Source organism: Blastopirellula marina, from assembly GCF_002967715.1.
Lineage (GTDB): Bacteria > Planctomycetota > Planctomycetia > Pirellulales > Pirellulaceae > Bremerella > Bremerella marina_B.
In genome coordinates this window covers 576,714-634,384 of record NZ_PUIA01000016.1, presented here as the reverse complement: position 1 = coordinate 634,384, position 57,671 = coordinate 576,714, and the positions used below count along the sequence as shown (strand labels likewise).

Here is a 57,671-nt window from a genome sequence, read left to right as displayed (position 1 = left end):
TTCACGGTATTTGCACATCCAAGTATCGATTCGAATGAGCATCTTGGCAACCGAAGTGCATGCGAGTTTGGGGGAGAAATTGGATTGGCCCCAATTTTGGGTGCCATGTCCGGGTCATGATCGATTCGTGGATGGTCGATTCTTAAACAAGGGTGACTGAGGAATAAGTCTCGCAACGGGTTACGTCTCGAACGACAATAGCACCATGGGACCTGAAATCTTACAAGCCGTTGGCGGCCTTGGACTCTTTTTGCTCGGCATGTCGCTCATGACCGAGGGGCTCAAGTCGTTGGCCGATGATCGCCTGCGGCAGATCTTGGCGCGTTCGACCAACAGCCCCATCTCAGGCGTTTTCACCGGGGCGATCACGACGGCGATTATTCAATCGTCCAGCGCCACGACCGTCGCTGCGGTTGGCCTGGTGCATGTGGGCCTACTGACCTTTGCCCAGGCCCTGGGAGTGATCTTCGGGGCGAACATTGGCACGACGATCACCGGCTGGATGGTGGCCCTGATCGGGTTCAAATGGAAGATTGGCGAGATCATGCTGCCGCTGGTGCTGCTGGGAGCCTTGATCCGGCTGCTGGCGCAGGGAAAACTTCGCTGGATGGGGACGTCGCTGGCAGGTTTCGGGCTGATCTTCGTGGGCATTTCGGCCCTGCAAGATGGCATGAGCGCGTTTCAGGGGGTTGTCACGCCAGACAGTTTTCCCAGTGACACGCTATGGGGACGGGTGTTGTTGGTTCTGCTGGGAGTCATCATCACGGTCATCACGCAGTCTTCCAGCGCCGGTGTGGCGACGGCGCTGGCGGCCGTGCATGCCGATGCAATGACGCTGCATCAGGCCGCCGCCATGGTGATTGGAATGAATATCGGTACCACGGCAACGGCCATCGTGGCCACGATCGGAGGGAACGTTCAGGCACGCCGAACGGGGTTCGCCCATGTGATTTTCAACGTGATCACCGGCCTGGTCGCCTTCTTCCTGTTGACGCCTTACTTCTGGGCCATGCGAGAGCTTGTGCCAGAGTTCGAGACTGCCGAGCCGGAACTGGCCCTGACTAGCTTTCACACGTTCTTCAACGTGTTAGGAGTGATCCTGTTCCTGCCATTGACCGGGAAGTTCGTGCAGTTGCTGGAGTGGATGTTCCCAGAACGTGGTAACCCATTGGCAAAACGCCTCGATCTTAGCTTGCTCGTCACGCCGGATCTTGCGTTGCAAGCCGTTCAGGCAACGAATTACGACGTATTGCAAACCTTGCTGGGGGAACTGAGCCAGGTAATCGACCAGCCAGACGCATCCCCGAGTGCCAGCGAGCTTGCGGATGTGGACGATGCCCTGGCGAAGACGCGAGAATTTTTGGACCGGCTACGCATCCAGCCTGAGCAAGCCCCTTCGCTGGGGCATTTGGCACAAACGATTCACGTGATCGATCATCTCTATCGTATCCGTCACCGCCTGGACGAGGCACCGCGGATTTCGCGAATTCGGGATGACCAGTCGCTGGAAACGATGGCCGATCTGCTGGCAACCCTGATCGATCAGGTTTTACAGGCAGAGCTGCCTTATTCCGCTGAAGTCACCTCCGCCGCGCAGCAGTTAAATCAAGATCTGAAAGCGGATATGCGCGGGTATCGTATCGAGATCCTGCAGCATACAGCCGCTGGTGAACTCTCGTCCCAAACGGCACTGCAGCGAACCGACTCGGCACGCTGGATCCGCCGTCAGGGTTATCATCTATGGCGCATCGTCGATCACCTGTCGGAAAGCCCGATTGAACGGGGCGAGTGACCGCCAGCGTTGGTCAAGGACTTTCAAGAGGCTGCGATGCGGCTGACCTCAGGGTCTTTAGTAGTTGTACGGCATCCTGACGAGAAGGGTCGATACGCACTGCTTCCTCCAGATTCTTGACCGCCTGGTCATTTCGGCGCAGAGCAATCAAGGATCGCGCCAACTGCACATGGGTACCAGCCGAATCGGGAGCGATGACCAGAGACTTCGATAGAGCATCGACCGCCTCGAGGTGGTTTGCCTGAGCGGCACAGATGATTCCCAGATTGTATTGTGCCCTGGCGTTCTGCGGATTGTATTTAACCGCCTGATCCAGGTGCATCTTGGCGATTTTCAAATTCCCTTGTCGTGCTTTCAGTTCACCAAGTGCGGTATGGATTTGATCGAGTTGATTGGAATCGGCAAAGTAGTTCCTGACACTTTCCGTCTCTGCGTCAGCCAGCTGAAGAGCTCTCTCGTAGTTCTGTATGGCCGATTGTGTCTCGCCACGCGTCTGGGCAATCTGTGCCAGGCCAAAGTACGCCGACGAACATGACGGATTCTGTTCAATGACTCGATGATACTGGGTAGTCGCCTCATTCCATTGACCAGCATCGTTCAATAAGTTCGCCAGGCTGAGATACGATTCGTAGTTATCATTTGGCTTCAGGCGGATGGCTTCTCTCAGTTGGTGAATCGCTTCGTCTTGATTCCCCTTCTGATACAGTGAATTTGCCAGGCCAACCCTGGCGATGAAGGAACTGGGGTTCTTTGTCAATGTGTCGCGCCATAAGTGTTCCAGACTCTGATAGGCATAGGCCTGTCGGTGAGCTTGAATGGCGAGAACCAGAAGCAGCACAACGGCAATCGAATATCCAAAAGCGGGCCGATATTTTTCGGTAGTTCCCCTGCTCGTCATTGTTTGGATGGCAACGAAAAGGCCGGAACCTACCAGGACAATCAATCCGATGCTGGCCAGGTACATGAAGTGGTCTGCGACGAATGAATATCGCATGGGATACACGTTGATGAACCCCAAGGCCGGTAGCAACGTTCCGCCAAAGAACAGCACAGCGACCAGGGGACCTCTGCCCCAGTATTTTGCGGCCCAAACAAAGAAGAGAACAAAAAGGATCGCCGCCAAGGGAAACAGCCACGGCAACAGATGATCGACGTTGATGTCCCACTTAGCATAAAAGAAGGACAAGTTAACCGGCCACACAAGCGTTGCGCAATAGTGCCAAACGGCCCTGCCCGCTATCAGGCAACGTTCGGCAAGACTCCACTCGAATTCATTGCCGCTTGCTCCAACGTGTTTCTTTTCAACAGCAGCCGTCAGCAAGCCGAACCCAAGGCCTACGATAAACCATGGAATGAGTGGAACGACATGCTTCCACCGAAGAGTTCCTTGTTTCCACCAGATAACCAACAGGATGGCCGCTGGAAGCGAGCAAGCGATTGTTTTGCTAAGTAGTGCACATACAAAACAGAAACTACCAAGTACGTACCATTTCCAACGAGCGCGGTCCATTGGAATCGAGGCAGACTTATCTTCGAGTGAATCACCCAGAAAACGCAGGTAGCACAGTGCGGAAAGAAGATAGAACAGCCCCGACAAGACGTTCTTACGTTCTGTGATCCAAGCAACGGATTCAACGTGCGCTGGGTGAAAGGCAAAAATCAAGGCGCAAAACCACGCGCCGGGAATCTTCAGAAAAACAAGCAGTCGCCATAAGAGAAAAGCATTCAAGCCGTGCAGCACCACATTCACAACGTGAAAGCCAATCGGTCGTATGCCCCAAAGTTGAAACTCCGCCCAGAACATCGAATGCACGAGTGGATAATATTGTGGGGTCGCTCCCGGTGTTGCCCAAATCCGGAACAGACCTGGCCAGTCTCGCAGGTTTCCATTGTTGACGACGTAATCGTCATCGTCCCAGATAAAATCGCCATTGACGGCCGGCAGATATACGAGAAAAAGGACGGTTACTGCCAAAACAATCACGTAGATTGCGATGTTTTTCTGATGAAGACGCTTTTCCACGACCGGCAGCTAGCCCTGATTAAATGTACCCACATAGATCGATTTCCGTCGATCATTTAACACGGGCGCGGGGTACAAGCAAAGTCAGTGGCTATTTAGATACACAAATGTGAACATAACGTTAACCTCTTGCTCATACAGACGCAGGCTATCCCCGAAGTTTGCTGGGCCAGACGGGCAATCGAAACCTCTGGCGCATCGTGGATCACCTGTCGGAAAGCCCCCGCGAACGAGAAGAGGAGGCAGAGATTTCCTAAGATGCGATACGCCTTACTTACTTCACACGCAGTCGCTTCAGTTGAATGGCGTTGAACATCGATAGCGTGCTGCCGTCGTGTTTGCTGGTGATGACGACCGGCGAGCCGTTTTTTACCTCGATCGTATACTTCACATACTGGTTTCCTGCTTCGTACTCGCGGTCACGGTAGCGATGGGTGCCGTCGTTCAAAGTCTTCTGACCGGTGTAGGTGGTTCCGCCGGATTGGATCTCGATGGCTGCATTCTGATCAGGGGCATCCCCATGGGCGAAGATGTATGCTTCGTAGATACCAGCCGGCAAGTAGCTCAGCGTGACCGACAAGTCGACGCAGCGGCAGTTGTGATATAGATACGCGTGGTAGACATCCGCCGGGCCAGGTATTCCCCATTCGCCGTCATTCTCAGAGAGTTTCAGCACGACGTCGGTCGGCCTACCATTGGCCATCGGCAGGGCCAGTTTGTCGGTCTCGCGGACATCGACCAGCGTCCACACATCGCCAGGGCCACCAATCACGCCGCGCGGCGGAGAGTTGACTGGGGCACTGCCGAAGTTGATGTTCAGAATGCGATCGGCATGCTTGGATGGCTTTGCTGTCCGCTTGTTAGCCGCTAGATTCTCTGGCACAGGGCCGGCCTTGAGTTCTCCTTGAGCAGGCACACTGGCCGCTTGCTGGAAGATCGCTTCAGGAGCCAAGAGGGGCATCAGGCAGAAGGCAATCGCTACGCCATTCATAGGTTTTACTCCGAGCCGAAGAGGAATGAAGAAGGCTTGCCAGCGAGACGAAATACGCTGCGGATTGGTTTTGTACTTTCCGAAATAAGTGCTGTGGCGAACTAGGCTTCTAAGTCTTCGAATCCCTTCTTGCGCGTGTTGGATCGCGGCAGACGCGTGTCGAGCCATGCGTCGTCGACGAAATCTCCCAGCAGCTTTCTCAGGCAGGTAATCAGAGCCTCGCGGACCCCATCGCGGAAGTCGGCATGTGAGCCGACGATTTCGACCTGGTGAAAACCATTCCAGCTCAGCCACAGTCCCCACTCGTACCGCGCGGCTGAGTCATTCACACGGAGCATCACACGAACGGCCCAGAACGCGCCGAAGCTGTCGCGGAAATCGATCCAGGCGCGGTCCTCGGGTCGGAGGTTCTCGGGGCACCCCAAACCACCTTGGATGGCCGACCCAATTCCGATCAGTCCCAGGGCCATCGCCAACAGGGCTCCGTTGACGGTGACTTCGGTGGTGGCCATCGGCAGATAGGTGTAGGTCATGTTGATCTGGGCGATCACCAGGCATAACGCCGTCGGGCTGAATCGGGTCGGGAAGTTGTTCAGGAAGCCAGCGAGGATGAGCGCGGCGAGAAATATTCCGCCCATCCAGCCAGGGGCAACATGCCCGATGCTGCTGAACGCCCAGACCTGAAAGACCGGCAACCACAGCACCAGCAGAAAGATCGCGACGACCAGTTGCCAAGTGATCCACTGGGGGCGTTTCGAGCCGACCTGCGAAAGCTGCGGACAGAAGAGTGTCATCGCGGCCAGGTAGCGGATTTGGTCTTCGCCTCCGGAAACTTCCTGGGCGTGCATCACGCCGATCACGCACTCGCTGCCGCAAAGCACGACCCAGGCCAACAGCGACCAGGCCCACGGCAGGACGAGTGTCGTCCCGCGGAGTGCCGTGCGTCCACGCCACAACAGCACGACCCCTGCGATGCCCATCAACAGGGACGCAGCGGCCGAGAGCCAGCCAGGATCCAGTATCAGCTGTGCCAAGAGAAACAAAGCGAGTCGTCCAACGGTACGGTCCAACGGAAACGTGAATGTCGCTTCATTCTAGCGGATCGCTCCGCCGGTTTGACCTTCGCCGGGAAAGAGTTCCGCCTGTGACGGTTATTCCGGCCAGGGGCAGTCGTTGGGCCAGGCAGACCCAAACAGTGAGGCAAAATATTTCGATGATGCGTTTGCACAACGCGAAATGCGTGGCATGTTTCGGCAGTGCAACAATTACTCCCTCACTAAACTCCCCCAACCGTTAAGGAACCAAGACATGATCCGAATCGCTACCCTTTCCTGCTTTGTCGTTCTTTCGGCCGTTCAAGTCGCTTCGGCAGGCCTCTGGGATGCCATGACGGTCAGCTACCCAAGTGCTCATGCTCATTTGAGCAGCGAATACGTGGCTGCCTGTGGTGCTGCCGGCTGCAATAGCTGTGGCCACGGCGGATACGTTTGCCAACACCCTTCGATGGGCTGCTGTGCTGACCTGTGGTCAGGTTACTGTGCCGATCGCGGCCAGGGTTGCCGCACCAAGATGCACACCCGCTACCACTGGTTCGCCAAGCCATCGTGCGGCTGCGAAGTCGAAACCACGATGCCATGCTGCGGCGACTACCCCATGTGCGGTTGCAACCACGGCATGCCAGTTAAAGCCTGTGGAAGTGCCTGCACCAGCTGCCTGGGAATGCACGTGCGTGGCTTCTGGGACAAATGCCGTAGCTACGGCCAATGCGGTTGCGGCTCGCCTAGCTGCGATTCGTGCGGCGGTGCCACCGAGATCATCAACCTCGAACAACAGATGCACAGCGTACCGGAAGTCGCTCCAGCGATCGAACCAACCCCAGCCAAGGCAGAAGCAAAAGAAGCACGGCTGATGCCTTCGCTGCAAGCTCTGCTGCCGCTGAACTAACACCAAACCAACGCGACCGGCTCGACCAAGCTACCTGGGGAGTGTGGTTTGCCGCTGAGCCAAAGCGTCTCGCGGGCAGGATCCTGGATGGGATCCTGCCCGTATTTTTTTGCTAGCCGCGATAACCCGACGAAGAAGGCGTGACTGCTAGCACGAAAATACTGGATTTTCCATCCAGAACCAGGAAACATCAGGACGATACTTAATACTGATCGAACACCGGGAGGACGGGACGCAGGACGCGGCCCCGTGAGATCAAAAGGCCAAAGTAGACGACGGAACGACTACTTCTGGCCTTTTTTTATGCGCCCTCAGTAGGCCCCCAAAGAAATTTACTTGATACCCCCCTGACGGCAAACTAAAATCAGCTCGTTCAGGTGACGGAGCACCCCCAATACCTGCTAGGACGGCTTTCAATAGCTACCGCAAAAGGGGTTTCCTCCGTGAATCTAAAATCGACTTTGCTCTCGTCGCTTGGCATCCTGACGCTTTTGATTGCGATTCCTGTTTTCTCAACGCTCTCGGCTCAGGAAGCCGCACCGTCTGCTCCTAAGTCAGAAGTTCGCGGCCGGTTACCAGCTCACTGGAACGATATCGTTACCGAAGATCAGAAGAAGGAAATCTACAAGATCCAGAAGGGCTACCTGGGAAAGATCCAGGAATTGGAAATTGAAATTGCCAAGCTCGAGTCGGCCATGGAAGACGAAGTGAAAGCAGTCCTCACCGATGTTCAACTATCGCGACTCAAAGAACTGATTACCGAAGAAGAGCAGCGCCGCAAAAAGAACGAAGCTGCCAAAGCCGCTGCCGAGAAGGTACTGTCAGGCAGCTAATCACGATTTAGGGGATGGGGGAAGCAAGGAGCACCTTTCGCCAGGGATGGCGAGCTTCCTGCTACATCGGCAAGCGATGCCGCTGAAAGAATTCCCAGATCGCCTGATTCGCATCGAGATTGTGCGTTGTCGGTCCCAACAGCTCTAGGCGGCTCTCTTTCCCAGGCCACGTATGGCCGCCGCCGTGAACTTTCAGTAGAACCACCTCCGCCGAATTTTCTCCGTTGGCGGCATAGGTAAACCGCTCGATCGACGTTCCGTCGTTCACTTCACCAGGAAGGGACTCGACCGAGGGAGTCGTTTGGGCGTGATTCGCGGCGATCCAGTTTTGCATCGCATGGTCGACTGAGTGAAAGTTCAGCTTCGACTTGCTTCTTGAGCCAACCCCACCTTCCCAGCGGACGAACTGGTCGTCCGTTCCGTGGATATGCATCAGGGGGACAGGCCTGCTGGGGTGGCACGTTGGATTGCCCATCGTGCCTCCCACCGGAGCGATCGCCGCGAAACGATCCGAAAGCTTGTCTCCCAGCAGGTACGACATCATCCCGCCGTTCGACATGCCGGTCGCATAGGTCCGCGAGGGATCGATGGCGACGCGCTGCGGGATGTCATTGAGTAATTGCTGCACGAAGTGGACATCGTTGACGTCTTCGCGCTGGGCGTACCCGCAGCACATGCCGGCATTCCAGGTCTTCATCGTGGGGAGGCGACCGGTGCCGTTAGGGAAGACCGTTACAAACCCTTCGCTATCGGCGTAGTCGTTCATCTCGCAGAAGCGAACCATCGTTGGGGCATTCGATAGCCCGCCGTGAAAGACGAAGACCAGCGGCCAGCCCTCTTCTGGCTGACTAGCCTGGGTGGGAATGTACACCCAGAATTCCCGTTCGCGATCGTCCACATCGATCGTTAGTCGGTGACGCCCTGAAGCCAGTTCCTTGATAGGTGTCGTCGTCATGATCTCTTTCGGGAAAAACTAGGCAGGCTGTTTCTTGGCGTCGAGAATGGCTCGCTGCAGCTCTTGCATGGTGACAATACCAATCGGCACGCCGCTGCGGCTGACCACCTTGGCCATCAATTCGCCGGAGCTATGCAACTGCGTAATGGCCGAGATACAACTTTCGCTTGCTTTAACTTCCGGCAGCGGATGATAGTTCTCGATCTCTTCCCCTTCCCCCATGTACAGGTCGCAGATGCGAACGTATCCGATGGGAATGGTACGCTTGCCTTGCGTTTCGACAATCGGAATGACCGAAATCTGCTTGCGTTTGGCAACGCGGATGAGGCTGTTCACCTTGGAACCGACCCTGGCAGTCCATACGCGGGAGAGAGGTGTGGCAATGGAGGTAACGCGGCGATTTGCCACCCCGAAAACCCCTTGGGCCACACGCCGCTGAGCCTTGTTCAAAATGCCGAACTCGCCACCTTCTTCCAGGAAGTCTTCCAGTTCGGTCCGAGCCAGCGCCAAGCGAACCGTTTCCGGAGATTCACCCAGCAGCGTTTGCAGCGCTCGTCCCAAGACCCACAACAGAGCCGAACAAGGAGCAAACAGAATCGTAAACACCACAAATATCCAACCTGTGCGGCGAAGCAGGAAGTTGGGTGCTCGGTAGAAGAAGTATTTGGGTAGCAGTTCGCCATAGACGAACAAGAATGGTGCCATTACCAGCGGCAACGCCATTTCGGCAGTCGAGTTTCCCGGGAAGGTAGCCTGGGTAAAAAGGACAATCGAAAGCGAGACCATGTAGTTGGCGACATTATTGCCAATGAGTGTGGTTGCGACGAACAACGCCGGGTGATTTGTCAAAAATAACAGGAAACGAGACAGCCAGTCTCCGCCCAGACCATCCAGCACCAGGCGAACGCGAGTCACGCGATAGAAACCCGTTTCCGAGCCGCTGAAGAACGCGCTGAGAAACACACCGAGGATAAACAGGAATGCGATCATACCCATGGCGTCACTCTTCCTCCTGACGCATGGTCAAGCGAACCAGAATGTGCCCTTCAGAGTGCTGCTCGATCACCTCGAATTGAAACGGCCCCCATTCGACGACATCTTCCACTTCAGGAATGTGCTCCAGTTCTTCCTGCAGTATTCCGTTGATCGTCGCGTGCCGTGTTTCAGGAAGTTCTACGTCGAAGTGCTTCGCCAGGCGGCGTACGCTGGTCATGCCTGAGACCAGGTACGAACCATCTTCCTGCTCTTCGAATGTCTTCCGCTGCAGGATGCGTTCGCTGCGTCCATGGGCATACGAGAAGATCGTTTCCATCATGTCTCGCAGGGTGATCACGCCGATCGTTTCCCCCAGTTCGTTGACCACCGCGGCGACTTCGTTTTCGGTGGACAACATCTGCTGAAACACTTCCGAGGCCTTGGCACACCAGGGAAAGACCAATACTTCCTGGGCGTGGTCTTCCAGGTTGCTGGAAGGAAGTTCCGTGGCATCGACCAGGTTGATCGCGCTGACAACGTCGTCTCCTTGTTCGTCGGAGATCAGCAGGTACCCGCTGGGGGTCATTTCCGCATCGAGGTCTTTCAGCGCCACCGGCGGATGAAACATCTTGAAACGCATCCGCGGCCGCATCATTTCCTGGGCCAGCGAGTCAGACAAGCTCACGATGCCGCGCAGGGCCATTTCTTCCTGCTCGAGCACGGTGCTGCTTTGCATCGACATCTGAATCGCACGTTCCAGGTCGGAAACCTGCATGTACGGTTCGGCCTCGAAGCGTGGCCAGATCAAACGTTGCGAAAGGGTGCTCACGCCCCGCATGACTGGGCGAATCGGATCGATCACGCGTACGGCAAATGCAACGGGAACCGCCAGAAATGCGGCCAAGGCCGGAGCACGCAGCACGGCCAGGCTCTTGGGGAGCATTTCACTGAAGAAGATAATCACCAACAACGAAACGGTTGAGAAGATGGTGGCGTAGGTCGATCCTACCGTGTTTTGCAGCCGCAGACCGACGATCGAAGCGACGGCAAAGTAGGCCACGTTGACCATCAGGTTCCAAAACAAGATGGCCGACAGCAGCCGGTCCGGGTCGCTTAGCAGAGAAGCCGCGGCACGCTGAGCCGTTGTTCCCTTGCGAAAGCGTTTGCGATCTTCCAGCTTTAGATAAAAGAACGCCGCTTCCGATGCGGAGAACATCCCAGAGCAGGCGACCAACAGCAGCATTGCCACCAACCAGGGTGCAATGGCCACAATGACGTCCAACCCGCCGCTCCTTTCCGATGAATCGTTGTTGCGAATCTACGCTTTGACTACCCGTCGCACCTAGTCTTCGTCGTTCCCTGAACGACGGCCGACCTCGATGTCGAATTGGCTGATGGCCGGGATCAACATCGTGATGGTCGTAAAACCATACGCGAGTACCGTCGCTAAAGCCACCTCGAAACCTTTCCCCAGCAGGAAGCTGACGATCGCAAAGAACGAGATGCCTGGCAACAGCAACGTCGACATGAGGATCGCATTGGATGGGTTTCGATAACCGATGGCCACGTACAAGCCCAAACCACCGCCAGCCACAAAGCCCAGAAACGGGAAGAGCTGAAAGTGGAAGGACTCGGTAAAACTGATCATCAGCAAGATACACGTTATCACGCCGAGAAACAAAAAGAAGACCGTCCCCAGGCTCACGCCGATCGCCGTGCGGCTGTTGGCGTAGGTCATACCGCAGTGCAGACCCAACATGGTGACGAAGAAATACATCGTCACCAGGCCGGCCGATACGAATAGGAAGCTATCCAACTGCATCGCCCCGGCAATCCAGAGATACGCCGTCACAGCCAGCGGTGCCAGAATCATCTCGCGCGTGACCCACATCACTCCCCATAACTTACCGAAAGTAAACTCTTTGGGGGTCAGGTCGGTCACCAGCAGCAGGTCGAGAGCCTGGCCGTCTCGTTCGTTCGTCACGGAAGTCACGGCCAATGCGTTCACAATCACCAGGCTGATCAGGTACAGCGGCACGATACCCCAGGCAATCGGTGGAATCGTCGTACCGAGTTGATCACCACGGTAAACGGCCGTGCCAGCGGCAACCATACCGTAAAGCATATAGGTCGCGGCGACTGCCAGGGCCAGGTAAACGAACTTGATGATCAACACCTTGCGGCCATAGGCCCAGGTCTGCGTTTCTCGCCAGAGGATCGGGTTATCCCAGACCTGGCGGTGATCGATTTTGACCTCGGTGGTGCGGGCATCGACGTGCCCGGAGCGGCGCTGTTCGTTAGCGGCGTTCTGGTCGGCAGCCGCGTCCATCTTGGCCATATCGTGCTCAGCACCCCAGATACTCTCTTCGAGCTGCTTCGCTTCCATTTCCTTGCCGCGGCGGGCTTCTCGCGAAGGGTTCCAGACACGAACCAAGCCAATCGCAATGCCGTTCATGATCACGATTCCCAGCGACATGATCAAAACATGCAGGCCGATCACCCCGCCGATCATGGCCAGGTTGCCTTCGGCGGTGGGAAAGGGATTGGCGGCTTCCATGACGGCCCAGATTGGATTGATAGCAGTGGCCCAGTCGGCAGCGGAGATCCCCAGCAGTCGATCAAACAGAACGCGCTGCGAAACGACGACGCTGAAACCAAGCAGCACCGTGATCAACATGGCGGTCAGGGCGAGTGTCTGGAAGGTTTTTTCCCGCCACAAGGCGATCGTGCTGCCGATACTGCCGGCGGCGAGTGCCGTGATGAAGGTCACCAGCAGCACACGGAAGACCTGCCCTGCCGAGACCCCACCAAACAGGAACAGGGCACAGAAGACCGGGGCCGCTGCCATGATCAGGGCAAACACGTTGATCAGGCTGGCCAGCATCTTGCCCAGAACCAGCTCGGAATTGTTGAGCCGGGTCATCAGCAGCAGGATCAGTGTCTTGCGGTCCTTCTCTTGAGCGACCGCTCCGGCAGCACTGAAGGCCGCAAAGAAAATCACCAGGCAGAGCTGAATGGGAGCCAAAATATGGAAGATGCTCGCCCCAAAGCGTGCCATATCTCCAACGCTGGCAATCACTTGCGTTCCTGCGAGTACCAGCCAGGCGGTGCACATCAACAGGAATAAAGCCGCCACGTAGACCGCACGGTAGACGTAAAACTTACTGCGACGCGGCGTTACAGCCGCTTCACGGGTAAAAACCGGACCGATGAACAAGTCCAGACTCCCAAACAGGTTACGTGATATTGGGGAAACCAGTCATTATAACACGGGCAGGTAAAACGAAACCCTTCGCTTGATCGGCTGGTTCAATTTAAGCGAATCTTCGTAATTTGGAGGAATCGACCCAAGAGCCTGCCGGGCATTCGACCGAAGGGATTCGAGGAATTAATTTTCGGAAATGAGACAATAATCGTCTCTGCTTATCTCTCTTACTTCTAGATGCCACCTGGCGACCGTGGCGTGATTGGACATCAAGGCGTTGACTTCACCTGCACCCCAACGGCTCAGCGAAGCCGAGATAGCCGATTTGCATGCATTGTATGCGGAAGAGCTGCGCAGGTTCCTGTGGGGTGTTGTGGGGGAAGCCAGCCTGGTCCAAGACATCATCCAGATAACCTTTCGGAAACTGGTTGAAGTCGGCCACGAAACCCAAGCCGAGAGTCGCAAGGCTTGGCTGTTTCAGGTTGCCTACCGCGAAGCCCTCGCTCAACGCCGGCGAAGTGCGACGCAAAAGAAGGTGCTGGAAACCCTCCACGAAGATCCTCGCCGAAATGAAGATGGCCTGCCGGTCGATCCCCTGGTCGCCCAGGAAACGGCTGATTCGGTTCGCCAAGCCATCGGAGAGCTTTCGCCGGAACTGCAACAGGTTCTGCGAATGCGGATTTACGAAGACAAGACGTTCGCTCAAATCGCTGAAGAGCTCGACATTCCGTTGGGCACCGCACTCGGGCGAATGCGAAACGCAATGATCAAGCTGCGCGGCAAGTTAGCTTGGATCGAGCGTGAACGCTAACCTTAACTCACGAAGCAGACATGATTCGTAGCACCCAGCAGAACGAACACCCCGCCGATGACGATCGCTTCCTGGAAGCGATGCGGTATCTCCTGGATGAAATGTCGGGAGAAGAAGCCGAGCGATTCGAAGCGGACTTGGCCACCGACCAATCGCTCCGCGAACTGCTGGCCGAAGCCGTTCTGCTCACGCAAGCAAGTTACCAGGCGTATGTGCCTCAGACCGTTTCCCAGGAGCCTGTCGAGGTTGCCTCACCCGGCAATGTGGCTCCTGGAAACGGGTTTCGGCTGCGTGTGCTGCTGTCGTTGGCTGCCTGCTTGATTGTCTTTGTGCTTAGTGGCCTTGTATTTGTCTCGAACGCATACCGAACCAGCTATCCGGCAGCCGCCAACGTGGACAGAGAAGGCATTCAACTAGCGGCTGCCTGGGTGGAAAACATCGAGGATGACACCGACGTCCTGGCCGAACCGTGGGCCGACTTGCCTGAAGAGGAAGACAACTTCTTCGAGCAACTGCTGGTAAGCACGCCGGAGAATCCTCCGAGCTGGATGCTCAAAGCACTCGCTGCTCAGCAGGAAACCGAATCCGAGACACCGGCTCTGTAATGACCTTTCCCAAGAAGACCACGATCCCGTTTCGATCCGTTATGAATATTGCCTCGCGAACTCACTGCCTTCTCCTTGCTACTTGCCTGGCAGCGCTTTGCGCGCTGAGCTGGTCGGGGGCGGCAGTTGCACAGGATCGCACCGTGCCGGTTTCGGCCGTGAAGCCAGACGCAACGCGTCGCCAGATCGCCCAGGCCCCCATGGCGGATCAGCGCATTTCGGTCGTGGAACGTCAACGCCGCGAGGAAGTCGCACTCGCGTTCGCCAAGAAACATCACCCAGAACTCGAGAAACTTCTGCGACAGTTGCGGGGTATGGACCAGAAGGAATATGGCAAAGCCATACGCGAACTTTATCGAGTAAGCGAACGGCTCAGCCTCCTCGAAGAACGGGCACCGCACTTCTACCAGGTGCAACTCGATTTGTGGAAAGCAAACAGCAGCGCCACGCTGCTGGCCGCACGATTGCAACTGAATCCCGGTAACGAAGACCTCCGTCAGGAGTTTCGTGCCGCACTTCAGCGGAAATTTGAAACACAAATCCGCGTCAACGAAGAAGAGCTGGCACGCGCTCGCGAACGAGTCCAACGACTCGAACAAAACCTCGAACGTCTGGAACGGGACGGCCCGCAGATGATCGAGCGGCAAATGCGTCAACTGACGCCCAAGACCAAACCTAGTTCTTAGTAAACCACCAGGTGCTTTTCGCACCACCAAGCCAATACACCTTACAACCGACCATGACCCCCCATCTCCACGCGAAGGATAGCAACTCCATGAAAGCCACTTTCGCTCGCTTCTGTCTCTCGTTATTCGCCCCGGCGATTGCCTTGGCGACCGTGGCCCCGCTTTCCGCGGAGTCGCTCGGAGACGAACGACCTTCCGGCAAAGTCATGCCCACGATCATCGAGCGTTTCACGCCTGAAGACGTTGCCGAGACGCCTGACTTTCAGAAGCACGTCTCGCCATTGATGGGCCGCTTGGGCTGCAATGGCCGCAGCTGCCATGGTTCGTTCCAGGGACGTGGCGGGTTCATGCTCTCGCTGTTTGGTTACGACTTCAAAGCGGATCATGCCGCGATCACCGAGGGGGACGACCCACGTGTCGACACCGACTCGCCTGATGAAAGCATGCTCATCTACAAGCCAACCGATGAAGACATGCACGAAGGGGGCAAGCGTTACGAACTGAACAGCTGGGAACACCGCGTTCTGCATAATTGGATCAAGGATGGGGCGAAGTTCGACGCGTCGCACGTGGCTGTCCTTGAGAAGCTGCAAGTTACGCCGGAAGAAATCGTCTTCCGCAATCAAGACCAATCGGAACCCCTGCGTGTTATCGCCCACTGGGCCGACGGCACCAAAGAAGACGTCACCCCACTGTGCCGTTTCACAACGAACGACGACCAGGTTGCTGCGATCAACGGCGACGGCATCGTCACCAGCGGCGAAGCAGGCGACACGCACGTTGTCGTCGCTTATGACAAGGCAGTCGTGGCCATTCCCGTTCTGCACCCGGTCAGCAAGTTGATCGGCGAGAACTATCCCGCCGTTCCAACGCCAACCAAGATCGATGAACTCGTCGTTCAGAAGCTGAAGAAAATGGGCATCGTCCCTTCTGATCTGGCATCGGACGAACAGTTCCTTCGCCGAGTGAGCCTCGACATTGCCGGGACTTTGCCTTCGCCGAGTGAGATCCGCGCGTTCGTGGCCGATAAGGACCCTGCCAAGCGTGAGAAGAAGATCGACCAGCTTCTTGATACTCCGGCCTACGTTGCCAAGATGACCACTTTGCTGTGCGACATCACCGGCAACAACGACCAGCAACTGGTCAACGTGTCGCCGATGCGAGTCGGACCAGCGCAGGAATGGTACGACTGGATCTACGATCGTGTTGAGAAGAACACTCCGTACGACGAAATCGCCGCCGGAATCGTGCTGGCTCGCAGCCGCCTGGAAGGGGAGAGCTACCGCGAATTCTGTGAAGAGATGAGCGACATGTACCGCGACGGAGGCTCTTTCGCCGATCGCGACTATATGACGCACTACTGGGCTCGCCGCGAATTCCGCGAACCAGAAGAACGGGCCATTGCTTTCGCTTACGCGTTCATGGGCGTGCGGATTCAGTGTGCCCAGTGCCATAAACACCCGTTCGATGTCTGGTCGAAGAATGACTTCGACGAGTTCAAGACCTTCTTCACCGGTGCTCGGTTCGCTACTCAGCCGCCACGCTTCGACCAGGATGGCTTTGCTCAGTACGAAGAAATCCTCGAAAAGCTTGATATCGACAAGAGTCTGAAAGGGAATCAGCAGCGTCGCGAGTTCGCGAAGGAACTGCAAAAGGGAAAGACCGTTCCCTTCCCGGAACTTGTCGTGATGCCGGTCAGCAACATCAGCCGCAATGCGAAGAACAACAAGAACCGCAAAGGGCTCCCTTCGCGTTCGCCTGAGGCCCGTGTTTTGGGTGAAGACGCGATCGACCTTCGCGATTACGAAGACGTCCGCCAGCCGGTCATGGAATGGCTTCGCGGGAAGGACAACCCTTACTTCGCTCGCGCCATCGTCAATCGTATCTGGGCAACCTACTTCAGCGTGGGTATCGTTCATCCGACCGACGACTTGAGCCTGGGCAATCCTCCAAGCAACGAACCTCTGCTGGATTACCTGGCCAAGGGCTTCATCGAGCACAACTACGACCTGAAGTGGGTTCATCGCGAAATCGCCCTGAGCCGTACCTATCAGCTCTCGTGGGTCCCGAACGAAACCAATCGTCTCGACACCCGTAATTTCAGCCGCTCGGTACCACGTCGTCTGCCGGCGGAAGTCGCCTACGACATCATTCAGCAGGCTACTGCGGGGGACGATTCGATGGGAACGTACCTGACCAACATTGAAGACCGTGCCATTTCGATTCCCGGCACGCGGATTCAAGGGAACGCTTCCTATCCGCTGCAGATCTTCGGACGTAGCGAGCGGGCCAGCAACTGTGACTGCGATCGCAGCATGGAAGCGACCCTCCTGCAAACCGTCTTCCTGCAGAACGACTTCAGCCTGCACGCTTCGATGGCCAGCAGCGACAGTTGGATCGGCCAGGTCGAGAAGTCAATGAAGCCGCCGATCGACAAGAAATCGACCGAAGTCGGCAAGATCCAAGCCCAAATCAAACGCTTGTACGAGCAAATGGGTAACGGTCGAGCCGTGGCCGAACGCATGGCAGCCAATGGCAACCCAGAAAAGGCGAAAGAGATTCGCCAGAAGCTGGCAGCCGGCAAGAAGCGTTTAGAGGTTTTGCGAGCTGAATTGGAACGGGCCCAGCGCAAGCAAGAGAAGGAAAAGGCCGCCCCAGCTGCATTCGATTCTCCGGCTGAAATGGTAACTGAGGCCTACCTCCGCACACTCAGCCGCGAGCCAAGCGAAAAGGAGATGACCATTTCGTTGGCTCACCTGCGAAGCGCCGACGAGCCCGTCGACGGTCTGCACGACCTGATGTGGGCCCTGCTGAACACCAAGGAGTTCATCGTTAATCATTAGTGACTTGTTCCCTCTCCCCCGCAGACGGTGGAGAGGGGACTAAATTGAGCCATGCCAACGAAGACGCCAGCATGGCTCCCTAACATCCCACTGAAAACTTCAAACTCATACATCTAGGATCACCCGTATGCCCATCAATCAAACATGTGACGGAGTACGCCGCCGCGACTTTCTGAAAGTTGGCGTCATGGGCGGCATTGGTCTGAATTTGGCTTCTTATCTTTCCTTGGCTGAAGCCGGAGAAGTCTCTGGCGGCGGACAAGCGAAGGCCGGTATTTTCATCAATCTGAACGGTGGACCGACCCATATCGACACGTTCGATCCTAAGCCGGAAGCACCAAGCGAATACCGTGGCGAGTTCAAGCCGATCAAGACCAACGTCCCCGGCATTGAACTGAGCGAACACCTACCCAAGCTGGCCCAGCAAGCCGACAAGTATGTCGTCATGCGGGGTGTCTCGCATACGCTGGCCGCCCACCAACTGGGTACCGAATACGTCAACACCGGCACGCGTCCGATTGCTTCGCTGCAGTACCCCGCTTACGGTTCGATCGTGAGCAAGGAACTGGAAACGCCGGAAGACCTTCCTCCATTTGTCGCCATTCCTCGTAGCGCCCAATCGGCAGGCTACCTGGGCGTGAAGTACGCTCCGCTGGCGACCAACAGTACGCCTCGCGCAGGTCAGGCTTATTCGGTGCGCGGAATAAGCCTGGCCGGCGGGCTGACAATCGACACGGTTGAACGTCGCCACAAGCTGCTGGCCGAGCTGGACCAAACCTTCGCTGGGTTTGAATCGGACGATCAACTGCTGGATGGTTTGGATCGTTTCAGCCACCAGGCCCATGCGATCATCACCTCCAAGCGAGCTCGCGACGCGTTCGATATCTCGAAGGAAAGCCCGGCGTTCGCCAAGAACTTCGAGCAAGACGACTTCAGCATGAGCTGCTTGTTGGCCATTCGTCTGATCGAAAGTGGTGTCCGTTTCGTTACCATCACCAACGGTGGATGGGACACCCATCAAGACAACTTTGCTCGTTTGAAGGATAGTCTGCTTCCGAAGCTGGACAACGGCCTGGCAGCGCTCTTCAATGGACTTCACAGCAAGGGCATGTTGGATTCGACCGGCGTGTTTGTGACCGGCGAGTTCGGTCGTACGCCGAAGATCAACGGCCGCGGCGGTCGCGATCACTATCCTCGCTGCATGACCATGTTGATGGCTGGCGGCGGTGTTCGCGGCGGTCAAGTCGTTGGCGAAAGCGACGACAAGGCCACGTTGCCGAAGGACGGTGTTGGGATCAAGCCGGACGATGCGGCTGCCTCGTTCTTCTATAACCTCGGCATCGATCACACCAAGGAATACCACACGACTACCGGCCGACCGATCACCATCGTGCGTGACGGGCAGGTTATCCGCCAACTCTTCTCGTAAGAGGAGCCGAGGCATTTTCGCGTTTCACACTTCGTATCTTTTCCCCCTTACCATTTCGGAGTCCCTGTAGTATGTCTCGTTGTCACACCCTGTTGATGTTCGCCCTGGTGGCGGTCCTGTCTGTCGGTACCGCTTTGGGCGCAGACGATGCCAAGCCGAAGAAGAAGCAAGCCAAGGCTCCGCAGCGCGGAATCTTCGCTGAAGTTCTGAAGCTCGACTTGAGCGAAGAACAAAAAGAAAAGGTCACTGCAATCCAGAAGGAACTCGGTCCTAAGCTGGCCGAACTGACCAAAGCCGTTGGTCTGACCAAGGAAGATCGTGAAGCTCGCATGGCTGCAATGAAGGAAGCCAAAGAAAAAGGTCTCAAGGGCAAAGAAGCGCAAGAATACATCAGCGCCAAGGCTCCTCTGACCGACGAACAAAAGGCCGCCCAGAAGGCTGTCACCGAGTTGAACGGCAAGATCCGTGAAAAGCTGGCCAGTGTTCTGACCGATGAACAAAAAGAGAAACTCGGCCTCAATAAGAAGAAGCCGGGTGCGAATAAGAAAAAGAAGAACGCCGAATAGGCTTCTCGCCTTAGCATGTCGGCGATGGCCAAGTGTCGTCGTCGGTCAGCACCTTCGCGAAGCGGACCGGACGTGTTTCGGTCCGCTTTTCTGTTTCTTGAACGTAAAATTTCCCTACAACCGGCAAAATCGGCACGAAACCGAGCTTGTCGGATGATCCCCCGGTTGGCGATGATTCTCTCTGCCGCGTAACCTAAACTATCCCATGAGTTTCTTTCGCTATTTATTAAGTCGATCCCCCATGCCCCAGCCGTGGAAAAATCAAGGCCTTGGCCTGATCGTGCTGCTCGTCCTGCTAGGACTGGCCATGATCTACGTCCCTGGCTGGGTTGCCGACATCATTCGCGAAGGGAACGACCTGGGCACCGTCGGCAAATGGGTCTACTTCTCCATCGTCGGCACGGGCGCAGCCCTGCTTCTGGGGCTGGCTGGGTGGGGCATCTGGACTCTAGTCATTGCCAAGATTCAAAAAGACCGACGCCGCGAAATGCGGAATCGCAACCCCAACGAACTAACGCCAGACCAACGGCGAGCCGAGTTGAAAGAGAACCTGGAAAGCATCTCGGACCTGCGCGACGAGATGGCCGACGGCGACTTCCGCGACACGGTCGACCCGATGATCGATCGCATCGAAGAGAAGCTGGTTGGGGGCAACCTCGAGATCATTGCCTTCGGCACGATCAGCAGCGGGAAGTCGTCGCTGCTCAATGCGCTGGCCGGACGTGATGCATTCAGCACCGACATCGTGGGGGGCACGACCGTTCGCCGTAACCAGGTCGACTGGCCCGGTAACAACAAAGTGCAGCTGATCGATACGCCAGGGCTCGGGGAAGTCGACGGAAGCATCCATCAGGAAATTGCCACCCATTCTGCTCAAGACGCCGACATTGTCCTTCTGGTGGTCGATGGTCCACTGCGGCATAGCGAGTTCCAACTGCTGGAACTGCTCGCCAAGATGGAGAAGCGAGTGCTCGTCTGCCTGAACAAGGAAGACTGGTTCACCGATACCGACAAAGCCAAGCTCCTGCAGCAGATCACTCAGCAAACCAAAGATATCGTTCAGGCCGACGACATCCTTTCGGTCCGCAGCCGTTCGACCAAGCGAAAGCGCGTTCGCGTCCTGCCCGATGGCACGGAGACCGAAGAAGAAGTAGACGTCCCGCTGAGTATCGAACCCCTTGCGCGGCGCATGATGCAAGTCATCAAGAAGGACGGCACCGACCTTTTGCTGGCCAATCTACTGACGCAGTCTCGCGGACTGGTCGAGAAGGCCCGCAAAGAGGTGGAAGACTCGATCGATCGCCAGGCCGATCAGCTGATCAACCGATATATGTGGGCCTCAGGCGGAGCTGGTGCATTAACCAACCCATTGCCGGTACCAATGGTCGAACTGGCAGCCGGAGTTGCCATTTCCACCAAGATGGTAATGGACCTGGCCAAGATCTATCGCCAGCCGGTCGACCTGGACCTGGGTGTCAGCCTGCTGGGCCAGATGAGCAAACAATTCATCGGCTATTGCGGCGTACAAGTAGCTGCCCCGTTCGTGGCCTTAGCGATTGGCTCGATGATCAAAACGGTTCCCGGCATCGGAACCGTATCGGGCATGCTGCTCAACAGCATTGTGATGGCCCTGGTCACCCGTTGGATTGGCAACGTCTTCATGGTCTACTTCAAACACGGAATGCAAGAGCCTGAGGGGGGGCTGGCTGGCCTGGCCCGTCGCGAGTGGGACAAGGTCACCGATTCCGCATACCTGCGTAAACTGGTTCAGGAAGCCCGACAACGTTATGTCGAACGAAAGTAACGACAACCTAACCCCTGATCTGCCGCCAAACGGCGATTTGCCCGTCGATTCAGGCGTTACTACTGCACAGCCTGAACCGATGTCGGCTGACGATCGCCGCTACGTTGACGCGCTGCAGTCGGTACGCCATACGCTCGACCGATTTCGCGGCTGTAGCGATCAGGAAAAAGAACTTTTGCGGCGAGATCTCAGTCAGCTCCAGAATATGGAAACGAAGCTGACCAGTGGCCGCGTCGAGATCGTCGTATTTGGCGAAATCAGCACCGGCAAATCGGCTTTGATCAATGCCTTGGTCGGCAAGGCCGTTACCCAGGTTGATATCCAAGGGGGCTGGACCAAGGAAATCTGGCATGTTGCCTGGGAAGGTGCCGGTTACCGCATACCTGGTCTCGCAGATAGCGAAGTCGTGCTGATCGATACGCCTGGCATCAATGAAGTAGGGGGTGCCGATCGTGGCGAAATGGCCCAAGACACCGCTCGTCAGGCCGATGTAATCTTGTTCGTTATCGACTCGGACATGAACGAGACCGAGTATTCGGCCCTGATGTCCTTGGCCAATGTCAACAAGCCAATCATCGTCGTGCTCAACAAGATCGATCAGTATTCCCCCCGCGAGCGAGAGCGGCTGGAAGAGATTCTCAACGAGCGTCTGGCCGGTATTATTCCGCCGGAGAGTATCGTCGAGACGGCGGCTCAGCCGAAGGAAGTTGAATATATCATTCAACAGGCCGACGGTACCGAACGCAGCGAGTGGCGTACGCCGCCGCCCAAGGTCGAAGACCTGAAGCTACGTCTGCTGGAAGTGCTGGAAGAAGACGGCCTAGGACTGCTGGCCTTGAACGCGGCGATGTATGCCGCCGATAAGTCGGACCGAGTCGCTTCGTTAAAAGTGAAGATCCGCGAGCACCGCGCGAACCAAACGATCTGGAGTTTCGCCGTGGTGAAAGCGACCGCGGTGGCTGTGAACCCCGCCCCGGTATTCGACGTGCTGGGTGGCAGCGCGGTCGATATCGCCATGCTCCGAGCCTTGGCGCACATCTATGGCATCGAGATGACCTGGTCGAACATTGAAAAGCTGGCCACCAGCATTCTTCAAGCAGCCGGCTGGACCATCACTGCGGAACTAGGAACGCACGCACTGAGTTCCGTCGTGAAAACACTCACTCTCGGCTGGGGCACCGTTCTGACCGCTGTTCCTCAAGGTGGTGCCGCCGGATATGGTAGCTACATCGTTGGCAAAGCAGCCAAGTATTACTTCGAGCACGGTGCCAGTTGGGGCGACGAAGGCCCCAAGACGGTCGTGAAGCGGATCCTGGAAGAGACCGATAAGAAGTCGGTAGTGCAGGACCTGAAGGAAGAGATTCAGAAGAAACTGCATCTGAACCGGCATTCCGGCAGCGGGAGTTAGCTGCTACGTCGCCGAATGCTTCTGTTCGATCTGCTCAATCCCTAGCTCGATCATCTGCTTGAGTATGTCCGTGTCGATGTCGGCTAAGTGTTTGATGTAGAGACATCCCTTGCCGGTCTTGTGCTTCCCCAGTTTTTCCAGCAACGGAGCCATTTGCTGGATGTCGCACGTCAGGTACAAGCTGATTTGATTTTTGCGTGGGGCGAAGCCGACGATCATGATGTCCCCTTCATGCCCCGAGGCGTACTTGTAGTGGTACGTGCCGAAGCCAACGATACTGGGGCCCCACATCACGGCCCGTTCGCCGGTGGCTGCGCGCATCATCTTGGATAGCTGCTTACAGTCTTTCCTCTGCTGCGGGTCTTCCAGTGTGTCAATGAACTTTGCAGCACTCTCTTTGGTTGGTTTGGTTTTGTTTTCCGCCATCGCTCACCACACTCCGTCTGCACCCAGCAAACCATCCAACACAAAACAGGCTCCAACAATGCAAATCGCGATTGGGAAGAAATAGATGTAACCTGCTGCAAGCCCGGCGACCAACCATCCTCCTCCACCCAAAAGACAAAGCATCCCAATCGCAACGTTATGCCACTTGAAGCCCCAGCCAGGCTCTTCATCAAAATCGTCCACGATTGAATCCCTATTGCCGTTGGCCAATCAATAAGTTGAAATCGATGTCTCAAGATACAGAAAGCGGTGGCCTGTTTCCAATGTTTTTCTCCGAAACATACCCCCGCTAGAAGCCACTTGGCCCTTCGACATCTTGTCATGCTTAATGGCAAAGAATTACGTCCCCCAGGAAACCCCAACATGCAACCTACCTACGAAGAACTCGCCAAGATGATCGATCACTCGCTGCTGCACCCGACCATGACGGACGAGCAGCTGGAAGCTGGTTGTCAGGCCGCGGTTCAATACGGCGTTGCATCGGTTTGTATCAAGCCCTACTACGTCCGCCGAGCGGCCGAACTGCTTGAGGGTAGCGGAGTGCTGGTGGGAACGGTCATCGGCTTCCCTCACGGCAGTAATCTCACCGAAATCAAGCGTCACGAAACCGAGCTGGCCTGCCAGGACGGTGCGGTCGAGATCGATATGGTAATCAACATCGGCAAAGCCCTCAGTGGCGACTGGGAGTACGTTCAAACAGACATCCAGGCCGTCTGCAACGAAGCCCACAAGCATGGGGCGAAGGTCAAGGTGATCATCGAAAACGATTATCTCAACAGCGGCGGCGGTGGCCTGGATGCGGACGCACTCAAACAGAAGCTATGTCAGATGTGCGAAACCGCCGGTGCCGATTGGGTGAAAACCTCCACCGGCTTCGGCTTCGTCAAACAGGCCGATGGCGGATACAACTACCAAGGGGCAACGGAACACGACCTGAAACTGATGCGTGAAGCTGTTTCCGAAACCGTGCAGGTCAAAGCGGCCGGCGGGGTTCGCGACTTGAAGGGGCTTATCCGTGTCTGGGAACTCGGCGCATCACGCTGCGGCACGAGTGCGACGTCGCAAATCCTTGATGCCTACGGCAAAGGGGACACCAGTGGCAGTGCCAAGCTGGGTGGAGGGGGCTACTAATACTCGCCGTACCCGAGTACCGCTTGGTAGAATGAACTAGATACGTTCTGCTTCATTCGATTTCCTGCCACGATCATGCTTCGACTTGCCCTGCTCTCGATCTTACTGCTCACCTTGGAAGTGACGGGATCGCTCTGCGCGCAAGAGACCTACTTCAGCGACGTCCCGCTGGGGATCGACTGGATTATCGTGCCGGAAGATAACCCCATGTCGGCCGCGAAGATCGAGCTAGGCAAGCAGTTGTTCTTCGATACGCGGCTATCTGGCAACGGCACCGTTAGCTGTGCCAGTTGCCACGACCCCAACAAAGGTTGGGCCGACGATCGGAAGTTTACGCCGGGAGCCCACGGCCAGCTCACCTCGCGTAATGTCCCCAGCATTGTGAACGTGGGGCTGCATCGCACGTTTTTCTGGGATGGGCGGGCCCCTTCCCTGGAAGTGCAAGCCCTGGCTCCGATGACCAATCCGGCCGAAATGGATATCAGCCTGACCGAACTCGAAAATCGACTTCGCAATATCGATGGCTATCGATCGCAGTTTCAAACAGTATTTGCGGACGGGGTTACGGCGCAGAATGTCGCCAAGAGCCTGGCCGCGTTTCAGCGGACGATTGTCGCTGGAGAAACGACTTACGATCGCTTTCGAGGAGGGCATGCCGATGCACTCGAAGGAGAAATCGGCCGCGGCAGTGGAATCTTCTTTGGCAAAGCGAACTGCGGCAATTGCCACATCGCCAAGGTTTACACGGACCATAAGTTTCACAACATCGGTACCGGCCTCAGCGACACGCAGCAAGATCAAGGCCGGGCCGGGCACACCGGCAAACCTGAGGACATCGGCAAGTTTCGCACTCCCCTGCTCCGCGATCTCGCGTTGACGGCCCCATACTTTCACGATGGCAGCAAAGCAACGCTGGAAGAGGTGGTCGACTTCTACAACGAAGGGGGCGGTAAGAATCCTCGACTCGATCCGCATATCGTGCCCCTGAACCTCACGCCGGAAGAAAAGAAGGCACTGGTGACTTTCCTGCGCGAAGGACTACGCAGCAACGCCTATCCGCAGATCGAGAAGCCGACGCTGCCCAAGTAATCGCTACTTATCGGCGTCAAGACACTCAAGCTCGGTGTAGAACATGGCAGCCGGATTGATGCGGTTCGCTTCCAGAAATGCTTCTCGCTCACGGACGACCTCGGTCTGGGCCAGTGCCGGTAAGACAATGCCCCAGATCGCCGTGATACAGAGTCCGGTCACGGCGAGAGCGATCCAACCGCGGTAGTTTGGATCCGACTTCATTACGAACCCCACGGAATGACTTTGAACGCCAGGTAGGCCATTGCCAGAGTTAAAATTAGATTCAGCGTCTGACCACAAATATACAGGATCAACGGTTTACCACCGTGAAACTGTGACGAAAGCTGGCGGAAATTCAGATCGATGCCAATGCAGATAAAAGCCAGGCAGAACAGCCAGCCGCGGAGCTCTTTGGTAACGGATGTCGTCGCCGTGACCAGCATCTCCCCTTCGCTCGAAGAGGCGTAGATGAGCGAGGCGATGATCGATGCTCCGATGAAGCCGAGTACGAATTTCGGAAAGCGTTTCCAGATTTCGCCCGCTCCGATTTTAGGAGCCTCTCCCTCTTCGCCATCCGAGCGAGTCGTCCAGTAAACGGCGACACCAAACGCAATCACGCCGATGAGAATGTTCTGAATCATCTTCACGGTAGCGGCGACTTCCAGTGCAGTATCCCCCAGAAGACCACCTGCGACAGCCACAGCCCCGGTCGCGTCGATCGTTCCGCCGATCCATGCTCCGCCCAGTTCCTGATCGAGCCCCATCGAGGTAATCAGCATGGGCATGACAGCCATCATCACCGCCGTAAAGCACAGCGAGAGACCAATCGCCACGGACAGTTCTTCCTTTTTCGCTTTGCACGCGGCCGCCGTCGCGATGGCCGCCGACACGCCGCACACCGACATATCGGCCGAGATCGTCATATTGAGCGAGGCGGACTTCATCTTCAGGATTTTCTGACCGAACCAGAACGTGGTGATCAGCACAATCGGCGTCACCACCCAGGCCACCATGATGCCTGGCATACCCATGGCCAGCAGACGACTGAAAAGGACTTCAGCCCCCAGCAAGACCAAGCCCGTCTTAATGTACAACTCGGTCCGCATGGCGGCCTCGCCCAGTTCGCCGAAGGCCTTTTTGCCAATCGTATTGCCGATGATCAAACCGACGACCAGCGCCCACAGGGCATACTCCAGGTTGTAGTTCTTGATTACGGACTGACCTGCCAGGACATAGGCGATCAAAGCCAGCGCGAACAGGATCAGAAAGCCATAAATGAAAGCCGCCGGGGTAGCCTGGGGACGCATGAAGAGGGACAGCGATGCCATGACCACGCACAGGATCACTAGCGCACCGATGGTGCCGGGCCAAGTGACTTTGGGTTTGTCGGCTGTTCCGGTGAACGCGACAATCGGATTCGATTCCCAACCACCCGGCTTGCTGACGAAGGGCTTCAAGGGGTTGGCGATCGCGGTGACCGTCCCATCTTCGACGGTTCTTTTCCCAAGCGTCAGCGTCGCCGCGAAACATAGAATCAGCAGTAACATGCCGACCACGATGGCGATGACATCTTCCGAAAGACCCGAGCGTTTTTCAGGCGAAGGAGCAGGTGCGCTGTCGGTTTCGTTCATGGTGTGATAGAGAGAGGGAGGCTGTTGGCGGGCGATTCATGCACTGAAAATATAACCAAATCGTTAAGACTTCCCAAGGCGAAAGGGCGCAAGATTGGCTGCTTCGCGGCGAATCCCCCCCTAGAATGCGTTGTAAGTGAAGGAAAAGGAAAATCAACCACCCCTTGTGACAACTTTCTCCCTAGCATCGCTGCAAGGAACGCCGCTGGTACAGTAGAATGCGAAATGGCAAATCCCCCTCGCAGGACGGACAACGCATTGATAGAGGGGATGATGCTATTATCGTTTCTTGAATCGGAGGCCCATCGTAGGCAGCGCATGTTTCCCGATGAAACTGCCCTCAGCAATTTGAAGGACAACGAGCGCGTCGTGCTCTATCCTTCCTATGCCTATCCGGCTCCTGATCAAAGCGGGTGGATTTTGCAGGTCCATGGAAGTGTTTTCGAGGCCGTGCCTGAGAACCTTCCCCGCAAGATCATGATCCGAGTTTTGGCGCGCTTGATGGGGGCCACGCAAGAACAACTCGATACCAACGTCTTCAAGCAGCGGATCTTAGGGTTCACCGTTTACCAGCACGGTGGCAAGGAGATCGCTGTGAAGATCGGCGATAAGATCTACCAGCTGCGCGGAAAGACCAAAAAGAATGGCCAGTTCCGCGGTACGGTGCTTATCCCTAACGAAGACGTCGATACCATCGCCATGACGGTGGGGGCGACCCGGCACGTTCGTTATGCGATCCATTCCAAGTTCGAGGTAGCCACCCCCTTGGAAGGCCTGGTGAAGCTGATCGATCGCGACGGCATCTCGGTCATCTCAGACATTGACGATACGGTCAAACACACCCAAGTCTCGACGCGCAAGGACATGCTGGCGAATACCTTCCTGCACGAGTTTGCCACCGTGCCAGGCATGGTTGATCTGTACCAGAAATGGCAACAGCAAGGAGCCTCGTTCCATTACGTCACCAGCAGCCCTTGGCAGTTGTTTGAACCGCTGTCGGAACTGTTTCGCGATCAAGGCTTGCCGGATGGTTCGTTCCACATGAAGAGCGTTCGCTTTCGCGACCCAACCGTGCTGCAGCTGTTCATTGCGCGGCGGTGGGGTAAAAGGAAAGCGATCAAGCAGCTTCTGCGGACCTTCCCCGATCGTAAATTCGTGATGGTGGGGGATTCCGGAGAGAAAGACCCGGAAACCTACGGCGTGATGGCCCGCAAGTATCCCGATCAGGTCGTAAAGATTTTTATTCGCGATCTGGGAGGCAAGAAGTCGACCGATCATCGCTACGCCAAGGCGTTCCGGCGAGTACCGGAAGAGAAGTGGCAGCGTTTCACGTGCGCTTCTCAGCTACAAGAATACGACCTGCCGGCCCCTACGCAAATCTCATCCGCAGAGGCCAACGGCGACGGGAATTGAACGCCATCTTCTTAGAGCCTGGTCGGCACTAGACCTGGGTATACCCCAAGCCGGTGATAATCTCGTACATCTCTTCGTACGTGATGAATCGACGACGATTGCGAAGTTTGTATTCGTCGATCGCCAGGGCCAATTCATGAGCACCGGGGGACAATCCCTCGTGACTATTGGTGAATTGGCGACGCTCGAAGACCGGCGTTTCGCCCGGCTTCCGAGGGCTACGTCGATCGACAAAAGGAGTCGTCGTGGCAGGCACAGGTTGATTCATCGTAGACATCTCCGACGGTCAGTCTTCTTCTATACGTTCACGGAAAGGATCTCCGTGGTTCGGTCTTGAAAACCTAGAACGCATGTTGGCGAAGTCAAACGATGATGACAGATTGCCACACGCAGACACATGACTTACGAAGGACGAGTCCGCGCGACCGCCACAATCGATACCATCGCAACTCGTTCCAACCGAAAGCCTATCGCCGCATGGACTGTTGAGCCTGCTGACGGAAGACCGGCAGTTGGCCGACCAACTGCAAAGCAGAAGCGTGCTGTGGATTGACCTGAAGTGCCGAGTTCGCGGCATACTCGGCCCGAGCTAATCGGCCGGCGGCAACTTCACATTCGGCCCAGGTATAAAGGAGGTCGGCGGTCATCTCATTCGTCTCGGCCAATTCCGCCAGGCAATCGGCCGCATCGAGATGCTGTCCCAGATCACGGTAGGCCAGGGCCTGCTCGACACCCACGTCCGCTGGCAGCCGATGGCCGAACTCGGCCTGGCGGACGATCGAAATACAGGCCAATGCCTGGCTTGGTTGTCCTAGCTGCCGGTAGGTCGATGCCAATCGCAGCTGGACATCGCGGTTGGCGGTTTCGCTGTTGGTTGCGGCGCGAATGTAACAGAGCTTCGCCGAATCGAGATCCCTTCGCACCAGGGCGAGGTCCCCCTGCAACTGCCACGCCGGGGCGAACTTCGGATCGCACTCGATCGCCCTGTTGGCGGACATATGCGCTTTAGTCGGATCGCCGGAATCGAGATACATCCGACCAATTCGTGCGTGCAAATTGGGATCGTCACTCCCCAGTGCCAGGGCCGATTCCAGTTCCGCGATCGCTTCGGTTCGCTTACCGGTTTTCCAGAGCGTCTCGCCGTAATGCATTCTGGATTGCAGATCGTAGGGAGCGTTCTTCTTGGCCTCGGCCAGAAGCTTCTCGGCATTCTCCCAGTCGTCGCGGTGCATCGCTTGCACACCGCGCTGCGTCAATTGACGAGCCTGAACGATCTTCTGATGCGAAGCATTCGCCTGACTGAACGTACTGCACCCTCCGAAAACTGCTAGCATGAGCGCACCCAGCACGATTCCGCTTGCGCAGAAGGCGCGGCTCCTAGCCATTTCCGAGGATTGCATCCATTCCATAGAAGGTTTCCAGCGAATCGTTCGCCGTTGGTTATTAACTGGCAGAGACTACCAAACCTGCGTTTTTCGTCCTAGATCAGGCTCGGCTTGTCCCTTTGATCGCCGATAGGCAAACAAGCTAAACCCGCTAAAATACGGGGAAATAGATCGAATTCACCCTCAGGGGATCCCCCCTGATTCCTTGAACCAATACGCAACGAAGGCTGCCGTGGTTGCCACATACGACAATTTAGGCGTGAAGTTCTCGTACCCCGAGAACTGGCGAATTTCGGAAGACCAGACCAACGCCTGGCCGCGCAGTGTCTCGGTCCACAGCCCCACCGAAGCGTTCTGGACGCTGATGATCTACGAGCCCGGCACCGAACTCGAGGCGCTGGTTGACGCCGTTCGCGACGCGTTAAGCGAAGAATACACCGACTTCGAGTCGGTTCCTGCCGAGCAGACGATCGAAGGGGTCGACCTGATTGGTTGCGACCTGAACTTCTACTGCCTGGACTTTCTGGTCCAAGCCAAAATTCGGGCATTGATGCTAGGCGTGCGTCCGTGCGTCATCCTTTACCAGGGGGAAGATCGCGAGTTCGACGAAATGGAGCTTGTCTTTTCCGCGATTACCCACGACCTGATTCGATCGTAGAGGAACACTGGAAACGGGACGTTTGCGTCCACTATAATCTTCCTTGTTGGCGGATCACTCAACTACGATTCTCAACTTGAGGAGAGCCTCGCGATGTCGATTTCCACCGATCTCCACGAAGATACGATGCAGAAAATCGGGGAAACTTCGGGCCAGATTTGGGCCTATCTATCAGCCGAAGGTCCTGTGTCCCTGACCAAGCTGACCAAAGAGGTGGGCGAAAAGAAGGACACTATCCTGCTGGCAGTCGGTTGGCTGGCACGCGAGAACAAGGTGTTCTTCTTCGAAAAAGGCCGCAACAAGCTAATTGGCCTGATCGATGAACATGGCCCGCCAGAGCCGTAATTCTTAATTTGGCAGGCTCCACTAGTTCGCCACTTCGTCGTAGATCGGCAAGTGACGGTGATACACTTCCAGCGAAAGCAGGTTCATCGTCGTCACGTAGATGCGTCCGGCGAAACCGCCCCAGCGATCTGGCACGTCCCCTTTCGGATCCCAACTGCCGGCGGCGGGGCCATCGAGAACCTGGGTTTGCTCGAGCATGACGTGTAGCTTGCTGTCCCAGGCCTCCCAGTGCTCGCCCCGCATGTGGAACATCACCTGGGTGGCGTAATACCAGTAGTAGGTATCCCGCAGCGGAGCTTCCGGGGTCCCCAGCGCGGGAAGGTTCTCTTTCAGGTAGTCGGCACTGTCCTGCAAGATGCGGCTATCGCGGCGATTGCCCAAGTAAAGCTGAATGAGAGCTCCCACGGCGGTCATCGTTTGGCTGGGGTCGCGACCATGACGCTGTTGCGGTGTATCAGGTGCGTTAGGATTGTAAACATAAACGGCCCGGCCACCCTGGCGTGACTCAGCCGATGCCAGCCACTTACGGATTCCCTCGAACGACCTCGGATCGACCCGCAGCCCTGCCAGCTGACCACTCTTGAGGGCCAACAACATCCAGCCGGTCACCGAGGTATCGCTACCGTTACCAGGCGTGTATCGCCAGCCACCGAGTTCCGGATCTTGAGCGGCCTCGATGTAATCGAGCGACTTTTGGGCCGCCGCACGCAGCGATTCGTCCTGCGTCATGCCGTAGGCCTCACACAACGCAAGTGCCGCAATGGCATGGCTGTACAGACGGCAGCTGGAATTCGAGGTGGGGTCCATTTCGATGTACAGATCGCCGTTTTCTTTCTGATTCTCGACCAGGAACGTGACGCCGCCGCGGACTTCCGTTTCGTACTTATCGCTGAGGTGATCGTAACCGGCCCCCAGGAAGGCCAACAGCGAGAGCCCCGTTGCCGCCGTATCGGAATTGAGCGTAGCCAACTCGTTGCGATAGATATTGAAGTTCTCGGGATGGACGGCTGCGAAGCCCTTCAAGCTCCAGCGGCCATCGGACGACTGGTGACGAGCCAGAAACGCGAGGCCGCGTTCGATGGCTTCTTCCGTTTCACGACTAGGCCGGCGCGATCCATCCCCTGCCCCTTCTCCTTTTCGCATCGCACGGCGGCTGAACGCTTCGGTCGGAACGGCTGCCCGGGTGCTTAACAGCGGACCACGACGACCAGGAGATCGCACGGGAATGTTCGCCATGTTCGTGGTGATCTGTGGAGCGTCACTCGTTCGACGTCGCCCGATGAACCCTGGCTCGGTGGCTGCTCCGATCGGAGCGCCAGCCAGATCGTTCACGCCTGGCCTACCCGATGGCATCGCCGGTCCACCGACGTTTCGCCGACGAATTTCGGGCACGCTACCCAAACCTGGCAGCGAGCCCGCAATATCGCCACCTCCTGGCTGCATCGCTCCGCCCCCTCCGCCGGGAACTCCATCCGCGGTTGCCCGCGTGCCAACGACGGGGCCAGCTCCTGGCGTACGGCTGCCTGGCAGGCCTTGGGTTCCCGAGGCCATTTCAGCCAGTGAAGGACCATCGTTGCCGCGATTACCGGTTCCACGCGATAGCGCCGAGAAGTCAGCACCACGATTGGCACCAGGCGTTCCGACCTCGGCTGCACCCACTTGGCCACTACCGATTTGATCGGCACCGTTACCGTTAGCTCGACCAACATTCATCGAAGGTGACGAGAACTGCCCGGAAGCCAAAGCATCGGCGTTGGCAGCGGCTTGATTGCCATTGGCTGGTCCCTGGAATTCGATCTGGGCACTTGGTCCGTTCATCGCTTGGGCACCGGCAGATGGCGTTCGACCGATCGATGGATTGGCCTGATTGCTGGTGACGATCCCTTCGTCACGCGAAGCCATGCTACGCGTAGCACCATGCTGCTGGACCATCTCTGCCGTGCGATCGGCCGTCGAAGGGCGAGCCCAGAGTTGGCCCGGGTTAGTCGCATTGGCCGTCACGCCATCGCCGCCGACCTCTTGCCGAGCGACACTACCGGCGGCTGGCCGAAGCTGCGAATTGCTGGACTGCCCTGGCGTAGGCCGAGGCAGCTGATCGCTGACGTTCGTGTTGATCGTGGGCAAGTTGCTGGCCGAAGCATTGCGAGCGATATCCGCCGACGAAGCCGATGGAGCGATCTGCATCTCAGGGCTTTGCTGGCTACGCGTCATCGCCATGCTGGCAGCCAGGGTGGTTGGGCTCGGCGATTGGACCATAGCACGAGGCTGATTGGCTTGCTGCTGGGCTTCCTGACGAGCTAGATCGGCGGCTTGGGCCTGGGCTCGAACTTGCTGTGGATTGTTTCGCTGAACCTCGACGTTCTCGGCCTGGGTTTGAGCGAGATTGTTGGTTTCGGTGCGTTGCCGTTGAACTTCCTGGGCCTGGGTGGGGGAAAGACTTGGCAGATCTTGCGCCGTGTTCTGTCGTTGAAGATCGGTCATTCGCTGAACGGCATCCTGAATGCTGGACGCCTGTCGCTGCATTTCAATCGCCTGGGCAGAGCGCTGTGCGGCGGCGTCAGCGGCGGATAGCTCAGGCTGCATCTCCTCTTGTCGCTGGACTTCAATCTGCTGAGCCTGTTCGACTTCGCGCTGCTGCATCTCGCGGGCCTGCTTGGCCAGCTGCGACGGCAGGTCTTGCAGCGTCTCTTGCTTCGGCTGCTCGACCTGTTGTTCGCGGCGCTCCATTTCCTCAGGCTGAACTTCGCGTGGAAGCTCTTCCTGCGAGACATCGTTCTCCTTCATCTCCGGCTGCTCGTGCTCGATCTTTTCCTGCTCGAGCGGATCGACCTGAGCTTCGGCTTCCTTGGTTTCGACAGGCTGTTCGTATTCGCGCTCGGCATCGCGATCTTCGTTGATCTGAGCGGGGCTATAGTCGGGAATGACCACCGGTTGCCGCTGGGGCGTTTTCTCACGATTTTGGTTGAGCGAAGTATCAGCAACTTCTCCGACATCGATCGCCACCATGCCGAGAAACATGCTCAAGTGCAGCATCAGGCTGAGCACGATCGAAAGCTGAATACCACGGCGAACGCTGCCCAGATCGAGCAGGGGAATGATCGCCAGCCCCACCAACCAGGCCACCGTCGCGAACGCGATGTATACCTTGGCGTTGAAGTACCACAGCTCGTGATCCCAGTCGAAAAGGAGATAGCTCGACGCACCGAAATACAGCATGAAGAACGTGTAGGCCGTATAGACCGGCCACGCCTTCTCGTCGGTGGACGAGAGCTGAGGAGGCAGCTGTTCTTTGCTCCAATGCTTTGCCATGGTTTTCCGCTAAGCTCCCGTTGGTATACGGAGCGATTGCTACTTAGTTTGGCTCGACGGCGGCGGTGCTGATCGAATAGTTACTGAGCTTGGCCTTATTACAGGCATTCATCACCTGAACGCTGAATTCGATTTTGCTGTCTTTGTCCGCTCGAATAATCACTGAACTCTCGGGATTGTCGGCAGCCGTCTGCTCGAGGATCTCTTCGATTTCAGTGATCGAATGTTCGTCCCCCCGCACAAAAAAGCGTCCTTCGGCATCAATGTTGATAAACAGTTCGCGAGGCTGCGATATCAAGGGCTGTGCCTCGCTGGCGGTCGGCAACACGACATCCAGCTTGTAGTCTTCTTCATCGAATCGGGTCATCACCATGAAGAAGATCAGCAATAAAAAGACGATATCGATCAGTGGAGTAATATCCAACATCGATCGAGCTCGTCCACGATTGAGTTTGACTGCCACAGGCTTGGTCTTCTTCGCAAATACGTTTCTGTAGGATCAATACTGTCGACTACTGCGACCGGGGCAACGCTTGCGTCTGCGAGCCATCCAGCGTTCCGCCGGGAGCCGCGGTCTTGGGGGGCTCCATCGTTTTTACTGCCGGAGGGGATGGCCCGTCGTAAGTGCGATGCTTCGCTCGCAACTTCCCTTCGTAGTGCTCGAAGCCGGGGATCAAGTCGAACAGGATCTCGTCCATTTCATGAAACAGCGCGACAATCCGGCTTTCAAAGTACTGGGCGAAGATCATTGCGGGAATGGCAATCGTCAAACCACCCAGCGTCGTGACCAGGGCCACAAAAATACCGCCAGCCAATTGGTCCGCACGATCGGCCCCGATTTCCAACTGGGTTGTCTTGTAGAACGTCCAGATAATGCCCCAGACCGTACCCATCAGCCCCAACAGGGGTGCTACGCTTCCCATCAGGGCGATCCAGCGGACATTGCTGTACAGCCGATCCGCTTCCCGTTCGGTGGCTTCCGCTACGGAATGCTCGACCTCGGATTGCGGACGACCGATTCGCAGAAGCATTGTTTTAATTACATTGGCCAGAGCCGAAGGATACTTTTTGCACAGCTTGTACGCCTCGCGCGGGTCAAGCCCCTTTTCCGACAGGCGAAGCTGGGAAAGTTCGCGTTGGAGTTGATAGGGAATGATCTTCGACTTGCGCAGGGCGAAAAGACGCTCGAGCGTAAGCGCGACGACAACGACCGACATGACCCCCAGCGGGATCATCATCTTTCCGCCACGCAGGATCAGGCTTACCAAAGTCAACGAATCGGTCTCGTTAAGACGCTGCTCGATCAAGGCCGGCGATTCTTCTTCGGTTGGCTGATCGGTTGGGGCCGATCCATCTTGCGCCAGCAAGGGCAACGTGAAGGCCAATACCGCTAGAAGGACAAGAATGGAACGAGCCATTGGTGACATAAAGGAGTGGCTTCCAAGTCGCGTTGAATCATTCATTTCGGACAGGTCACTTCGCCGGGTTCGGCGTTAAAGTTGGGCCAAGGCTTCGAGCCGGGCCTGGGCCAGCTTGGCTTCCGCTGCTTGTGGAAAACGCTGGACAACGAGGGCATAAAACTTCTTTGCTTCGTCGACAAACGCTGCTTTCTCGGCAGGAGCAGCCATGCGGATTTGCACTTCGTTGCAGCGACCGATTTCGTAGGCACACTTGGCCTGCCATGGCTTGACGCTATCGAGTGCTTGCTCGCCACCGAAGCCATAGACCACGCGTTTGAACTGCCCCAAGGCATCTTCGTACTTCTTTTGCTCGAAGTAGATTTCCCCCAGCATGAAGCGTGCACGAGCCCCAGCGAGCCCTCGCGACTCTTCGGCTGCCTTGTTGAAGTATTCGATTGCTTCAGGCGTTTTCTTTTCGTTGTAGTTGGCCCAGCCAATTTCGTAATAGGTTTCGCCCAAAAGTGGCGAGCTAGGCAGCTGGTCGACCAACTGAGTGAACCACTTCTTTGCTTCTCCCCACAGCTTCTGTTGGCTGGCCGATTGACCAGCGTGCAGCATCAGCAGCGATCGCATTTCATCGCTGGAAAGACGCTTGGGATCGACGCGGCCGTACGAGTCGAGTGCGGCGTCGTACTGTTTATCTTTGTAGAAGCATTCCCCTTGCATGAAGATCGCATCCGATGCGAGAGGGCCGTTGGGGAACTTGGTAATCTGGCTGCCGAAACCGTCCAACGCCTCTTTCGTCTTTCCCTGCTGATACTGGGACCAGGCCTGCTTGTAGAGCGCCTTTTCGCCAATTTCGGGGGCTTTGGCCTGATTGGCCGACGAGGTATACCACGTTTCGGCTTCAGCGAAGTTATCCTTCGCGTAGTAAGATTCGCCGACATGATACATCGCTTCGGCCGCGAGGGGACTTTGAGGGTGCGCTTTGGCCAGCTCTTGGAAGCTGGCGTTGGATGCATCTCCCTTACCTTGGGCTCGTTGTGCCCAGGCCAACTCGTAGAGCACCTTATCATCGCTGACGAACTTCGGATTCTGCTGATGAATCGCGGTGAAGACTTTTTCGGCTTCCGCTGGGTTCTTTACATCGACCAGGCTTACGCCCTTGAGGTACTCGGCTTCGAGCTTCTGCGTGGGATCTTTGCTCTTGGCGACGACCTGGTTCAAGTCGTCGATCGCTTCCTTAAACTTCCCTTCCGACCGACGTGCGATTGCCCGCCCGGTGTAGGCATCGACAATTAGTTCGTGGCCGGAATGCTTGGTGATCAATTCGCCAAACGCTTGATCTGCTTTAGCCGCGTTAGGCTGCTTCAGGTAAGCCCAGGCTTGCCCATAGATCGCATGCGGAGCAAGAGTCGAATTAGGCGACTTGGCCAATACCTGGGCATACGCGGCGGCGGCTTCATCGAAGCGATTGGCTGCGAACAGGAATTCACCGAGTCGGAAGTGGACCTGATCGAGGATTTGGCTGTTGGGGTAGCTCGAAAGGATTCCTTGGGCCTGTTGAATCGCCCCAGTCGTATCCCCCTTGGCATGCAGCGTACGAGCCAGCATCAAACGGGCTTCGTCTGCCTGAGCCCAACTCGTGGAAGCTTTCACGGAAGCATCTAACGCCTGTTGGGCTTTGTCGAACTGGCTCTGCTGAAACGCACTCGCTCCGACAAGGTAATTTGCCTGGGCTAACAGGTCTGCATCTTTGAGTGAAGACTGTACGGAAGCGACCGTCTTCTCAACATCGGCAAACTTGTTCTGCAAGTACTGAGTCAGTGCCAGTCTCAATTGCCATCGTGCCACCTCAGGCCTTGCCTTGCCTTCGTTGACCAGCGTTTTGAGGGACTGTTCCGCTTCGGCCAGCTTATCGGTTTGCAGCTTGGCCTCCGCACCGACATACATGGCATCGAGACGCGATTGATCCTGGGGGTACTTCTTGGCGAACTCATCGGACAGGGCCGAAGCCTTGGCAAAATCACGTGTCTCCAAAGCAGCGAATGCCGCGTTATAGAGTGCCTGAGGAGCCTCTGGCGTATCCGGATGGTCCTTGGCGATTCGTTCGTACAACGCAATCGACTCTTTGCTTCGCTGGGGCTGCTCGTACACGGCGTCGGCCATGTCCATCTTCAGATCGACCTGGAAATCACTGCCGGCAGCTTTGGGCAACATGGCCTTGGCCAGTGCTTCAGCTTCGGCTGCTTTCCCTTGTTGCAAATAGACACGAGCCAACCAATGGGCTGCTTCGACCTCGAACTGCCCTCCTTGGCGTCCGGCCGCTGCCAGCCAGCGCGCGGCATCGTCGAGTCGACCGGCACGGTAGTAACAGCGTCCGGCAAGCATGGTGGCTTCCGGAGCATAGGCAGACTTCGGGAAGTCCAACGGAATGCGAGCATAAGCATTGCCCGCCTTCAGTAACTCATCTCGTTGCAATGCACAGAAGGCCAGGCGATACATCGCGTGGTCGGCGAGATCAAATCCTTGCTTCTGCGAAGCTTGCTCGAACAGTTTCTCGGCGTCCGCGAATTGGTTCTGCTGAAGCAGGGCTTCCCCTTTTCGCATGGTAACTTCGGTCGCCAGCGGATTGCTTGCATACGCGGCAAGGAATTGGTCGTAGGCCTTTTGGGCTTCGCCGTATTTCTTAATTTCCTCCAGGGTGACCCCTTTGGCATACAGTGCATCGGGAGCCAGAGGGCTTTTCGGGTACGCTTTCACCAACTGGTCGTAGGCAGCGATCGATTGCTCTTTTTGCCCGGATAGATAGAGAGACTCGCCCAGGAAGTACTGGGCCTGATCGGCGAATTCGGTCTTGGGGTAATCCTTGAGCAGCGTCGAGAAGCGTTCGGCGGCATCTTTATACTTGGCCTGATTCCCATTCTGTGCCCAGGCATAATTGGCCGATGCCAGGTTGAGCATTGCTTCTTCGCGGAAGTCGGCTTGAGGGTATTTCTTCAGGACGGTCTCGAAGTTGGCGATCGCGTCTGAGTATTTCTTCAATTGCAACTGACAGACGGCCAGGTAGTTTTGTGCCTTGGCTGCTAACGGATCATTGGGGAACTTCTCGACGAACTTCTTCCATTCATCGGCAGCCAGTTCAAACTCGCCGGCGTTCTGATAGTTCACTACGTCTGAGAAGAACAGAGCCGCTTCTTGTGAAGACTCTTGTCCCCATGCAGACGAGCCGCAAATCATCAGAAGCAGTAGAGCCGGGATAAAAACGTAACGTGCTCGTCGGCAGGGCTCGGTCCCGTCGGTCACGCATCGTGCGTTAAGGGAGCTAAAGCCCAAATACTGAGACAGCATGGAACAACGGTCCTCGTTATTTGTCAGCAAGGTGCAGGCAGATGGGGAGGGTCTAAGTGGTGATCTATTCACCTTATTGTGACGGAAATTCCGTGAAGTTTCATTATTCCGCCTTAGGAAACCATTTCTAGAGCTAAATTTCGGTGTCGAAAAGGACTTTGCAGCTTTTTTGACGTCATTGTCGATCATGATAGAAAGGATTGACAGTCCTCGCAGGGAAAAACCTTGTAGGATAACGAGTTGCCGCCTGTGAATCGTCCTTTTTCCAAGGAAGCACGCGTTCCCAACAAATTAGGGAGACGGCTCCCCCTGGGGCGGCTCCTCCATTACGAACGTTTTCCGAGATGGATCGCTTTTCGCGATTATTCAGCAAAGCAACCAGCGCATGGCAACTTCTCTGATCACCGGCGGGGCCGGATTTATTGGTTCGCACCTGGCCGAAGCACTGCTAGGGATTGGCAACCAGGTCATTGTCGTCGACGACGAATCGACCGGATCGAAGCAAAACATCGAGCATTTGCTGGCGAACCCCAATTTTCGGTTTGTCCACGGTACCGTTTCCGATCGGACGCTCGTTCGCGACCTGGTCAACCAGGCCAATGAAGTCTATCACCTGGCAGCCGCGGTGGGTGTGGCTTTGATCAACCAAGAGCCAATTCAAACCATCGAGCGAAACATCTACCCGACCGAACTTCTGTTGGCAGAAGTTCAACGGCGCAATGCCGAAGGGGACGAAGTTCGCATGTTCATGGCCAGTACCTCGGAAGTCTACGGCAAAAACCCCAAAGATACCTGGACTGAAGAAGACGACCTGGTTTTCGGCGCAACCACCCGTCCTCGCTGGAGTTATGGTGCCTCGAAGGCGATCGATGAGTTCCTCACGCTGGCCTACTGGCATCAGAAGAAGACGCCGGTGGTGATCGGACGGTTCTTCAACGTCGTAGGGCCACGACAGACAGGGGCTTATGGCATGGTCCTTCCCCGCTTCGTCGATGCCGCATTAGCCGGAAGGTCCCCGATCGTTCATCACGATGGGAGCCAGATTCGCTGCTTTGCGCACGTGGCCGACGTGATTGGGGCGGTCATTCAACTCATGCGAACCGATGCGGCTCTGGGGGAAGTCTTCAACATTGGCAGCGACCGCCCAGTTACGATTCTGGAACTGGCCAAAATGGTCATTGGCCAGGCCAATCCTGGGCTGGAAGTTCAATTTCAGTCGTATGAAGAAGCATTTAACTCAAAATTCGAGGATATTTCGCGCCGGGTGCCTGATCTGACCAAGATCAAGAATTGCATTGACTACGCCCCAAAGCACACCTTGGAAGACATCATCGCCGACGTCATCCAGTCCAAGCGACCATAACCCCCATCCGGGCTACCAAGTTACTCAAAACGCTTGACGGCAAGGGACATTCCCGGTGGAATATTGGACAGGGGCACCCTATACTTAACCAGCTGGAATACTAACGTTTTCCAGCGATTCTTTCGCCAGCTAATCGACACGCAACTTATCTCCATGGCTCGCGAGGCTGCCCCAAAGGCCTGCGAGGACGGTAACCTGATTTCAGTCTAGGGCAGACTTGAAGTTCAGGCGTAACCAACAGGACGCACATCGCATGTGGAATATTCGTACACAGCACATCACTACCCAAACGCGCGGACTGACGCTCGTCGAAATGTTGATGGCAACGGCGTTGACCCTGGTCATGTTTGCCGCCGTGGCCCAGATTTTCGGCATGATGGGTACCGCTATGCGTGACGCGCGAGCGACGATCGAGCTATCTGGCAACCTCCGCAGCGTTTCGACCAACCTTCAACACGACCTGGACAACGTCTCGGTTGATGTTCTGCCTTGGGTTCAACCCGGTGCGAATCAAGGTTACTTCGAGATCATCGAAGGGCCTGATCGTGATGTTGACTTCGCCGTTTCCGATGTCGACTTGACGACCGCCGGTACACAAGGCTCGCTGGCAGGCGATGCAGACGACATTATTTGCTTCACCGCCTACAGCAGGGATCAGCCGTTCGTCGGTTTGATACAGGGGCAGTTGATGCCCAATGTGGGCGGATATGCTAACGATATTCCCCACAAGTATTGGGTCGATCGTAGCAATACTTCGCTTTTCACGACGATCACCTCCCACTATGCTGAAATCGTTTATTTCACCAAGCACACGCCGCTGGAAGACACCGACGGCGACAGCCAGCGTGATGCCGACGAAACGGTGACGCTATATCGCCGCGTGCTGCTGATTCGCCCAGACATTTTCATGGGCAACCCCAACACGATGGCAGCCACGGCTTCTTATAGCCTGAACTATTTCCAGGCGATGAACTATTACGACCTCTCGATGTGGTCGGCCAGCAATGTGGAATGGAAGACCAATTCGCTTGAAGACTTACAGTCTCGAGATCGCCGTGTAGCTCATGCTCCGTATCCTGCCAACGGGCTTACCGTTGAGACCGGAAAGATCCTCCGCGTCGCCAATCCGCCCGCTACAGGTGATTTTGATCCGGCCCCTATGCGTCCCCACGCCTTGCTCTCCTTCGAGCAGTTGAACCGTGCTCTGGAACTCGCCGGCACCAACAATCGGGACCGCACCGGCGAAGACGTGATGCTCACCAATACCCTCGCATTTGATGTTCGAGTCTACGATCCGATCGCACCTGTGCGAAACGACTCGGCGTCTTCCCCCAGCCTGATGATTGCCCCAGGCGATCCTGGTTTTGGCTCGGCGAGTACCACCAATCCTATGTTGGGTGCTTTTGTCGACCTGAATTGGAGCCGAAGCGTCCCATCCGGAACGACAAGTTACTACAACCAATCTTTCGAGGACGCTCCTAACTCGAAGTCACTTCTACGGCAAGTCACTGCCTACTTCGTGGATACCAACCGGAACGCCACAGACATTTACGGCTCGACTGCTCCGGCGAACGCGAATGAAGTAAACACGATTTACTTCTTGCAGAACCCGTCCATGTTGAATGCAACACCAAGTTCAACGATTCCTGGTTATAGCTACTACGACACATGGCCGTTCTTCTACGAAGTCGACGGGGTGAACCAGGACGCCTCCGGCACCGATACCATTCCCGACGAAGGGACCAATGGCTTTGATGACGATGGGGACGACATCGTGGATGACCACTACGCCATCGATTTCGACAACAACAACATCATCAATACCACTACGGAACCAGGCGAACTGGAAACCGAACCACCCTACAACAAAGCCCTGCGTGCGGTTTCGATCACGGTCCGAGCGATCGAGGAAGGGACTCGTCAGGTTCGACAGGACACGATCATTTCGGATTTCCTGCCGGACTAAAGGAAGTAGCCGTCCAGCATTCTCCATTCAACAATTGCGGGCACACATGACATAGTGTGCCCGTTCTTTTTTTGCTTATGACCGAGCCTTACATTATCCGACTCAATGGCCCCTGGGAGATGGCGAGCGACGCCCAGAATGAGCCCCTTCGTGTCAAACTACCCGGCTCCTGGCCGCAGATTCTGCTAACCGCCAAAGAGCAGGCAGTTGTCCTGCGACGCTGGTTCCATCGGCCCACCGGCATCGACGATGGCAGCCGAGTCCAGCTTCACCTGATCGACCTTCCCTTTGCAGGATCAGCCCAGATCGACGAGACGAGCCTCGGCGAATTCCCTGTCAGCCAACAACACGCCATGAATGTGAAAGAACATTTGGCCACTCGAAGCCGCCTGACGATCACCATCAAGACATTGGCACCGCTCGAGAAGACTATTCCGACTCCACAGATTTCGCTGGCGATTCTACCGGATTGCTAGAACCTGAATCGTCGGCCTTTGCTGGAGGCTTAATCGGTTCGGTGCGCGGATCAATCAAGGCAATGATCGTTTGCCCGGCCTTAGGCACGAAGCTATCGTCGGCCGTCACGATCCTGAGCCGGTTGGGCTCGGGAATCACAAACAACAGTGTGGCCGACTCGCCATGGGTTTGCTGAAAATCGTGGTAGGTGAATTCCTCGGTGATCGTGGTCTTCTTGAACTGGGCCCCTGCCGTCACGCGTCGCGCGATTTTGTAGAAGTCGAGACCATGCCCAAAGATCACACGCCCACGCAGGTGATCCGAAACCGACTGCCGTTTACCGGAACCGGAATCCCACGGGCTCGTCTGGTAGACCTCTTTCCGACCGAACAGATGGGTAAACTCCATGCACGCCAATGAGTTAACCTCGTCGTTCGGGGTGGCAGCCAACAGACGCCCGATCCCACCCAGATTGAGTTCCTCGCTGACAAAGTCCGAGAGGATACTTGCACACTGGGCAGGCAGATTCTGCATGCGTGCCGCGGTAATGTTACGGAAATTGGTATCTACCAGCATCACGTGAAAGCCGGCACTCTTGATCACCACAGCAAGTTCGCGAATCCAGCGATCCGCCCCGGCAATGAGCACACCTTGCGGAGCTGGACTGGCAAGTCCCAGCCAACGGGCAACCGGCGCGGCCGTCAGACCGTAAAACGTGACCGTCCCCACGATCACCATAAACACGACCGGCACCACGAGGGCACCTTCGGACGTACCACCGATTTCACTGAGATTTAAATTCTCGGCATGGTGAACCAGTTCAAAGGAGAAAATCGAACCGACCGCGGCAGCGACGATCCCGCGAGGGGCCATAAAACAAAGAAAAACCTTTTCCCGCCAATTCAGACTGCTGCCCAGAGTCGAAAGAAAAACCGAAGCGGGACGCACGATGACAATCAGCACCGCCACAAACAGCAAACCGGTCCAGCCCACTCCGAGAAGTGTTCCGAGGGAAATTCGTGCGGCCAAAACAATGAACAAACACGAGATCAACAAAACTCGGAGGTTCTCTTTGAACTCGAAGATATGCCGAACGGGAATATGCTTCTGATTGGCCATCAACAGGCCCAGCACGGTAACCGTTAATAGGCCGGACTCGGACTGGATGTAATTCGAGATCGCAAATACGGCCAGCAAAACAGCCAGGATGAACGCGTTGTGCAGGAAGTCTGGAACCCAGTAGCTCTTGAGCGCGAAGATCATCATGTAGGCGGTCACGACACCGAGAATCACACCAACGCCGATCGTCTTGGCGATCGACCACATCGGCGTGGCCCAGGTTGCTCCTTCGCCGGTCTGCATGATGAACTCGAAAACGAGCACTGCCAGCACCGCGCCGATGGGGTCGATCACGATCCCTTCCCACTTGGCCAGCGAGCCGATCTTTCGCGACGGCCTGATGTGACTCAGCAGAGGACCAACCACGGTAGGCCCGGTCACCACCACAATCGCACCGACCACGGCAGAAATCGCTGGCGAAAAACCAACGACATAGTGCGCGGCAAGAGAACCCAAGCCCCAAACAACCAGGGCCCCGATCGTTACCAGCCCCCCCAGTGCCGGCCCCACTTCACGCAGTTCCGCGAAACGAAGGCTCATCCCTCCTTCAAACAAAATCACTGCCACCGAGAGAGAGACGATGGGAAACAGGACCTCGCGCCCGATGATCTCGTCGGGGCCTTCCGGCAAAAAACTGGCCAGAAAACCGAAGCCAAGTAGAAGCAAAATGGAAGGAAGCCGCAGCCGCCAAGCGATCCACTGAGCTGAGATGCCCAGGGCCAGGATGCCGGCGAAATATAGTAGGTATAGCTTCTCGTCCACGACGCATTCTCCAGGTCGCGAGCAATTCAGTGCCGCTCGCATTGCTACGGTTCTTTAACCTACCTTACGCCACCGCCAGAGCAAACCCCGCGGATCTTCCCAAACCTCAATGATTTCTTTAGGTTAGAGTGTTCCACCTATTCGCCAGTTAAGGTCCTTCATTTCCCGCCCAGGAATTTCACGCTATGCCATTCGATCATCGAGAGCGCCCTAAATCTCACAATATTTCGCTCCTGCTCCTGACGCTGGTCATGGGTTGGACCATGCCGGTCGCTAGCCTGTTCGCTCAAACGCCAGGGCTTACACCCGAAGAGATTGAAGATGGTTGGATCTCCCTGTTCGATGGAGAAACCCTTTTCGGCTGGAATCAGGTGACCAAGACCGACTGGAAAGTCGTTGACGGAACCATTCAGGCCACCGACGGTGAGATCGGCTTGCTCTGCACGACAACCCAGTTTGCCGACTATATCCTGCGAGCCGATTTCCTGGCCGAAGAGAACACCAACAGTGGCATCTTCCTGCGAACGTCACCGAGGCCCAAGAGCCCCTCGTACGATTGCTACGAGCTCAACATCGCCCCTCCCTCGAATTCCTTTCCCACCGGCAGTTTTGTCGCCCGCGAAAAGGTCACGCCCGATTGCCAGCCTGGTGAGTGGCATACGTTTGAAGTCCGTGTCCAAGGCCCCGTCCTGGAAGTGAAACTGGATGGCGAGGTGGTTTCGACTTTGGAAGACAAAGACTACCTAGGCAAAGGCTTTATCGGGCTGCAGCACAACGAAGGGAAGATCCAGTTCCGCAACATCAGCCTGAAACCACTCGGCCTGAAATCGATCTTCAACGGCAAAGACCTGACCGGGTGGAAACAGTACCCCGAGATGGTCACGAAATTCGACGTCACGGAAGAAGGTGCCATCCATGCCCAGGACGGCCCCGGCCAACTGGAAACCGAAGGGCTGTACGCCAATTTCGTTCTGCAAATGAATGCCAAAACCAACGCCGAGAACCTGAACTCTGGCCTCTTCTTCCGCAGTATCCCTGGCGACAAGATGATGGGCTACGAAAGCCAGATCCATAACGGCATTGAAGGGGATGACCCGACCAAGCCCGTTGATAGCGGCACAGGAGCAATCTTCCGCCGCACGGTTGCCCGAAAGGTGGTCAGCAAGGATAACCAGTGGCTGACCAAGACGCTGATCGCCGAAGGTGCCCATATCTCGGTTTGGGTCAACGGTTTCCAGGTCACCGACTGGACCGACCAGCGCAAGCCCGATGCCAACCCACGCAAAGGCCTGCGTCTGGAAGCTGGCAGTATCATCCTCCAGGGGCACGACCCGACGACCGACGTTCTCTTCCGCAACTTCCAGATCCAAGAGCTACCAGAGCGCTGGCCAGTGAAGCGCAGCGAGTAAGATCACGATAGCGATAACACACAATGAAAAAGCCACGGATTGCACTTCCGTGGCTTTCTTTGTTCTTATCGCTGTTAGTCGCGAGCTCCTAATTAAGCTGAACCAGCTTACGAAGTTCTTTCGGCAGCGGGAAATGAACTTCTTCTTCTCGGATGCTGCGTGTTTCGATTTTGGCGTCGAACTTCTCGACCAGGTAATCGAGACACTCTTGAACGACATCCTCAGGGGCACTCGCCCCAGCGGTTACCAGCACCCCTTCCACGCCATCGAACCACTCGGGCCGGATGTCGCTGGCACCATCGATCAGATAGCCAGGGGTTCCACTCTCTTGAGCGAGTTCCTTCAGACGCTGACTGTTCGAGCTATTCTGGCTGCCAAGCACCAGCACCAGTTGTGCTTCGGTCCCCAGAATCCGCACAGCTTCCTGGCGGTTCTGGGTTGCGTAGCAGATGTCGGCCTTAGGTGGGCCTTTGATGGACGGGAACCGCTCTTTGAGTCGGTTGATGATCCGTGTCGCATCGTCGACCGAGAGGGTCGTTTGGGTGAGGTATGCCAGCCTTTCGGGATCGGCGATTTCCAACTGGTCGACATCGCTCTCCGTCTCAACCAGGACGATCGCCTCGGGGGCTTCCCCCATCGTGCCGATCACTTCGTCGTGCCCTTCGTGACCGATCAGGCAGATCGTATAACCCAGCTTGGCGAATTTGATCGCTTCCAGGTGGACCTTAGTCACCAACGGGCAGGTCGCATCGATCGCGGTTAAGTCGCGTTCCTTGGCCGCTTTGCGAATCTCTGGCGAGACGCCATGGGCGCTGAATAGCAGGATCGATTTGGAAGGGACTTCCTGCACGTCGTCGACGAAAATAGCGCCCTTCTTTTTGAAGGTCTCGACGACGTACTTATTATGGACGATCTCGTGATAAACGTAGACAGGAGCACCAAACGTCTTGAGCGCCAAGTCAAGGCACTCAATCGCCATGTTCACCCCCGCACAAAACCCGCGTGGACTTGCTAAAATCACTTTCATTGGTCTGGAAACCTCCTCCATACCCTGCATCTTACCGCAACCCCTCAGTAGGGCCTAGGGCAGCCGCCTGAAGCCGATGCCAGCACTCCCCCCGAGGAAAACGGACTTTCCTTTGACTCGAAATTCCGCAAAATTTGCAGTTTGCAATCTCCTTTGCAAACCGCCGATACTACTTTTGCCGCAACACTACCAGCTTTCCCGGATATCTCGTGACTCCTTTTCAGTATCAACTGGCAAACTATGGACCTACCGCCAGTTGGCAAACCCCCAGCACGAGCGACGCCTATTCGTATTGCCAGGACCTGACGGCCCAGTCGTACGAAAACTTCTCGGTCATTAGCTGGTTTCTGCCCACCGAGCTTCATCCCCACTTTGCTGCCATCTACGCCTATTGCCGCTGGGCGGATGACCTGGCGGACGAAACCACCACCGATGCCCAGGGGCTTAAGCTGTTGGCCTGGTGGGAAGAACAGCTCGAATCGTGTTACCAAGAGGATGCCCACCATCCGGTATTCGTCGCGTTGAAGCGTACGATTCGAGAATTCAAGATTCCCATCACCCCACTCCGTAACCTGCTTATTGCGTTCCGCCAGGATCAGACCAAGAAGCGGTATAACACCTACCGAGAGCTCCTGGCCTATTGCCGTAACTCCGCCGACCCCGTGGGACGCCTGGTGATGTATCTGGGGCACTGTTACTCCCCCGAAGCGGTCGTCTATTCCGACCGGGTATGCACTGGGCTGCAACTGGCCAACTTCTGGCAAGATGTCCGCCGCGACTTCGACAAGGGACGCATCTATATCCCGGCAGAAGACTTTCAGCGGTTTGGCCTTTCGATTGACGACATGCCCGCCTGTGCAGAACAAGATGCCTTTCGCGAACTGATTGAGTTTGAAGTCCGCCGCGCCGAACAACTCTTGGCTTCCGGCGAACCGATTGTCGACTTCTTCCCTTCTAAGTTGAAAGTCGACATCGCCCTGTTCATCCGAGGAGGGCAAACAATCCTGCGGCAGATTCGCCAACAGCGTTTCGACACGTGGAGCCACCGTCCGAAAGTCGGCAAAGGGACCAAGGTCAAATTGCTGGCTCAGGCCTGGTGGGAGATCCGCGTCCGTAACAAGCAGTTCCGTGCCGATTCCTACGAGGTGCCGGCATGACCACAAGCCTTTCCGACAGCTACGCCCTGTGCCGCCAGTTTTCCCAGCAGTCTGGCTCCAACTTCCTGCTCTCTTTCTGGTTCCTTCCCCGAGAGAAACGGCAGGCCATGTATGCCTTATATGCGTTCTTCCGGCATACCGACGACCTGGCAGATGAGGAAGGTTCAGATCAGGCAGCCAGTCTGAATTCATGGCGAGACCAATTCCACCTGGCCATGCAGGGAAGCTTCAACGATCCCCGTTTGCCGGCCCTGGCCGATACGATTCGCCGATATGAGATCCCCGAGCAATATTTCCTGGAATCAATCGACGGTGTGGCCAGCGACCTGACGCGAACTCGCTTTACCGACTTCGACGAACTTCATCACTACTGCTACCAGGTTGCGTCGGCGATTGGCTTGAGTTGCTTACCGATCTGGGGCATTCGTCCGAATTTCGATCGAGAAGCCGCCATTGCGGCTGGGGTTGCGTTTCAATTGACCAACATCCTTCGCGATATTCACGAAGACGCCCTGCGTGGACGCATCTACGTTCCGCTTGACGACCTTCAGCGGTTTGACGTGTCCGAAGAGTCGCTCCTGAAGGGGCAGCACTCCCCCGGCTTCGAGCCCCTGATGCGATTTGAAATCGATCGAGCCGAAAAGCTTTTCACCAAAGCCAAAGACCTGCGCCACGATCTTCATCCCGATGGCCGGCGAATCTTCGACGCCATGACCGAGACGTACCACGATCTGCTCAAGCAGATTGCTCGCAGCCCCGGGGATGTGCTGCGGCGGAAGATTCAGGTCGGTTCGTGGCGCAAAGTGAAATTGTTTGCCCGACTGGCCATGTCGCGGATCCCCTTGGGATCGAGAGAACCTCTGAAAGTGGAGGTTCCGTAGTGGATGTCAGCTCCATGCGCGGCCAACGCGTCGCCATCGTCGGGGGTGGGTTGGCAGGCATCGCTGTCGCCGAGGCGCTTTCGCGATTTCCCTTCGAGATTCACCTGTTCGAGGCCAAGCGATCGCTGGGAGGACGTGCCGGAGCCTATCGCGATCCGGAACATCCGTCGTTAATCGATCGTTGTCAGCATGTCGCAATGGGGTGCTGTACGAACTTCCTGGGACTTTGCGAGCGTCTGGACCTGGAAGATTGCTTCCGCCGCGACACGCGGCTGCACTTTATCGACGGCGACGGTCAGGCACATCCGTTTGAAGCCAGCAGTTGGCTGCCGGCCCCCATGCATTTGGCAGGCGCGTTTCGTCGTCAATCCTACCTTTCCAAGCCAGATCAGAAGCGGATCGCAGCAGCCCTGTGGGAAATGGCTCCACCATCCGCCGTCGAAAAGTATGCTGGCTGGAAGATGCACGACTGGTTGGTCGAGCAACTTCAGTCCGAGGCCGCCATTCGTCGCTTCTGGGAAATCGTGTTGGTGAGTGCCTTGGGCGCACCACTGACCGAAGTTTCGTTCGTCGCGGCACGTAAGGTCTTTGTCGATGGTTTCCTGCGGCATCGGCGTGCCTACCAGATCTATGTGCCGCGGATTCCACTGCAAGATGTCTTCGACGTTCAGGCCGCGCAAAAACTGGGAGAACGGGGCGTTCGCTTCCACCGGCAAACGCCAGTTCGGCAAGTGGCCTACTTCAATTCGCGATTCAACGTTCGCTTCGGCCAAGGCAATGAGGCAACGTTCGAGAACTTCATTTCGGCCGTCCCCTGGCATCAGTCCCCTAAGCTTTTCTCCCCCATCCTCAAGAACCTGATGCCGAAGCTAGACAACGTGGACGAGATTGATTCGTCTCCCATTTCTAGCGTTCATCTTTGGCTTGACCGCCCGCTAACCAAATTGCCGCATGCGGTACTGCTGGATCGGACCAGCCAATGGGTATTCAACCATGGGGCCCGGCAGTTCAAAGAAACGACTGGTCACTACTACCAGGTCGTCATCAGTGCTTCGCAAGACTTGGCCGGTGTGAAGCACGACGAACTCTCTCGGCATGTCCTGGGCGAGTTGGTCGGGGCGTTTGGGTCTTCGCCGGCCCCCTACCTGCTCGACTACCAGGTAGTGACCGAAAAGCAGGCCGTGTTCGCCGCGACCCCTTCGATGGAAGGACTTCGACCGACTCAAGGAACCATCTTGCCAGGCCTGGCTCTGGCTGGCGATTGGACGAAGACCGGCTGGCCTTCCACCATGGAAGGAGCTGTCCGCAGTGGCTACCTCGCTGCGGAAGCCATTCTCCGCAAGTACGACTACCACGAGCCGGTCGGCGATGCCGATCTACCCGTCAGCTTGCTCTCGCGAATGCTCTGGGGACTGGGAAAAGAGTAGCCGTCGCGTTAGTCCCAAGCACACTTTGCGGTCAGTTGTTACTGGGCATACCTCTTTCGTCCTGGAACGGTAACGGGAACACTATGATCGCTGCTCGTATTGTTTTGGCTATTGTCGGCGCTGCCTATCTCTTGCTCGGCGTCTGGTGCGCGGCTGCTCCGTCACAAACATCGAAGTCAGTAGGATTCCATCTAGAGCCAGGCAGCGGGGAGTCAGAATTCTTCACCGTTTACGGGGGACTCGAATTTGCCTGGGGGCTGATCTTTCTCATGCCGTTGGTAATGACCGACGCCATCCGGCCGATCTTGATTGCCTGCGTGCTGATCCACGGCTCGGCGGTCATCTTCCGAGCGATCAGCTTCTTTCTTTTCTCCGGCATAGGAACGACAACCTACGCGCTGGCTGGCGTGGAATGGGTAATCTTCCTGGCTTCAGCAGCTCTCCTCGCGTACGTCAGCACGCTTCCTAAAACAGCCTAACTCTCGTCCTCGTCACGCACTGCCAGGTCTAGTTGCGGAAGAACGCCACCCAAGAAGCCTGCGAGCTTGTCGCTGGCCTTGTTCGCCATCGCATTCAGATTCCACATATCCTTGATACTGCCAGGCCGGTTGAAGATGGTCGCCGCGGCTGCCCCCAGCATACCGGAGGTCGTCTTCTGGCTCATCAGCTTCTCAAGATCTTTGGGCAGCGGCTGGTCGACGGTATCGGAAATAATGCGAACGGAGATTACCTTGGTTTGTTTCTCGTGACATGCCTGGGCAATCGCCAGGGTCTCCATATCGACCGCCACGGCGGTATGCTTTTCACCGAGTTCCCGCTTCTCTTCCACCGTGCCGATGATGCGGTCGACCGTCAGCAGTTTACCGCTGGCCAGCCCCTGCGTTGCTTCGATTTGCTCGGGGGTCAGGTTCAGGGGAATCGTGACTTCGTTTCCCTCGATATCGCTGACGCAGCTGGCCATCACCACATGGCCGCGTTTCAGGTCTGAGACGAGTCCACCGGCGAATCCTGCCGAGACAATCCACTTTGGCCCGATGATCTCTATCACATCGCGAACGGCAGCCTCGGCCGCTTTTCGTCCCACGCCAGTCTCGACCACCCCCACAGCACGTTCGCCCAGCTTGCCAACCGTGACGGTACGCTTCTCCATTTTCACGGTCGCCGCAGATTCGAGCGACTCTTTGAACCCGGCCGACTCGACTCCCAATGCGAAGAGCACCACGACATCCGGCTTGGGAATGTCTTCCGGGGGAATCTCCTCCGAGTTTTGTCCGGCCAACTGCTGCGAGACGAAGTCCCGCACCACGGTTTGGCCCTGTTGCTGGAGGAAGCTGGAAACGAGGTAGCGTAGAAGCATGGGATAGTTTTCAGTGGAAAGTGTTTCGTTTTCAGTTTTCTCGAGCGGTGCCCCGCAATCGTCGGATGTTCAGGCGCTGTCTGGCTGAAAACTGAACACTTCACGCTGAAAACTTAAATTTCGCCCCTTCGCGATTAACCGCCGAGGGATCTACAATACAAGCTTCGCTCATAAAGCAGGTCGATTGCAAGGTGATTGGATGTCGGAGAGTCGTTATCAGTATGACGTCATTGTCGTAGGAGCCGGGCACGCAGGTACCGAGGCTGCCATGGCCGCCGCGCGCCTGGGGGCGAAAACGGCACTGCTGACGACCAATCTCGACACGGTTGCCCAGATGAGCTGTAACCCGGCGATTGGCGGGATCGCCAAGGGGCAGATCGTGCGCGAAATCGATGCCATGGGTGGCATCATGGGGCAAGCGATCGACGCCACCGGTATTCAGTTCCGGCTATTGAATCGCCGCAAGGGTCCTGCGATGCACAGTCCGCGGGCTCAAGCGGACAAGAAAGCCTACCAGTTTTGGGTCAAACTAGCGGTTGAGGATCAAGCAAATCTCGACCTGCGGCAAGAGATCGTCAGTGATCTGCTGACTGAAGAAATCGATGGCAGCCAGCGTATCATCGGCGTCAGCGTGCATGGCGGAGCCATCTACGCAGCACCATGTGTCGTGCTGACTACCGGCACGTTTCTGTCTGCGATCATGCACACCGGCGAAACGAAAACCCCAGGTGGTCGCGGGGGCGAGGGAACTTCCAGCGGCATCAGCAGCGCCCTGAACCGGCTTGGCTTTCGGCTCGATCGCTTCAAGACCGGCACGCCTGCTCGACTGAATTACAATTCGATCGACTTCACCCAGACAGAACTTCAACCCGGCGACGACGATCCCCAGGCTTTTTCGTACCTGACCGAAAGGCTCGATCTCGAGCAAATGCCGTGTCATATCACCTATACCAACGAAAAGGTGCATGACCTGATTCGGGCCAATCTAAGCCGTGCCCCAATGTATAGCGGACAGATCGATTCGCGTGGCCCACGTTATTGCCCCAGCATCGAAGACAAGGTCGTCCGCTTCGCCGATAAAGACCGGCATCAGCTCTTCCTGGAGCCAGAAGGATTTAACTCGCGCGAAGTCTACGTGAACGGAATCTCGACCAGCCTGCCGCGCGATGTCCAGGACGAGATGTTCAAGCTGATCCCAGGGCTCGAGAACGCACAAATCATGCGTTATGGCTATGCAGTGGAGTACGATTTCTGCCCGCCCGATCAGTTGTGGCCTTCGCTGCAAACGAAAGAAGTGAGAGGGCTCTATTTCGCTGGCCAGATCAATGGAACCACCGGCTATGAAGAAGCTGCCGCGCAAGGATTGATGGCCGGGATCAACGCGGCACTGGAAGGACGTGGCGAAGAACCGTTGGTCCTGGGGCGCGAACAGGCCTATATCGGTGTGCTGATCGACGACCTGGTTACCTGCGGCGTCGACGAACCATACCGAATGTTTACCAGCCGGGCCGAGCACCGCTTGATGCTCCGGCAAGACAACGCCGATCGTCGCCTGACACCGCTGGCCCATGATCGCGGTCTGATCCCGCCTGCCCGGTGGGAAGCATTCCATCGAAAGCTGCAACAAATCGATACCGCTATGGACGTTCTGGGCAGCACGCGGCACGAAGGAACGCTTCTGTCTCACATTCTGAAACGCAACGATTCGTCGTGGGAACAGGTCTGCGAGCTAGCACCATCGCTCAAAGAAACCACGGACGAAGCGGCTCTGCAGGTCACGTACGACATTCGCTATGAAGGGTACATCGCTCGCCAGCAAGTCGAGGTCGAGCGACAAAAGCGGCTTTCTCACAAGCGAATCCCCGAGTCTTTCGATTTTACGCGACTTACCCAAATGCGAACCGAAGCTCGCGAGAAGCTCAGCCAGATCCGCCCTACCTCAGTTGCTCAGGCCGAGCGAATCAGCGGAATCACCCCTTCCGACATCGCTTTGCTACTGGTTTATCTGGATGGTCGGATGGGTGCGAAATCCTCCTAACTTGGGGATACTGATAGGGTTGCTATCACTAGCAAGCCGTCAAAAAGTCTCCAAATTCCGGAATGCTTGCCCTTGAAAGCTTTTGGATTGTGATTAGGCAAAATATTGGCCAGGGTTTCACTTTGTGTCACAAACTGTTGTCGTGTCTAAACTTGCGCCATCGACATCAATCTTGACGTGGCAATTTAGGACAGTATAATTCCGGCATCTGGCAAATTCGGTAAACAGGGTATATCCGGATGAAGAGCGGAAATACTCATTTATCGTGGGGTGCAACGATTACACACCTTCCAGAAAATCAGAGTTTTAAACGGGATGTACTCGTTTGACACGGATGCGCGGAGCGCGAGGATGCTCAGGACAACGTGGCGGCCTCCAAACTCACTTATCGCATTGGTAGCCAAACACGCTAGGGATAGGATGACAGCACATGAAAACAGTCTTTACCACCGGTGAAGCAGCGAAGATCTGCAAGGTCAGTCAACAGACCATTATTCGTTGCTTCGACTCGGGGCAATTGAAAGGATTTCGCGTCCCAGGCAGCCGGTTCCGTCGCATCCCGCGTGATCAGCTTTACAACTTCATGCGTGAAAACGGCATCCCTACCGACGCTCTGGAAAGTGGCAAGCGTAAGGCCCTGATCGTCGACGACGACGTCGATCTGGTCGAACTGCTGGTCGATGCATTTGAACGCGACGGCCGCTTCGAACTGCGTACCGCCAACAACGGCTTCGACGCCGGTATGCTGGTCAAGGAATTCCACCCTGACATCGTCGTGCTGGACATCATGCTCCCGGATATCAACGGCAAGGAAGTCTGCCAACGCGTTCGCATGGACAAGACGATGGAAGACGTCAAAATCCTGTGCATCTCTGGCATGATCGAACAAGACAAGGTCGCCGACCTGATGGCCTGTGGTGCCAACGAATTCATGCAGAAGCCGTTCTCGGTCGAAGCATTGGTCGACAAGGCCTGCAACATGCTGGATATGGAATCGGTGAATTCCTAAGCTCCAGGAATTCCGTAAGGTGCGAGGAGCGTGGCGAATCGCACCAGAAATGCGACCTCGGTGCGAAGCGTCTCACAGCTCGCACCTCACGGGATGATATGATCTCCTCCTATGGCCGACTCGATCGAATCGGAACGTGACCTACGCAACGAGAAACTGAAAAGCCTGAAGCGTCTCGCCTACGGGGCCAGTCACGAGATCAATAACCCGTTGGCCAACATTGCCAGTCGCGCCCAGGCCCTTCTAGTCGGCGAAACCGATCCGGATCGTCGGCATGAACTGGCCACCATCTATGCCCAAGCCATGCGTGGGCACGAGATGATCGCCGACTTGATGCTGTTTGCCCGACCGCCGCAGCCGCAGCTTAGCGAATGCCTGCTGGGCGAGATCGCTTCTAGTGCGATCAGTCAGATGCTTCCTCAAGCGAAATTGCAAGAGACGCAGTTGACACTCGTTCCGACCAAGAGTGAGATCCGCCTGACCGCCGATGCCAACTTAATCTTGCTGGCAATTGGTGCGCTGGTGCGCAATGCCCTGGAAGCACTCAAGACCGGCGGGAAGATCGAGGTTACGCTGGCCACCGAAGACGACGTCGCAACGATCGCCGTCCAGGATGACGGCCCTGGCATTCCAGACGAACAGGCAGAGATTATATTCGATCCCTTTCATAGCGGGCGCGAAGCTGGCCGTGGCTTGGGTTTTGGGCTCACCAAATGCTGGACGATCGCTCAGTCCCACGGGGGCGATACCTATGTCGATACGGCGTATGGCCCAGGGGCTCGGATCGTTTTGGAAATTCCCTTGTCGCCGAAAATCAATTGCGAGAGTGAGTAACGGATGGATCCGCACCCTTTCGGATGGTTGAGCCTGGTTCCTCCGTTGGTTGCGATTGCCCTGGCGATTCTTACGCGGCGAACACTTCTTTCATTGCTGGTGGGCATCCTCGCAGGGGCCATCATCCTACAAAACGGAAATCCTATCACTGGGCTGTGGTCGGCATGTGCCGACTATCTGTGGGTAAAAGCCACCGACTGGGATAAAGTTCAGGTCTATCTCTTCACCCTTCTGACCGGCGGGATGATTGGCGTTGTGTCCGCGTCCGGCGGCATGCGTGGCCTGGTGAACTTGATCGTTCGCTTCGCGGATACACGGCTTAAAGGTCAGGTCACCGGCTGGGTCATGGGACTGGCGATCTTCTTCGACGACTACGCCAACATGCTTCTCTTGGGTGGAACACTAAAAGAAGTGACCGATCGCCTGAGAATCTCCCGCGAAAAGCTCGCCTACATCGTCGATTCGACCGCCGCACCGGTCGCTGGCCTGGCGTTGATTTCGACATGGGTCGCAACGGAAATCAGCTTCATCGAAGAAGGGATCAACCAAATTGCCGGCCCCGAAAAACCCGATGCGTTCCTGTTGTTCGTCGAAAGCATCCCGTATCGCTTTTACTCGTGGTGGGCGCTGCTCTTGGTTCCGCTGGTCGCGATGACTCGCCGCGACTTTGGCCCCATGCTCAAGGCCGAAGTAACCATGCTCAGCCAAGGTCCGGCTGCCAGCTCGCCATCCGAAGAGGAAGGACTATTGCCGGAAAGTTCGAGCTGGCTCAATGCAGCGATACCGGTGGGTACCATGCTGTCCGCCGTGGTGGCGATTCTGTATTGGACCGGCTACCAGGCATCGGCCAGTGAAGCAGCCGAACCTTCGCTGTTGCAAATCATTGGCGAGGGTAATTCTTACAAAGCACTTCTCTACGGCTCAGCAGTGAGCCTGGCCGTGGCGATCCTGCTCATTGCACCTCAGCGACTACTTTCCACTGGCCAAATGGGACGGGCGATCCTGAAGGGCTTCCGCGCGATGCTTCCGGCCTTGTTGATCCTGTGGCTGGCGGCCTCGCTGGCAGCCCAGACTGAGCCTCCGACTTTCGACGAAGATACCGGTGTGATGACCCTCAACGGGCTAAACACGGCCGGATATTTGAAGCAACTATTGGAAACTAATTTACCGATCGAAATGCTTCCCACGACCGTCTTTGTATTGGCGGCAGCCGTGGCATTTTCGACCGGTACCAGCTGGGGCACGATGGGGATACTCGTGCCCCTTTCTGTCTCCCTGTCGGCCGGCATGTTGACCGGAAACGGAGAAACCTTAGACATAGCCGATCCGGTCCTGCTTTCGGTCGTCGGCAGCGTATTGGCAGGGGCGATCTTCGGCGATCATTGCTCCCCTATTTCCGATACGACAATTCTGTCGTCGCAAAGTTGCGGCTGCGATCATATGGCCCATGTTCGTACGCAAATGCCCTATGCGTTTCTGGGGGCCGTGCTATCGATCATCCTGGGGACCGTTCCCGTCGCGTATGGCGTGCCGGTCTATGTGTGCCACGTTTTGGGTATCGGGGCGATGATCGGAACGCTATTCTTCTTGGGCAAAAATCCGGAAGCACTCGCGGCGGAAATCGAAGCGGATACCTAACCGTGCTTGGCCGGAGTAGAACCAACGAGTGAGTGGCTGTCCGTCAGTTACTCGGTACAAACCTGCGAACGACGTTGTAACACTTACAACAACGCTAGTCTTGTGCAGAGTGGCCTCACGCTGGCAAATCACCATTTCCACTCGTTTTTAGCCACGCGGTATCGTTTGCAACCAATTCCACATGTTCGACTTGCGCGGTCTTGCTGGCATTGACGGC

At 56.4% G+C, this 57,671-nt stretch carries 48 protein-coding genes; 28 read left to right on the top strand and 20 right to left on the bottom strand.

Annotated features, from left to right (window positions below):
• Nucleotides 1-205: 205 nt before the first annotated feature.
• Nucleotides 206-1,792 (top strand): Na/Pi cotransporter family protein, encoded by a 1,587-nt coding sequence (locus tag C5Y96_RS04400; RefSeq protein WP_105350310.1) that lies wholly within the window; start codon nucleotides 206-208, stop codon nucleotides 1,790-1,792.
• A 13-nt stretch (nucleotides 1,793-1,805) separates the two neighbouring features.
• Here C5Y96_RS04400 and C5Y96_RS04395 read toward each other — a convergent pair whose 3' ends face one another.
• The 3 genes from C5Y96_RS04395 to C5Y96_RS04385 form a co-directional block, all read right to left on the bottom strand.
• On the bottom strand, nucleotides 1,806-3,542 hold the full coding sequence (locus C5Y96_RS04395; RefSeq protein ID WP_158261092.1) for a tetratricopeptide repeat protein: 1,737 nt from the start codon (nucleotides 3,540-3,542) through the stop codon (nucleotides 1,806-1,808).
• A gap of 547 nt (nucleotides 3,543-4,089) precedes the next feature.
• On the bottom strand, nucleotides 4,090-4,806 hold the full coding sequence (locus C5Y96_RS04390; protein ID WP_105350308.1) for a hypothetical protein: 717 nt from the start codon (nucleotides 4,804-4,806) through the stop codon (nucleotides 4,090-4,092).
• A gap of 101 nt (nucleotides 4,807-4,907) precedes the next feature.
• Nucleotides 4,908-5,876, bottom strand: a complete 969-nt coding sequence (locus C5Y96_RS04385; protein ID WP_105350307.1) for a hypothetical protein — start codon at nucleotides 5,874-5,876, stop codon at nucleotides 4,908-4,910.
• Nucleotides 5,877-6,114: 238 nt separating this feature from the next.
• Between C5Y96_RS04385 and C5Y96_RS04380 the strand changes: the two genes are divergently transcribed.
• Nucleotides 6,115-6,750 (top strand): hypothetical protein, encoded by a 636-nt coding sequence (locus C5Y96_RS04380; RefSeq protein ID WP_105350306.1) that lies wholly within the window; start codon nucleotides 6,115-6,117, stop codon nucleotides 6,748-6,750.
• A gap of 443 nt (nucleotides 6,751-7,193) precedes the next feature.
• Nucleotides 7,194-7,583, top strand: a complete 390-nt coding sequence (locus C5Y96_RS04375; protein ID WP_146115511.1) for a hypothetical protein — start codon at nucleotides 7,194-7,196, stop codon at nucleotides 7,581-7,583.
• Nucleotides 7,584-7,644: 61 nt separating this feature from the next.
• On the opposite strand, the gene C5Y96_RS04370 is transcribed toward C5Y96_RS04375, so the two are convergent.
• From C5Y96_RS04370 to C5Y96_RS04355, 4 genes are read right to left on the bottom strand one after another with little or no spacing between them, the layout of a single operon-like run.
• Entirely contained in the window at nucleotides 7,645-8,538 is an 894-nt protein-coding gene (locus C5Y96_RS04370) for an alpha/beta hydrolase family esterase (RefSeq protein ID WP_105350304.1), read from the bottom strand.
• 18 nt (nucleotides 8,539-8,556) lie between these two features.
• The gene (locus C5Y96_RS04365; protein ID WP_105350303.1) at nucleotides 8,557-9,534 is read right to left on the bottom strand and encodes a CNNM domain-containing protein; all 978 of its coding nucleotides are present in this window, start codon (nucleotides 9,532-9,534) and stop codon (nucleotides 8,557-8,559) included.
• Between the two features lie 4 nt (nucleotides 9,535-9,538).
• Nucleotides 9,539-10,795, bottom strand: a complete 1,257-nt coding sequence (locus C5Y96_RS04360; protein WP_105350302.1) for a CNNM domain-containing protein — start codon at nucleotides 10,793-10,795, stop codon at nucleotides 9,539-9,541.
• 60 nt (nucleotides 10,796-10,855) lie between these two features.
• A complete protein-coding gene (locus C5Y96_RS04355; RefSeq protein WP_105350301.1) occupies nucleotides 10,856-12,730 on the bottom strand; it encodes an ABC transporter permease subunit in 1,875 nt (624 codons plus the stop codon).
• 265 nt (nucleotides 12,731-12,995) lie between these two features.
• Between C5Y96_RS04355 and C5Y96_RS04350 the strand changes: the two genes are divergently transcribed.
• The 8 genes from C5Y96_RS04350 (at nucleotide 12,996) to C5Y96_RS04315 (ending at nucleotide 22,870) form a co-directional block, all read left to right on the top strand.
• On the top strand, nucleotides 12,996-13,529 hold the full coding sequence (locus tag C5Y96_RS04350; RefSeq protein WP_158261091.1) for an RNA polymerase sigma factor: 534 nt from the start codon (nucleotides 12,996-12,998) through the stop codon (nucleotides 13,527-13,529).
• Nucleotides 13,530-13,549: 20 nt separating this feature from the next.
• Nucleotides 13,550-14,134, top strand: a complete 585-nt coding sequence (locus C5Y96_RS04345; protein WP_105350299.1) for a hypothetical protein — start codon at nucleotides 13,550-13,552, stop codon at nucleotides 14,132-14,134.
• Nucleotides 14,135-14,277: 143 nt separating this feature from the next.
• A complete protein-coding gene (locus tag C5Y96_RS04340; RefSeq protein ID WP_146115510.1) occupies nucleotides 14,278-14,820 on the top strand; it encodes a hypothetical protein in 543 nt (180 codons plus the stop codon).
• An 89-nt stretch (nucleotides 14,821-14,909) separates the two neighbouring features.
• A complete protein-coding gene (locus C5Y96_RS04335; protein WP_105350297.1) occupies nucleotides 14,910-17,663 on the top strand; it encodes a DUF1549 and DUF1553 domain-containing protein in 2,754 nt (917 codons plus the stop codon).
• A 127-nt stretch (nucleotides 17,664-17,790) separates the two neighbouring features.
• Nucleotides 17,791-19,092: a DUF1501 domain-containing protein gene (locus C5Y96_RS04330; protein WP_105350296.1), complete on the top strand. Its 1,302-nt coding sequence runs from the start codon at nucleotides 17,791-17,793 to the stop codon at nucleotides 19,090-19,092.
• Nucleotides 19,093-19,163: 71 nt separating this feature from the next.
• On the top strand, nucleotides 19,164-19,658 hold the full coding sequence (locus C5Y96_RS04325; protein ID WP_105350295.1) for a hypothetical protein: 495 nt from the start codon (nucleotides 19,164-19,166) through the stop codon (nucleotides 19,656-19,658).
• A 241-nt stretch (nucleotides 19,659-19,899) separates the two neighbouring features.
• On the top strand, nucleotides 19,900-21,462 hold the full coding sequence (locus tag C5Y96_RS04320) for a YcjF family protein (RefSeq protein WP_158261090.1): 1,563 nt from the start codon (nucleotides 19,900-19,902) through the stop codon (nucleotides 21,460-21,462).
• Entirely contained in the window at nucleotides 21,446-22,870 is a 1,425-nt protein-coding gene (locus tag C5Y96_RS04315; protein WP_233198778.1) for a YcjF family protein, read from the top strand. Before C5Y96_RS04320 ends, C5Y96_RS04315 begins: the two co-directional genes overlap by 17 nt.
• Nucleotides 22,871-22,873: 3 nt before the next feature.
• Here the strand turns inward: C5Y96_RS04315 and C5Y96_RS04310 are convergent, their stop codons facing one another.
• Complete coding sequence (locus tag C5Y96_RS04310; protein ID WP_105350293.1) at nucleotides 22,874-23,296, bottom strand: DUF1801 domain-containing protein; 423 nt, start codon at nucleotides 23,294-23,296, stop codon at nucleotides 22,874-22,876.
• Between the two features lie 3 nt (nucleotides 23,297-23,299).
• The gene (locus C5Y96_RS04305; RefSeq protein ID WP_105350292.1) at nucleotides 23,300-23,500 is read right to left on the bottom strand and encodes a hypothetical protein; all 201 of its coding nucleotides are present in this window, start codon (nucleotides 23,498-23,500) and stop codon (nucleotides 23,300-23,302) included.
• 180 nt (nucleotides 23,501-23,680) lie between these two features.
• Between C5Y96_RS04305 and deoC the strand changes: the two genes are divergently transcribed.
• Together deoC and C5Y96_RS04295 are read left to right on the top strand one after the other, a co-directional pair.
• Nucleotides 23,681-24,448 (top strand): deoxyribose-phosphate aldolase, encoded by a 768-nt coding sequence (gene deoC / locus C5Y96_RS04300; RefSeq protein ID WP_105350291.1) that lies wholly within the window; start codon nucleotides 23,681-23,683, stop codon nucleotides 24,446-24,448.
• A 75-nt stretch (nucleotides 24,449-24,523) separates the two neighbouring features.
• Nucleotides 24,524-25,537, top strand: a complete 1,014-nt coding sequence (locus C5Y96_RS04295; protein WP_105350290.1) for a cytochrome-c peroxidase — start codon at nucleotides 24,524-24,526, stop codon at nucleotides 25,535-25,537.
• 3 nt (nucleotides 25,538-25,540) lie between these two features.
• Here C5Y96_RS04295 and C5Y96_RS04290 read toward each other — a convergent pair whose 3' ends face one another.
• Both C5Y96_RS04290 and C5Y96_RS04285 read right to left on the bottom strand, forming a co-directional pair.
• Nucleotides 25,541-25,741 carry a hypothetical protein gene (locus C5Y96_RS04290; protein ID WP_105350289.1) on the bottom strand — a complete coding sequence of 67 codons (201 nt, stop codon included), beginning with the start codon at nucleotides 25,739-25,741 and terminating at the stop codon, nucleotides 25,541-25,543.
• On the bottom strand, nucleotides 25,741-27,150 hold the full coding sequence (locus tag C5Y96_RS04285) for a YeiH family protein (protein ID WP_105350288.1): 1,410 nt from the start codon (nucleotides 27,148-27,150) through the stop codon (nucleotides 25,741-25,743). The genes C5Y96_RS04290 and C5Y96_RS04285 overlap by 1 nt, the downstream gene beginning before the upstream one ends.
• A gap of 318 nt (nucleotides 27,151-27,468) precedes the next feature.
• Here C5Y96_RS04285 and C5Y96_RS04280 point away from each other — a divergent pair, with 318 nt between their 5' ends.
• Nucleotides 27,469-28,563: a phosphatidate phosphatase App1 family protein gene (locus C5Y96_RS04280; protein ID WP_158261089.1), complete on the top strand. Its 1,095-nt coding sequence runs from the start codon at nucleotides 27,469-27,471 to the stop codon at nucleotides 28,561-28,563.
• A gap of 28 nt (nucleotides 28,564-28,591) precedes the next feature.
• Here the strand turns inward: C5Y96_RS04280 and C5Y96_RS04275 are convergent, their stop codons facing one another.
• Together C5Y96_RS04275 and C5Y96_RS04270 are read right to left on the bottom strand one after the other, a co-directional pair.
• The gene (locus C5Y96_RS04275) at nucleotides 28,592-28,831 is read right to left on the bottom strand and encodes a hypothetical protein (protein WP_105350286.1); all 240 of its coding nucleotides are present in this window, start codon (nucleotides 28,829-28,831) and stop codon (nucleotides 28,592-28,594) included.
• A gap of 199 nt (nucleotides 28,832-29,030) precedes the next feature.
• Nucleotides 29,031-29,897, bottom strand: a complete 867-nt coding sequence (locus C5Y96_RS04270; protein ID WP_158261088.1) for a tetratricopeptide repeat protein — start codon at nucleotides 29,895-29,897, stop codon at nucleotides 29,031-29,033.
• Nucleotides 29,898-30,153: 256 nt separating this feature from the next.
• On the opposite strand from C5Y96_RS04270, the gene C5Y96_RS04265 reads away from it, so the two are divergent.
• Together C5Y96_RS04265 and C5Y96_RS04260 are read left to right on the top strand one after the other, a co-directional pair.
• On the top strand, nucleotides 30,154-30,606 hold the full coding sequence (locus C5Y96_RS04265; RefSeq protein ID WP_105350284.1) for a hypothetical protein: 453 nt from the start codon (nucleotides 30,154-30,156) through the stop codon (nucleotides 30,604-30,606).
• Between the two features lie 93 nt (nucleotides 30,607-30,699).
• The gene (locus C5Y96_RS04260; RefSeq protein WP_199188627.1) at nucleotides 30,700-30,951 is read left to right on the top strand and encodes a winged helix-turn-helix domain-containing protein; all 252 of its coding nucleotides are present in this window, start codon (nucleotides 30,700-30,702) and stop codon (nucleotides 30,949-30,951) included.
• Between the two features lie 21 nt (nucleotides 30,952-30,972).
• Here C5Y96_RS04260 and C5Y96_RS04255 read toward each other — a convergent pair whose 3' ends face one another.
• From C5Y96_RS04255 to C5Y96_RS04240, 4 genes are all read right to left on the bottom strand, one after another.
• Complete coding sequence (locus tag C5Y96_RS04255; protein WP_105350283.1) at nucleotides 30,973-34,260, bottom strand: prenyltransferase/squalene oxidase repeat-containing protein; 3,288 nt, start codon at nucleotides 34,258-34,260, stop codon at nucleotides 30,973-30,975.
• A gap of 43 nt (nucleotides 34,261-34,303) precedes the next feature.
• Nucleotides 34,304-34,687 (bottom strand): ExbD/TolR family protein, encoded by a 384-nt coding sequence (locus C5Y96_RS04250; protein WP_105350282.1) that lies wholly within the window; start codon nucleotides 34,685-34,687, stop codon nucleotides 34,304-34,306.
• Nucleotides 34,688-34,772: 85 nt separating this feature from the next.
• Nucleotides 34,773-35,678: a MotA/TolQ/ExbB proton channel family protein gene (locus tag C5Y96_RS04245; protein WP_158261087.1), complete on the bottom strand. Its 906-nt coding sequence runs from the start codon at nucleotides 35,676-35,678 to the stop codon at nucleotides 34,773-34,775.
• 75 nt (nucleotides 35,679-35,753) lie between these two features.
• Entirely contained in the window at nucleotides 35,754-39,011 is a 3,258-nt protein-coding gene (locus C5Y96_RS04240) for a tetratricopeptide repeat protein (protein WP_158261086.1), read from the bottom strand.
• A 385-nt stretch (nucleotides 39,012-39,396) separates the two neighbouring features.
• Here C5Y96_RS04240 and C5Y96_RS04235 point away from each other — a divergent pair, with 385 nt between their 5' ends.
• The 3 genes from C5Y96_RS04235 (at nucleotide 39,397) to C5Y96_RS04225 (ending at nucleotide 42,816) form a co-directional block, all read left to right on the top strand.
• Entirely contained in the window at nucleotides 39,397-40,374 is a 978-nt protein-coding gene (locus tag C5Y96_RS04235; protein ID WP_105350279.1) for an NAD-dependent epimerase/dehydratase family protein, read from the top strand.
• Nucleotides 40,375-40,627: 253 nt separating this feature from the next.
• Nucleotides 40,628-42,340, top strand: a complete 1,713-nt coding sequence (locus C5Y96_RS04230; RefSeq protein ID WP_105350278.1) for a type II secretion system protein J — start codon at nucleotides 40,628-40,630, stop codon at nucleotides 42,338-42,340.
• Between the two features lie 56 nt (nucleotides 42,341-42,396).
• A complete protein-coding gene (locus tag C5Y96_RS04225) occupies nucleotides 42,397-42,816 on the top strand; it encodes a hypothetical protein (protein ID WP_146115509.1) in 420 nt (139 codons plus the stop codon).
• Here the strand turns inward: C5Y96_RS04225 and C5Y96_RS04220 are convergent.
• Nucleotides 42,770-44,677 (bottom strand): cation:proton antiporter, encoded by a 1,908-nt coding sequence (locus tag C5Y96_RS04220; RefSeq protein ID WP_233198777.1) that lies wholly within the window; start codon nucleotides 44,675-44,677, stop codon nucleotides 42,770-42,772. The two genes, C5Y96_RS04225 and C5Y96_RS04220, sit on opposite strands and share 47 nt — an antisense overlap.
• A 263-nt stretch (nucleotides 44,678-44,940) precedes the next feature.
• Here C5Y96_RS04220 and C5Y96_RS04215 point away from each other — a divergent pair, with 263 nt between their 5' ends.
• The gene (locus tag C5Y96_RS04215) at nucleotides 44,941-46,086 is read left to right on the top strand and encodes a DUF1080 domain-containing protein (RefSeq protein WP_233198776.1); all 1,146 of its coding nucleotides are present in this window, start codon (nucleotides 44,941-44,943) and stop codon (nucleotides 46,084-46,086) included.
• Between the two features lie 88 nt (nucleotides 46,087-46,174).
• Here C5Y96_RS04215 and ispH read toward each other — a convergent pair whose 3' ends face one another.
• On the bottom strand, nucleotides 46,175-47,113 hold the full coding sequence (gene ispH / locus C5Y96_RS04210) for a 4-hydroxy-3-methylbut-2-enyl diphosphate reductase (RefSeq protein ID WP_105350275.1): 939 nt from the start codon (nucleotides 47,111-47,113) through the stop codon (nucleotides 46,175-46,177).
• A 209-nt stretch (nucleotides 47,114-47,322) separates the two neighbouring features.
• On the opposite strand from ispH, the gene hpnC reads away from it, so the two are divergent.
• From hpnC to C5Y96_RS04190, 4 genes are all read left to right on the top strand, one after another.
• Nucleotides 47,323-48,270 (top strand): squalene synthase HpnC, encoded by a 948-nt coding sequence (gene hpnC, locus C5Y96_RS04205; RefSeq protein WP_158261085.1) that lies wholly within the window; start codon nucleotides 47,323-47,325, stop codon nucleotides 48,268-48,270.
• Nucleotides 48,267-49,151 (top strand): phytoene/squalene synthase family protein, encoded by an 885-nt coding sequence (locus C5Y96_RS04200; RefSeq protein ID WP_105350273.1) that lies wholly within the window; start codon nucleotides 48,267-48,269, stop codon nucleotides 49,149-49,151. Before hpnC ends, C5Y96_RS04200 begins: the two co-directional genes overlap by 4 nt.
• A 14-nt stretch (nucleotides 49,152-49,165) precedes the next feature.
• Nucleotides 49,166-50,578 (top strand): hydroxysqualene dehydroxylase HpnE, encoded by a 1,413-nt coding sequence (hpnE, locus tag C5Y96_RS04195; protein ID WP_146115508.1) that lies wholly within the window; start codon nucleotides 49,166-49,168, stop codon nucleotides 50,576-50,578.
• Between the two features lie 83 nt (nucleotides 50,579-50,661).
• Nucleotides 50,662-51,057 carry a hypothetical protein gene (locus C5Y96_RS04190; RefSeq protein ID WP_105350271.1) on the top strand — a complete coding sequence of 132 codons (396 nt, stop codon included), beginning with the start codon at nucleotides 50,662-50,664 and terminating at the stop codon, nucleotides 51,055-51,057.
• On the opposite strand, the gene C5Y96_RS04185 is transcribed toward C5Y96_RS04190, so the two are convergent.
• Nucleotides 51,054-51,935, bottom strand: coding sequence for a hypothetical protein (locus C5Y96_RS04185; RefSeq protein ID WP_105350270.1), 882 nt, complete (start codon nucleotides 51,933-51,935; stop codon nucleotides 51,054-51,056). The two genes, C5Y96_RS04190 and C5Y96_RS04185, sit on opposite strands and share 4 nt — an antisense overlap.
• A gap of 199 nt (nucleotides 51,936-52,134) precedes the next feature.
• Between C5Y96_RS04185 and mnmG the strand changes: the two genes are divergently transcribed.
• The 4 genes from mnmG (at nucleotide 52,135) to C5Y96_RS04165 (ending at nucleotide 57,454) form a co-directional block, all read left to right on the top strand.
• The gene (mnmG, locus tag C5Y96_RS04180; protein WP_105350269.1) at nucleotides 52,135-53,973 is read left to right on the top strand and encodes a tRNA uridine-5-carboxymethylaminomethyl(34) synthesis enzyme MnmG; all 1,839 of its coding nucleotides are present in this window, start codon (nucleotides 52,135-52,137) and stop codon (nucleotides 53,971-53,973) included.
• 430 nt (nucleotides 53,974-54,403) lie between these two features.
• The gene (locus C5Y96_RS04175; protein ID WP_105350268.1) at nucleotides 54,404-54,982 is read left to right on the top strand and encodes a response regulator; all 579 of its coding nucleotides are present in this window, start codon (nucleotides 54,404-54,406) and stop codon (nucleotides 54,980-54,982) included.
• Nucleotides 54,983-55,093: 111 nt separating this feature from the next.
• On the top strand, nucleotides 55,094-55,816 hold the full coding sequence (locus C5Y96_RS04170; protein WP_105350267.1) for a sensor histidine kinase: 723 nt from the start codon (nucleotides 55,094-55,096) through the stop codon (nucleotides 55,814-55,816).
• Nucleotides 55,817-55,819: 3 nt separating this feature from the next.
• Nucleotides 55,820-57,454 (top strand): Na+/H+ antiporter NhaC family protein, encoded by a 1,635-nt coding sequence (locus C5Y96_RS04165; protein ID WP_105350266.1) that lies wholly within the window; start codon nucleotides 55,820-55,822, stop codon nucleotides 57,452-57,454.
• Nucleotides 57,455-57,671: the final 217 nt, after the last annotated feature.

What these genes read in the sequence shown, in the direction of transcription:
- deoC (WP_105350291.1), top strand. Translation starts at nt 23,681, where the DNA reads ATGCAACCTACCTACGAAGAACTCGCCAAGATGATCGATCACTCGCTG.
- C5Y96_RS04275 (WP_105350286.1), bottom strand. Translation starts at nt 28,831, where the DNA reads ATGAATCAACCTGTGCCTGCCACGACGACTCCTTTTGTCGATCGACGT.
- C5Y96_RS04345 (WP_105350299.1), top strand. Translation starts at nt 13,550, where the DNA reads ATGATTCGTAGCACCCAGCAGAACGAACACCCCGCCGATGACGATCGC.
- C5Y96_RS04270 (WP_158261088.1), bottom strand. Translation starts at nt 29,897, where the DNA reads ATGCTAGCAGTTTTCGGAGGGTGCAGTACGTTCAGTCAGGCGAATGCT.
- C5Y96_RS04175 (WP_105350268.1), top strand. Translation starts at nt 54,404, where the DNA reads ATGAAAACAGTCTTTACCACCGGTGAAGCAGCGAAGATCTGCAAGGTC.
- C5Y96_RS04295 (WP_105350290.1), top strand. Translation starts at nt 24,524, where the DNA reads ATGCTTCGACTTGCCCTGCTCTCGATCTTACTGCTCACCTTGGAAGTG.
- C5Y96_RS04245 (WP_158261087.1), bottom strand. Translation starts at nt 35,678, where the DNA reads ATGGCTCGTTCCATTCTTGTCCTTCTAGCGGTATTGGCCTTCACGTTG.
- C5Y96_RS04200 (WP_105350273.1), top strand. Translation starts at nt 48,267, where the DNA reads ATGACCACAAGCCTTTCCGACAGCTACGCCCTGTGCCGCCAGTTTTCC.
- C5Y96_RS04310 (WP_105350293.1), bottom strand. Translation starts at nt 23,296, where the DNA reads ATGGCGGAAAACAAAACCAAACCAACCAAAGAGAGTGCTGCAAAGTTC.
- C5Y96_RS04230 (WP_105350278.1), top strand. Translation starts at nt 40,628, where the DNA reads ATGTGGAATATTCGTACACAGCACATCACTACCCAAACGCGCGGACTG.
- C5Y96_RS04335 (WP_105350297.1), top strand. Translation starts at nt 14,910, where the DNA reads ATGAAAGCCACTTTCGCTCGCTTCTGTCTCTCGTTATTCGCCCCGGCG.
- C5Y96_RS04260 (WP_199188627.1), top strand. Translation starts at nt 30,700, where the DNA reads ATGTCGATTTCCACCGATCTCCACGAAGATACGATGCAGAAAATCGGG.
- hpnE (WP_146115508.1), top strand. Translation starts at nt 49,166, where the DNA reads ATGCGCGGCCAACGCGTCGCCATCGTCGGGGGTGGGTTGGCAGGCATC.
- ispH (WP_105350275.1), bottom strand. Translation starts at nt 47,113, where the DNA reads ATGAAAGTGATTTTAGCAAGTCCACGCGGGTTTTGTGCGGGGGTGAAC.
- C5Y96_RS04255 (WP_105350283.1), bottom strand. Translation starts at nt 34,260, where the DNA reads ATGGCAAAGCATTGGAGCAAAGAACAGCTGCCTCCTCAGCTCTCGTCC.
- C5Y96_RS04320 (WP_158261090.1), top strand. Translation starts at nt 19,900, where the DNA reads ATGCCCCAGCCGTGGAAAAATCAAGGCCTTGGCCTGATCGTGCTGCTC.
- C5Y96_RS04380 (WP_105350306.1), top strand. Translation starts at nt 6,115, where the DNA reads ATGATCCGAATCGCTACCCTTTCCTGCTTTGTCGTTCTTTCGGCCGTT.
- C5Y96_RS04215 (WP_233198776.1), top strand. Translation starts at nt 44,941, where the DNA reads ATGCCGGTCGCTAGCCTGTTCGCTCAAACGCCAGGGCTTACACCCGAA.
- C5Y96_RS04390 (WP_105350308.1), bottom strand. Translation starts at nt 4,806, where the DNA reads ATGAATGGCGTAGCGATTGCCTTCTGCCTGATGCCCCTCTTGGCTCCT.
- C5Y96_RS04370 (WP_105350304.1), bottom strand. Translation starts at nt 8,538, where the DNA reads ATGACGACGACACCTATCAAGGAACTGGCTTCAGGGCGTCACCGACTA.
- C5Y96_RS04290 (WP_105350289.1), bottom strand. Translation starts at nt 25,741, where the DNA reads ATGAAGTCGGATCCAAACTACCGCGGTTGGATCGCTCTCGCCGTGACC.
- C5Y96_RS04240 (WP_158261086.1), bottom strand. Translation starts at nt 39,011, where the DNA reads ATGCTGTCTCAGTATTTGGGCTTTAGCTCCCTTAACGCACGATGCGTG.
- C5Y96_RS04330 (WP_105350296.1), top strand. Translation starts at nt 17,791, where the DNA reads ATGCCCATCAATCAAACATGTGACGGAGTACGCCGCCGCGACTTTCTG.
- C5Y96_RS04165 (WP_105350266.1), top strand. Translation starts at nt 55,820, where the DNA reads ATGGATCCGCACCCTTTCGGATGGTTGAGCCTGGTTCCTCCGTTGGTT.
- C5Y96_RS04365 (WP_105350303.1), bottom strand. Translation starts at nt 9,534, where the DNA reads ATGGGTATGATCGCATTCCTGTTTATCCTCGGTGTGTTTCTCAGCGCG.
- C5Y96_RS04400 (WP_105350310.1), top strand. Translation starts at nt 206, where the DNA reads ATGGGACCTGAAATCTTACAAGCCGTTGGCGGCCTTGGACTCTTTTTG.
- C5Y96_RS04315 (WP_233198778.1), top strand. Translation starts at nt 21,446, where the DNA reads ATGTCGAACGAAAGTAACGACAACCTAACCCCTGATCTGCCGCCAAAC.
- C5Y96_RS04185 (WP_105350270.1), bottom strand. Translation starts at nt 51,935, where the DNA reads ATGCTTCTACGCTACCTCGTTTCCAGCTTCCTCCAGCAACAGGGCCAA.
- C5Y96_RS04285 (WP_105350288.1), bottom strand. Translation starts at nt 27,150, where the DNA reads ATGAACGAAACCGACAGCGCACCTGCTCCTTCGCCTGAAAAACGCTCG.
- C5Y96_RS04235 (WP_105350279.1), top strand. Translation starts at nt 39,397, where the DNA reads ATGGCAACTTCTCTGATCACCGGCGGGGCCGGATTTATTGGTTCGCAC.
- C5Y96_RS04250 (WP_105350282.1), bottom strand. Translation starts at nt 34,687, where the DNA reads ATGTTGGATATTACTCCACTGATCGATATCGTCTTTTTATTGCTGATC.
- C5Y96_RS04325 (WP_105350295.1), top strand. Translation starts at nt 19,164, where the DNA reads ATGTCTCGTTGTCACACCCTGTTGATGTTCGCCCTGGTGGCGGTCCTG.
- mnmG (WP_105350269.1), top strand. Translation starts at nt 52,135, where the DNA reads ATGTCGGAGAGTCGTTATCAGTATGACGTCATTGTCGTAGGAGCCGGG.
- C5Y96_RS04170 (WP_105350267.1), top strand. Translation starts at nt 55,094, where the DNA reads ATGGCCGACTCGATCGAATCGGAACGTGACCTACGCAACGAGAAACTG.
- C5Y96_RS04280 (WP_158261089.1), top strand. Translation starts at nt 27,469, where the DNA reads ATGTTTCCCGATGAAACTGCCCTCAGCAATTTGAAGGACAACGAGCGC.
- C5Y96_RS04190 (WP_105350271.1), top strand. Translation starts at nt 50,662, where the DNA reads ATGATCGCTGCTCGTATTGTTTTGGCTATTGTCGGCGCTGCCTATCTC.